Annotated in this window: 60 protein-coding genes and 1 other RNA gene (1 of these 61 cut by a window edge); 17 read left to right on the top strand and 44 right to left on the bottom strand. The window is 61.3% G+C overall.

What is annotated here, in order from left to right; all coding sequences use genetic code 11:
• The 5 genes from PAN31117_RS23420 to pmbA all read right to left on the bottom strand — a co-directional run.
• Positions 1-32: the start of an ABC transporter ATP-binding protein gene (locus PAN31117_RS23420; protein ID WP_150664750.1), read on the bottom strand. The gene continues 769 nt to the left of window position 1, outside the view; only the first 32 of its 801 coding nucleotides appear in the window; its start codon is at positions 30-32; the stop codon falls past the left edge of the window.
• 18 nt (positions 33-50) lie between these two features.
• On the bottom strand, positions 51-926 hold the full coding sequence (locus tag PAN31117_RS23415; RefSeq protein ID WP_150576667.1) for a branched-chain amino acid ABC transporter permease: 876 nt from the start codon (positions 924-926) through the stop codon (positions 51-53).
• Positions 927-939: 13 nt separating this feature from the next.
• Complete coding sequence (locus PAN31117_RS23410; protein ID WP_039399422.1) at positions 940-1821, bottom strand: branched-chain amino acid ABC transporter permease; 882 nt, start codon at positions 1819-1821, stop codon at positions 940-942.
• 127 nt (positions 1822-1948) lie between these two features.
• Positions 1949-3100 (bottom strand): ABC transporter substrate-binding protein, encoded by a 1152-nt coding sequence (locus PAN31117_RS23405; RefSeq protein WP_150576665.1) that lies wholly within the window; start codon positions 3098-3100, stop codon positions 1949-1951.
• 218 nt (positions 3101-3318) lie between these two features.
• Positions 3319-4677: a metalloprotease PmbA gene (pmbA, locus tag PAN31117_RS23400; RefSeq protein ID WP_150740327.1), complete on the bottom strand. Its 1359-nt coding sequence runs from the start codon at positions 4675-4677 to the stop codon at positions 3319-3321.
• 115 nt (positions 4678-4792) lie between these two features.
• Here pmbA and yjgA point away from each other — a divergent pair, with 115 nt between their 5' ends.
• Complete coding sequence (yjgA, locus tag PAN31117_RS23395; RefSeq protein WP_150740396.1) at positions 4793-5398, top strand: ribosome biogenesis factor YjgA; 606 nt, start codon at positions 4793-4795, stop codon at positions 5396-5398.
• The gene (gene mog / locus PAN31117_RS23390) at positions 5398-6018 is read left to right on the top strand and encodes a molybdopterin adenylyltransferase (protein WP_150740326.1); all 621 of its coding nucleotides are present in this window, start codon (positions 5398-5400) and stop codon (positions 6016-6018) included. Before yjgA ends, mog begins: the two co-directional genes overlap by 1 nt.
• Before the next feature lie 98 nt (positions 6019-6116).
• Here mog and orn read toward each other — a convergent pair whose 3' ends face one another.
• Complete coding sequence (gene orn, locus PAN31117_RS23385) at positions 6117-6734, bottom strand: oligoribonuclease (RefSeq protein WP_150664745.1); 618 nt, start codon at positions 6732-6734, stop codon at positions 6117-6119.
• 102 nt (positions 6735-6836) lie between these two features.
• Here orn and PAN31117_RS23380 point away from each other — a divergent pair, with 102 nt between their 5' ends.
• Both PAN31117_RS23380 and rsgA read left to right on the top strand, forming a co-directional pair.
• Positions 6837-8084 (top strand): M48 family metallopeptidase, encoded by a 1248-nt coding sequence (locus PAN31117_RS23380; RefSeq protein WP_150740325.1) that lies wholly within the window; start codon positions 6837-6839, stop codon positions 8082-8084.
• Complete coding sequence (rsgA, locus tag PAN31117_RS23375; RefSeq protein ID WP_150740324.1) at positions 8081-9022, top strand: ribosome small subunit-dependent GTPase A; 942 nt, start codon at positions 8081-8083, stop codon at positions 9020-9022. The genes PAN31117_RS23380 and rsgA overlap by 4 nt, the downstream gene beginning before the upstream one ends.
• Before the next feature lie 111 nt (positions 9023-9133).
• Here rsgA and PAN31117_RS23370 read toward each other — a convergent pair whose 3' ends face one another.
• The 6 genes from PAN31117_RS23370 to rpsP form a co-directional block, all read right to left on the bottom strand.
• Positions 9134-10072, bottom strand: coding sequence for a CobD/CbiB family protein (locus PAN31117_RS23370; protein ID WP_150740395.1), 939 nt, complete (start codon positions 10070-10072; stop codon positions 9134-9136).
• A gap of 159 nt (positions 10073-10231) precedes the next feature.
• Positions 10232-10915 carry a CoA pyrophosphatase gene (locus tag PAN31117_RS23365; RefSeq protein ID WP_246189235.1) on the bottom strand — a complete coding sequence of 228 codons (684 nt, stop codon included), beginning with the start codon at positions 10913-10915 and terminating at the stop codon, positions 10232-10234.
• Positions 10916-11146: 231 nt separating this feature from the next.
• On the bottom strand, positions 11147-11536 hold the full coding sequence (gene rplS / locus PAN31117_RS23360) for a 50S ribosomal protein L19 (protein WP_039399440.1): 390 nt from the start codon (positions 11534-11536) through the stop codon (positions 11147-11149).
• A gap of 103 nt (positions 11537-11639) precedes the next feature.
• Positions 11640-12410, bottom strand: a complete 771-nt coding sequence (gene trmD / locus PAN31117_RS23355; protein WP_039399442.1) for a tRNA (guanosine(37)-N1)-methyltransferase TrmD — start codon at positions 12408-12410, stop codon at positions 11640-11642.
• 60 nt (positions 12411-12470) lie between these two features.
• A complete protein-coding gene (gene rimM / locus PAN31117_RS23350; protein ID WP_246189234.1) occupies positions 12471-13112 on the bottom strand; it encodes a ribosome maturation factor RimM in 642 nt (213 codons plus the stop codon).
• Between the two features lie 127 nt (positions 13113-13239).
• Positions 13240-13491 (bottom strand): 30S ribosomal protein S16, encoded by a 252-nt coding sequence (gene rpsP / locus PAN31117_RS23345; protein WP_017234865.1) that lies wholly within the window; start codon positions 13489-13491, stop codon positions 13240-13242.
• Positions 13492-13692: 201 nt separating this feature from the next.
• Between rpsP and PAN31117_RS23340 the strand changes: the two genes are divergently transcribed.
• The 5 genes from PAN31117_RS23340 (at position 13693) to PAN31117_RS23320 (ending at position 18797) form a co-directional block, all read left to right on the top strand.
• Positions 13693-15000 (top strand): PQQ-dependent sugar dehydrogenase, encoded by a 1308-nt coding sequence (locus tag PAN31117_RS23340; protein WP_246189233.1) that lies wholly within the window; start codon positions 13693-13695, stop codon positions 14998-15000.
• A gap of 183 nt (positions 15001-15183) precedes the next feature.
• A complete protein-coding gene (locus PAN31117_RS23335; RefSeq protein ID WP_174991087.1) occupies positions 15184-15996 on the top strand; it encodes an META and DUF4377 domain-containing protein in 813 nt (270 codons plus the stop codon).
• Positions 15997-16005: 9 nt separating this feature from the next.
• Entirely contained in the window at positions 16006-16455 is a 450-nt protein-coding gene (locus tag PAN31117_RS23330) for a TM2 domain-containing protein (protein ID WP_150740322.1), read from the top strand.
• Between the two features lie 24 nt (positions 16456-16479).
• Positions 16480-17400 carry a Rossmann-like and DUF2520 domain-containing protein gene (locus PAN31117_RS23325; protein ID WP_174991086.1) on the top strand — a complete coding sequence of 307 codons (921 nt, stop codon included), beginning with the start codon at positions 16480-16482 and terminating at the stop codon, positions 17398-17400.
• A 218-nt stretch (positions 17401-17618) separates the two neighbouring features.
• The gene (locus PAN31117_RS23320) at positions 17619-18797 is read left to right on the top strand and encodes a PA0069 family radical SAM protein (RefSeq protein WP_174991085.1); all 1179 of its coding nucleotides are present in this window, start codon (positions 17619-17621) and stop codon (positions 18795-18797) included.
• Between the two features lie 9 nt (positions 18798-18806).
• Here PAN31117_RS23320 and PAN31117_RS23315 read toward each other — a convergent pair whose 3' ends face one another.
• Positions 18807-19295 carry an Lrp/AsnC ligand binding domain-containing protein gene (locus PAN31117_RS23315; protein ID WP_150740320.1) on the bottom strand — a complete coding sequence of 163 codons (489 nt, stop codon included), beginning with the start codon at positions 19293-19295 and terminating at the stop codon, positions 18807-18809.
• A 104-nt stretch (positions 19296-19399) separates the two neighbouring features.
• On the opposite strand from PAN31117_RS23315, the gene PAN31117_RS23310 reads away from it, so the two are divergent.
• The 6 genes from PAN31117_RS23310 to ssrA all read left to right on the top strand — a co-directional run bounded on the left by PAN31117_RS23310 (position 19400) and on the right by ssrA (position 28092).
• On the top strand, positions 19400-20686 hold the full coding sequence (locus PAN31117_RS23310) for a D-amino acid dehydrogenase (protein ID WP_150740319.1): 1287 nt from the start codon (positions 19400-19402) through the stop codon (positions 20684-20686).
• A 96-nt stretch (positions 20687-20782) separates the two neighbouring features.
• Positions 20783-21916 (top strand): alanine dehydrogenase, encoded by a 1134-nt coding sequence (ald, locus tag PAN31117_RS23305; RefSeq protein ID WP_150740318.1) that lies wholly within the window; start codon positions 20783-20785, stop codon positions 21914-21916.
• Positions 21917-22169: 253 nt separating this feature from the next.
• Positions 22170-22865 (top strand): bifunctional 2-polyprenyl-6-hydroxyphenol methylase/3-demethylubiquinol 3-O-methyltransferase UbiG, encoded by a 696-nt coding sequence (ubiG, locus tag PAN31117_RS23300; RefSeq protein WP_150740317.1) that lies wholly within the window; start codon positions 22170-22172, stop codon positions 22863-22865.
• A 1-nt stretch (position 22866) separates the two neighbouring features.
• Entirely contained in the window at positions 22867-23589 is a 723-nt protein-coding gene (locus PAN31117_RS23295) for an HAD-IA family hydrolase (protein WP_150740316.1), read from the top strand.
• 116 nt (positions 23590-23705) lie between these two features.
• Positions 23706-27692 (top strand): DUF748 domain-containing protein, encoded by a 3987-nt coding sequence (locus PAN31117_RS23290; RefSeq protein ID WP_174991084.1) that lies wholly within the window; start codon positions 23706-23708, stop codon positions 27690-27692.
• Positions 27693-27722: 30 nt separating this feature from the next.
• Positions 27723-28092, top strand: a transfer-messenger RNA (tmRNA) gene (gene ssrA / locus PAN31117_RS23285).
• Between the two features lie 184 nt (positions 28093-28276).
• Here ssrA and PAN31117_RS23280 read toward each other — a convergent pair.
• The 5 genes from PAN31117_RS23280 to PAN31117_RS23260 form a co-directional block, all read right to left on the bottom strand.
• Positions 28277-28888, bottom strand: a complete 612-nt coding sequence (locus PAN31117_RS23280; protein WP_150740314.1) for an alpha/beta fold hydrolase — start codon at positions 28886-28888, stop codon at positions 28277-28279.
• A gap of 82 nt (positions 28889-28970) precedes the next feature.
• Positions 28971-29801, bottom strand: coding sequence for a GIN domain-containing protein (locus tag PAN31117_RS23275; protein WP_150740313.1), 831 nt, complete (start codon positions 29799-29801; stop codon positions 28971-28973).
• On the bottom strand, positions 29798-30112 hold the full coding sequence (locus PAN31117_RS23270) for a PadR family transcriptional regulator (protein WP_217429715.1): 315 nt from the start codon (positions 30110-30112) through the stop codon (positions 29798-29800). Before PAN31117_RS23270 ends, PAN31117_RS23275 begins: the two co-directional genes overlap by 4 nt.
• A gap of 142 nt (positions 30113-30254) precedes the next feature.
• Positions 30255-31334: a linear amide C-N hydrolase gene (locus tag PAN31117_RS23265; protein WP_150740311.1), complete on the bottom strand. Its 1080-nt coding sequence runs from the start codon at positions 31332-31334 to the stop codon at positions 30255-30257.
• Positions 31335-31443: 109 nt separating this feature from the next.
• A complete protein-coding gene (locus tag PAN31117_RS23260) occupies positions 31444-32043 on the bottom strand; it encodes a LysE family translocator (RefSeq protein ID WP_150740310.1) in 600 nt (199 codons plus the stop codon).
• A 329-nt stretch (positions 32044-32372) separates the two neighbouring features.
• Between PAN31117_RS23260 and PAN31117_RS23255 the strand changes: the two genes are divergently transcribed.
• On the top strand, positions 32373-33272 hold the full coding sequence (locus PAN31117_RS23255; protein WP_150740309.1) for a LysR substrate-binding domain-containing protein: 900 nt from the start codon (positions 32373-32375) through the stop codon (positions 33270-33272).
• Between the two features lie 79 nt (positions 33273-33351).
• Entirely contained in the window at positions 33352-34644 is a 1293-nt protein-coding gene (locus PAN31117_RS23250; RefSeq protein WP_150740308.1) for an MFS transporter, read from the top strand.
• A 16-nt stretch (positions 34645-34660) separates the two neighbouring features.
• On the opposite strand, the gene PAN31117_RS23245 is transcribed toward PAN31117_RS23250, so the two are convergent.
• The 26 genes from PAN31117_RS23245 to PAN31117_RS23120 all read right to left on the bottom strand — a co-directional run.
• The gene (locus tag PAN31117_RS23245) at positions 34661-35128 is read right to left on the bottom strand and encodes a hypothetical protein (RefSeq protein WP_150740307.1); all 468 of its coding nucleotides are present in this window, start codon (positions 35126-35128) and stop codon (positions 34661-34663) included.
• A gap of 134 nt (positions 35129-35262) precedes the next feature.
• Positions 35263-36669 (bottom strand): c-type cytochrome, encoded by a 1407-nt coding sequence (locus tag PAN31117_RS23240; RefSeq protein WP_246189232.1) that lies wholly within the window; start codon positions 36667-36669, stop codon positions 35263-35265.
• An 11-nt stretch (positions 36670-36680) separates the two neighbouring features.
• Complete coding sequence (locus tag PAN31117_RS23235; protein WP_039399470.1) at positions 36681-38456, bottom strand: GMC family oxidoreductase; 1776 nt, start codon at positions 38454-38456, stop codon at positions 36681-36683.
• A gap of 3 nt (positions 38457-38459) precedes the next feature.
• Positions 38460-39179, bottom strand: a complete 720-nt coding sequence (locus tag PAN31117_RS23230; protein ID WP_150740306.1) for a gluconate 2-dehydrogenase subunit 3 family protein — start codon at positions 39177-39179, stop codon at positions 38460-38462.
• 374 nt (positions 39180-39553) lie between these two features.
• On the bottom strand, positions 39554-40339 hold the full coding sequence (locus PAN31117_RS23220) for a DNA adenine methylase (RefSeq protein WP_150740304.1): 786 nt from the start codon (positions 40337-40339) through the stop codon (positions 39554-39556).
• A gap of 49 nt (positions 40340-40388) precedes the next feature.
• Entirely contained in the window at positions 40389-40925 is a 537-nt protein-coding gene (locus PAN31117_RS23215) for a DUF4376 domain-containing protein (RefSeq protein ID WP_150740303.1), read from the bottom strand.
• 2 nt (positions 40926-40927) lie between these two features.
• On the bottom strand, positions 40928-42094 hold the full coding sequence (locus PAN31117_RS27740; RefSeq protein ID WP_150740302.1) for a glycine-rich domain-containing protein: 1167 nt from the start codon (positions 42092-42094) through the stop codon (positions 40928-40930).
• Entirely contained in the window at positions 42081-42671 is a 591-nt protein-coding gene (locus PAN31117_RS23205) for a YmfQ family protein (protein ID WP_150740301.1), read from the bottom strand. The genes PAN31117_RS27740 and PAN31117_RS23205 overlap by 14 nt, the downstream gene beginning before the upstream one ends.
• Positions 42668-43741, bottom strand: a complete 1074-nt coding sequence (locus PAN31117_RS23200) for a baseplate J/gp47 family protein (protein WP_150740300.1) — start codon at positions 43739-43741, stop codon at positions 42668-42670. The genes PAN31117_RS23205 and PAN31117_RS23200 overlap by 4 nt, the downstream gene beginning before the upstream one ends.
• Positions 43741-44091, bottom strand: coding sequence for a phage GP46 family protein (locus PAN31117_RS23195; protein ID WP_150740299.1), 351 nt, complete (start codon positions 44089-44091; stop codon positions 43741-43743). Before PAN31117_RS23195 ends, PAN31117_RS23200 begins: the two co-directional genes overlap by 1 nt.
• 76 nt (positions 44092-44167) lie before the next feature.
• Complete coding sequence (locus tag PAN31117_RS23190) at positions 44168-44788, bottom strand: phage baseplate assembly protein V (protein WP_150740298.1); 621 nt, start codon at positions 44786-44788, stop codon at positions 44168-44170.
• On the bottom strand, positions 44785-45909 hold the full coding sequence (locus PAN31117_RS23185) for a phage baseplate assembly protein (protein ID WP_150740297.1): 1125 nt from the start codon (positions 45907-45909) through the stop codon (positions 44785-44787). Before PAN31117_RS23185 ends, PAN31117_RS23190 begins: the two co-directional genes overlap by 4 nt.
• A complete protein-coding gene (locus tag PAN31117_RS23180; RefSeq protein WP_150740296.1) occupies positions 45893-47203 on the bottom strand; it encodes a DNA circularization protein in 1311 nt (436 codons plus the stop codon). Before PAN31117_RS23180 ends, PAN31117_RS23185 begins: the two co-directional genes overlap by 17 nt.
• Before the next feature lies 1 nt (position 47204).
• Entirely contained in the window at positions 47205-49454 is a 2250-nt protein-coding gene (locus PAN31117_RS23175; protein ID WP_246189231.1) for a phage tail tape measure protein, read from the bottom strand.
• 35 nt (positions 49455-49489) lie between these two features.
• Entirely contained in the window at positions 49490-49639 is a 150-nt protein-coding gene (locus PAN31117_RS27245) for a hypothetical protein (RefSeq protein ID WP_174991083.1), read from the bottom strand.
• A gap of 20 nt (positions 49640-49659) precedes the next feature.
• Positions 49660-50034, bottom strand: a complete 375-nt coding sequence (locus PAN31117_RS23170) for a hypothetical protein (protein WP_150740294.1) — start codon at positions 50032-50034, stop codon at positions 49660-49662.
• A complete protein-coding gene (locus tag PAN31117_RS23165) occupies positions 50035-50409 on the bottom strand; it encodes a phage tail protein (protein WP_150740293.1) in 375 nt (124 codons plus the stop codon).
• 25 nt (positions 50410-50434) lie between these two features.
• Positions 50435-51853, bottom strand: coding sequence for a phage tail sheath subtilisin-like domain-containing protein (locus PAN31117_RS23160; RefSeq protein WP_150740292.1), 1419 nt, complete (start codon positions 51851-51853; stop codon positions 50435-50437).
• Positions 51854-51856: 3 nt separating this feature from the next.
• The gene (locus tag PAN31117_RS23155) at positions 51857-52096 is read right to left on the bottom strand and encodes a hypothetical protein (protein ID WP_150740291.1); all 240 of its coding nucleotides are present in this window, start codon (positions 52094-52096) and stop codon (positions 51857-51859) included.
• A complete protein-coding gene (locus tag PAN31117_RS23150) occupies positions 52093-52785 on the bottom strand; it encodes a DUF1834 family protein (protein ID WP_150740290.1) in 693 nt (230 codons plus the stop codon). Before PAN31117_RS23150 ends, PAN31117_RS23155 begins: the two co-directional genes overlap by 4 nt.
• Positions 52785-53210 (bottom strand): gp436 family protein, encoded by a 426-nt coding sequence (locus PAN31117_RS23145; RefSeq protein ID WP_150740289.1) that lies wholly within the window; start codon positions 53208-53210, stop codon positions 52785-52787. Before PAN31117_RS23145 ends, PAN31117_RS23150 begins: the two co-directional genes overlap by 1 nt.
• Positions 53211-53213: 3 nt before the next feature.
• Positions 53214-53822, bottom strand: coding sequence for an HI1506-related protein (locus PAN31117_RS23140; RefSeq protein WP_150740288.1), 609 nt, complete (start codon positions 53820-53822; stop codon positions 53214-53216).
• Positions 53823-53923: 101 nt separating this feature from the next.
• Complete coding sequence (locus PAN31117_RS23135; protein ID WP_150740287.1) at positions 53924-54832, bottom strand: Mu-like prophage major head subunit gpT family protein; 909 nt, start codon at positions 54830-54832, stop codon at positions 53924-53926.
• Positions 54833-54844: 12 nt separating this feature from the next.
• A complete protein-coding gene (locus tag PAN31117_RS23130) occupies positions 54845-55249 on the bottom strand; it encodes a hypothetical protein (protein WP_150740286.1) in 405 nt (134 codons plus the stop codon).
• On the bottom strand, positions 55246-56352 hold the full coding sequence (locus PAN31117_RS23125; RefSeq protein ID WP_150740285.1) for a phage protease: 1107 nt from the start codon (positions 56350-56352) through the stop codon (positions 55246-55248). Before PAN31117_RS23125 ends, PAN31117_RS23130 begins: the two co-directional genes overlap by 4 nt.
• Before the next feature lie 304 nt (positions 56353-56656).
• Positions 56657-57109: phage virion morphogenesis family protein (locus tag PAN31117_RS23120; RefSeq protein WP_150740284.1), on the bottom strand; the 453-nt coding region annotated here is incomplete at its 5' end.

Below are 57109 nucleotides of genomic sequence, written 5' to 3'. Positions count from 1 at the left end.
AATCGCTTGGAAATATTGGAAAGCTTAAGCATGTCGTGTTCCCCGTCCGCTTACGTGGAAGAGGCCGAACGCGTCTTGCCGGCACGGAACCAACGGCGAAAACGCATCGGATCCCAGATGCCCTTGGGCAGGAACAACACGATCAGCACCAGAATCAGGCCGTTGACCACCAGACGGAAGTCGTTGAATGCGCGCAGCAATTCGGGCAAGAGCGTCAGAATCGTGCTGCCGAGCACCGGCCCCACAAGGCCGTTGATACCGCCCAGGATAGCCATCGTCAGAATCTCGACGCCGCGATCGAAACCGAATTCATTCGGTCCGATGAAGAACGTCAGGTGCGCATTGAGGGCACCGGCGAGACCGGCCAGCACCGCGCCGAGCACGAACGCCAGCATCTTGTAACCCGTGACGTTGATGCCCATGAGCCCCGCGGCCGTCTCGTCTTCCTTGATCGCCTCAAACGCACGGCCCACCTTGGAGCGACGCAGACGCCACAGCACGGCAAGCGCGATCACGACGGCGCCGGCCACATGCCACCACTGCGTGAGTTGCGGAATGCCGTTCAGACCGAGCGCGCCGCCCGTCAGATCTTCCGTATTGAGGATGAGCACGCGCACGACTTCGCCGAAACCCAGCGTCGCCATCGCCAGATACACCCCCGACAGACGCAGCGTCGGCTTGCCGATGATGAACGCAACCAGCGCCGGCGCGGCCATGCCGCCTGCCAACGACACCGCAAACGGCGTGTCGTAGTTCATCGTCAGCAATGCCGCGGTGTACGCACCGATTCCCATGAACGCGGCGTTGGCCATCGCCAGCATGCCGCACGAGAGCGTGAGATAGATCGACAGGGCCAGCAGCGCATTGGTGCCGAGAGTCAGCACCAGATTGCTATATACCGCCCAGAAATTATTGAACCAGTCCATTGCGCCCCCGTGATTACGCTTTGCGTTCGAGCACTTTGCCGAACAACCCCTGCGGACGCACCAGCAGGATCAGGAACAAGAGGCCGAACGCCACGGCGTCGCGCATGTTCGAGCCGATGTAAGCCACCGACAACACTTCGGCAAAGCCGAGGAACAAGCCGCCGATCATCGCGCCCCGAATATCGCCCATGCCGCCGAGAATGATCACCGCAATGCCCTTGTGCAGCATGGGTTGTCCCATGAGCGGGAACACGGCGTTGGAGTACAGGCCGATCAGCACACCGGCCATACCGCCCAGACCCGCTGCCGCGAACGACGTGGCGAGGAACAGCCCTTCGACGTTGATGCCGAGCAGGTACGCCGCCTTCGGCGACTCCGCGATTGCGCGCAGCGCACGTCCCAATTGCGTCTTCTTGATCGTGGTGATGAGTACGGCCATCAGCGCGAACGAAATGAAGATGATCGCAAGTTCGAGCACCGTCATGTGGACGCCCGCCACGGTCAGGGTGTCCTGCGAGACGAGGTCGTACGGAAAACGCAGATTCTCTGCACCGAAGATGCCCTGCACACCGTTGTTGAGCAAAATGCCCACGCCAATGGTGGCAATCATCGGAATCAGGTGAGGTGCACCGCGCTTGCGCAACGGTTTGAGCACGAGCACGTCGATGACCAGGCCGAGTAAGCCCGACACGATCACGGCCGTCACGATCGCCGCCCACAGCGGCAGATGCAGATGCACGACGGCTTGCAGTGCCGCGTAGGCACCGACCATGAAGACCGCGCCGTGCGAGAGATTGATAACGCCGAGGATGCCGAACACGAGTGTGAACCCGAGCGCGAACAAGGCGTACACGCACCCGAGGGAGAGCGCGTTGACGAGTTGCTGTTCCAGCATGGTGTGTATTCCAGCCTGAGAGACGGAGGCACGCGTCGCAAGGGGGTGCGACGTGTACCAGAAACGCCGATGGGCGTAGCGCCTTTCGGCCCTACGCCCATGCGGACTTCTTCAAGTACTGCCGGGCTTACTTCTCGATGACGTACTTGCCGCCCTTCGTCACGCTGACGATCGGCGCTTGTTGTGCATCGTAGCCAGCCGGCTTGCCGCCCTTACCCATTGCCTGACGGAACGCGAACTTGCCGGTCGCACCATCATGCGTGACCTTCGGCAGCGCATCGCGCAGTGCCTTGCGGTCGGCATCGAGGTTGCCGGAGATCTTCACGTTCTTGATCGCGCCGGCAGCGATGTACATCGCGTCGTACGACTGTGCGGCGAACTGATCCGGCGCCACGTTGTACTTCGCCTTGTAGGCAGCGATGAACTTCGTGTTGGCCGGCGTGTTGTTCTCGATCGACCACGGGCTACCCACCCACAGGCCGTCCGAGCTGCCCTTGGCCAGATCGAAGATCTTGACCGAGTTCATGCCGTTGCCGCCGATGAACGGCACATTGATACCCAGTTGACGCGCTTGCACCATGATCGGTGCGCCTTCGGCGATCAGCGCCGACAGCACGATGGCGTCCGGGTTCGATGCCTTGATCTTCGTGAGCTGCGCCTTGAAGTCCACGTCGCCCTTAGCGAACGTTTCGGTCGTCGTGACCGGGATCTTCAGGTCTTCGAGCGCCTTCTTGAAGTTGTCGTAGCCGCTCTTGGTGAACACATCGTCGTTACCGTACAGCACGGCAACCTTCTTGATGCCGGTGTGCTTGGCCGCGACCTTGATGGTCTCCGGCAGCACGTCGGCTTCGGTCACCGAGTTGCGGAAGATGAAATCGCCGATGGAGGTAATGCCGTCAGCCGTGTTGGACGTACCGAACGCGACCGTCTTGCCGGCTTGCGCGATCGGATCGGCTGCCTGCGCCGAGTTCGACAGCGTCGGGCCGAAGACCATGAGCACCTTGTCCTGGAAGATCAGCTTCTTGAAGACGTTGATCGCCTCTTCCTTCTTGCCCTGCTCGTCTTCGATCTGAAGCACGAGCTTGTTGCCGTTGATGCCACCTGCGGCATTGATCTCGTCAGCGGCAAGCTGGAAACCGTTCTTGATGGCCGCGCCGTATTGCGCAGCGCCACCCGACAGTGCTTCGGCCACACCGATCTTCAGATCGGCTGCGTGGGCCGCAGCCACCATCCCCGTCGCGACAAGTGCGCTCAGCAACTTGGTCATGGTGCTTTTCATGAGTCTTCTTCCTCCAATACCTAGTCTCTAGTTATGAGAAGGCGCGCCTTATGAGCGCGCCCATTACCCTAACTACCGTGTCCGTTCTTAAGCCACGGCTTAAGAAAACTCCTAAGCATATCGCAAACTACTTGTGACGGACACGATAATTGAGCATTTGCCCCGCAATGGCACACAAATGCAACGCGTTTGTGGCGCCATAACGGACTTTGGCAGCATCAATGACCGGCGATGGTCATTTGTTCAATCAGGATTGACCCGACCTCCTTCGTGCCGCGCACCAGCGTGTCTGCGCCGATGGCCACGATCTGTCGGAACATGTCGTTCAGGTTGCCTGCGAGCGTGATTTCCTCGACCGGGTACTGAATCTCGCCGTTCTCGACCCAGAAACCGGACGCGCCGCGCGAATAGTCGCCCGTCACGTAATTCACGCCCTGCCCCATCAGTTCGGTCACCAGCAGGCCGGTGCCGAGCTTGCGCAACATGGCGCGGAAGTCGTCCGTCGGCGCCGTGAGCTTGCTGTACATGCGCAGGTTGTGCGAGCCACCCGCGTTACCGGTGGTCTGCATGCCGAGCTTGCGGGCCGAATAGGTCGACAGGAAGTAGCCTTGCACCACGCCGTCGCTGACCACGTCGCGAGCACGCGTTTTCACGCCCTCTTCGTCGTACGGTGCGCTGCCCATGGCGCGCGGCACGTGCGGGTCTTCATGGATACCGACGTGATCGGCAAACACCGGCTTACCCAAGGTATCGACAAGGAACGTCGCCTTGCGATACAGCGCACCGCCACTAACGCCCTGCACAAATGCGCCCAGCAGTCCGGCCGCCAGCGGCGCTTCGAACAGCACCGCGCACTTGCGCGTCGACAACTTGCGGGCGTGCAGGCGCGCCAGTGCGCGCTCTGCAGCGTATCGACCTACGGCCTCGGGCGACGCCAGGTCGCCTGCCGCGCGCTTCGACGAATACCAGTCGTCGCGCTGCATGTGACTGCCCGAACCCGCGATAGGCGAAACGGACAGGTAATGGCGCGAATACGGATATCCGGCGAGGAAGCCGCGAGTCGTACCGAGCAGGAATTGGGAATGCTGAGCGGAGACACCCGCGCCCTCGGAATTCTTGATCATCGGACTGACGTCCAGCGCGGCTTTCTCGGCGCGACGGGCCAGCTCGACCGCTTCGTCGGCGGTGATATCCCACGGATGGAAGAGGGACAGGTCCTGCGGGTGCATCTCGAGCAGTTCGGACTCCGCAAGCCCTGCGCAGTCGTCTTCCGCCGTGAAACGGGCGATGTTGTAGGCCGCATCGACCGTGTCGTGCAGCGCCTTGCGGGAAAAATCGGACGTGCTTGCGTTGCCGCGGCGCTGACCGATGAAAACCGTCACGCCGACCAGCTTGTCGCGATTGCGTTCGATGGTCTCGACCTTGCCGCGCCGCACCGAGACCGACAGGCCGTCGCCCTCGGATATCTCCGCTGCAGCGTCCGTTGCGCCGAGCGAACGGGCGTACTGCAACACGTCGCTGACGATTTCCTTGAGTTGATCCTGGGTATGCGTGAAGTGCTGGGTCGCTTGGGACATCGGCGCGATTCGGTCAGTGGCTAAATAGGAACCGCCATCTTAGCGCGAGTTGCGCGCCGTCGTGCGGAGGTCCGGCAACTATTTGGACACCGCGCGTCGCGTTACAATAGCGGTTATGACGCACATTCATCGCTTTAACCGTATCGCCCACAGCGAGCTTTCCGACGAAGGCCCGAGCAAATCCCAGCGCAAGCGCGAGTCGCATGCCCTGCAGGATCTGGGTGAAGAACTGGTCAACCTGGCCAAGGACGCGCTCGCCCGCGTGCCGATGCCCGAAAACCTCGAACGCGCCGTCCGGGACTGCCGCACGATCACCGCCCACGAAGGCCGACGCCGTCAAATGCAGTACGTGGGCAAGCAAATGCGCACGCTGGACGAGCAGGAAATCGAGGCCATTCAACGCGCGCTGGACGTGATCAAGGGCGTCTCGAAGGCGGAAACGGCCAAGCTGCACGCCCTGGAACGCTGGCGCGAACGCCTGCTGGCCAAGGACGAGGCACTGACCGAGCTACTCACCCAGCATCCGGATGCCGATGGCCAGCAGCTTCGCACTCTCATTCGCAATGCGCGCCGCGAACAGGCTACGCAAAAGCCGCCCAAGGCCTTCCGCGAACTGTTCCAGGTGCTCAAGGATTTGCTTGGGACGGGATCGGCTGCGTCCGAAACTTCGGACGATGCGGATAACGATCTGCCGGAATTCCCAACCCGTGAGGATTATTGATGGTCGCCCGCGCACATCCGGACGAACTTCGCGTGGGTCTCGTCTCGATCAGCGATCGGGCGAGCCAGGGCACCTATGAGGATCAGGGCATTCCGGCCCTTCAGGCTTGGCTGGGCAGCGCGCTCACCTCGCCTTGGGTGACCGAAACACGCCTGATCCCCGATGATGCCGACGGCATCACCGCGACGTTGATCGAACTTGTCGACACGATGCAGTGCGATCTGGTGCTCACGACTGGCGGCACGGGTCCGGCGCGCCGCGACGTCACGCCGGAAGCGACTTTGCGCGCGGGCACCAAGGAAATGCCGGGATTTGGCGAGCAGATGCGCCAGATCAGCCTGCGCTTCGTGCCGACGGCAATTTTGTCGCGTCAGGTCGCCGTGATTCGTGAGACGGCGGATCATGCCGCGCTCATCGTCAATCTCCCTGGCCAGCCAAAGTCGATCAAGGAAACGCTCGAAGGTCTGCGCGACGCCGACGGCAAGTCGATCGTCCCCGGCATCTTTGCTGCCGTGCCGTACTGCGTCGATCTGATTGGCGGCCCCTATATCGAGACGGACGAAGCCGTCTGCAAAGCTTTTCGTCCCAAGAACGCGATTCGAGCGCCAAAATCCGCTTGATCGGCTTGACCTGCCGTAGCGGCCGCAACCCTTCTTTCCATGAGTCAAAACAAAACGCCAGCGAATTCGCTGGCGTTTGTGTTTGGATACCGCGCAAATCAGGCCGAAGCGCCGGGCACCGCTGTCTTCAGGAAATGCTCACGGTAGTACACGAGTTCGTCGATCGACTCGTGAATATCCGCCAGCGCCGTATGCGCGGCACGCTTGGTGAAGCCCTTGTACACCGTGGGCTCCCAGCGTCGGCACAGTTCCTTGAGCGTGCTGACGTCCAGATTCCGGTAGTGGAAGAACGCTTCGAGCTTGGGCATGTAGCGCGCCATGAAACGACGATCCTGGCAAATCGAATTGCCGCACATCGGCGACTTGTTCGGCGGCACGTACTGGTTCAGAAACTCGATCAGTTGCGTCTCGGCGGACGCCTCGTCCACAGGCGATGCCTTCACGCGGTCGATCAGTCCCGAGCGGCCATGGGTCGATTTGTTCCAGTCGTCCATGCCGTCGAGCACGGCGTCCGACTGGTGAATGGCGAAGACCGGACCCTCGATACGACGCGTCAGTGCCGAATCGGTGACGACGACCGCCACTTCGATGATGCGGTCGCTGTCAGGCTGCAAACCGGTCATTTCCATGTCGAGCCAGACCAAATTGAATTCGGCGCGCGCGAGCGTCTTCTCGGCGTCGGCAGGCGTGGGATTTTGGGATGGAATGGAGGACATGATCGGAAGACTCTGGAAAACGCATCGGATGGCGACCGGCACGGCGCCCCGCCGGTCGAAAGAACTTATAATTCTCGCATACTTCAGATTCCCCTAAAGCGCATGTTTACTTATCTCTTCGTGATCTTCCTGCTGGCGATGGTCATGACCAAGCTCTGGCTGGCGGCCCGACAGGTCCGTTACGTGGTCGCCCATCGCGCCGCTGTCCCCGAGCGCTTCGCCGATACGATCACGCTGACCGATCATCAGCGCGCGGCCGATTACACCGTCGCCCGCACCCGCCTCGGCATGGCAGAGATCTTCGCGCAGGCGGTGCTGCTAGTCGCCTTTACGTTACTCGGCGGCCTGAATCTACTGCACATCGGCATCTCCGAGTGGCTCGGCGAAGGCTACGTCGGGCAAATCGCCCTGATCGCTGCCGTGCTGCTCATCTCGGGCGTCGTCGACCTGCCCTTCACCTACATTCGCCAGTTCGTCATCGAGCAACGTTTCGGCTTCAACCGTATGTCGCTCGGGCTATTCATTGCGGATATGGTCAAGGGCACCGCCGTGGGTGTGGCGCTGGGATTGCCGCTGCTGTTCGTCGTGCTGTGGCTGATGGATCGCGCCGGCCCCTTGTGGTGGGTGTACACGTGGGTCGTGTGGGTCGCGTTCAATTTGTTCGTCCAGTTCATCTTCCCGCACGTGATCGCGCCGATATTCAACAAATTCGAACCGTTGTCCGATGCCTCACTGGCGCAACGCATCGAAGGGCTGATGCAGCGTTGCGGTTTTGCGGCTCGCGGTCTTTTTGTGATGGACGGGTCGAAGCGTTCGGCGCACGGCAACGCCTATTTCAGTGGCTTTGGCCGCGCCAAGCGCATCGTCTTCTTCGACACGCTGATCGAGCGTCTCTCCCCTGCCGAGATCGAAGCCGTACTGGCGCACGAACTGGGGCACTTCAAGCGTCGTCACATCACCAAGCGCCTGGTCGTCGCTTTCGCGCTGTCGCTTGCCTTTCTGGCGCTACTTGGCTGGCTCATTGGACGCACGTGGTTCTACACCGAACTGGGCGTCATGCCGTCGATGACCGGCAGCAACAATGCGCTCGCGCTTGTTCTCTTCTTCCTTGTGCTGCCCGTATTCGGGTTCTTTGCCAGCCCGCTGAACAGCCTGACGTCGCGCAAGCATGAATTCGAGGCCGACGCCTTCGCCGCGAGCCAAACGCAAGCAGGCGATCTGGTGAACGCCCTCGTGAAGCTGTATCAGGACAACGCGTCGACGCTCACGCCAGATCCCGTCTACACAGCGTTTTACTACTCGCATCCTCCCGCGTCGCAACGCATCGACCGTTTGCTGGGGCATGCATGAAGCGCGGCGTGAAAGGTAAGGCTGCGCCCGTCGAGACGACCGCGCAGGAACGACGCCACGGCCGCGTTGCTGCAGCGCACGGCCGCCACTACGTTGTCGAAGCCGACGATGGGGAAACGGTGCTGTGCTTCCCGCGTGGCAAGAAGAGCGAGATCGCCGTCGGTGATGAGGTGGCATGGGCACGCACGGGCGATCAGGGTGTCATCGAGGAGATTCTGCCGCGTCGCAACCTGCTCTACCGTTCGGACCAGTTCAAGAGCAAACTGTTTGCCGCCAACATCGACCAGTTGGTGATCATGCTGGCGACCGAGCCCTATTTCAGCGAGGACCTGCTCGGGCGCGCGCTTGTCGCTGCCGAGGCGAACGAATTGCGTCCGCTTATCGTGTTGAACAAGACAGACGTCACAGCGGCGCTGCCCGCCGCGCGGGAACGTCTTGCGCCGTATCGCGAGCTTGGCTACGAAGTGCTTGAACTCTCCGTTCGCGCTGATCCCGACGCCGCTACCGCACTTCTGTTGCCGCGACTGGCCCATCAGTCGTCGTTGCTGCTTGGTCAGTCGGGCATGGGGAAGTCGAGTCTTGTGAACCTCGTCGTCCCCAATGCCGACGCTGCGACGCGCGAAATCTCTACGGTGTTGAACTCGGGCAAGCACACGACGACGTTCACGCGAATCTTCCATCTGCCCGACGGCGGATTACTGATCGACTCACCGGGCTTTCAGGAGTTTGGGTTGCATCACCTGAAGGAAGGTGCACTTGAACAAGCGTTTCCCGAGTTTCGTCCACTGCTCACTGGGTGCCGGTTCTACAATTGCCATCACTTGAAAGAACCGGGCTGTGCGATTCTTGAGGCCGTGGAGGACGGGCGCATTTCTCGTCAGCGTCACGCGCTCTATGCGCAACTCGTTCACGAGTCGGTGCAACAGATCCCTTATTGAGACGGTGTGCCAACGCGCGTCGTATCTCGCAGGAACGAAAAACCCCGCCTCGGCGGGGTTTTCTTTTGCGCTATCGCGATTCGCGCCAAAACGTCAGCACAATTAGCCTGATCAGCCCAACCATACGGCGAGCGTGAGCAGAAGCAACAACAGCATCCACAGCAGCACGGCTCGCCAGACCAGCCCGACGGCTGCCTGCAAAGTCCGCGGTGTGCATTCGCTGCCGACCGGCAGAACGGCGTCATCTCCCTGGTTGAGCGCGTCGACACTGGAGACCTCGGCGAGCGGGCCCGTCAGTCGTGCGCCGAGCGCGCCGCTACCTGCCGCCAGCAAAATACCTTCGTTCTCGTTCGGCCACTGCTTGGCATAGTGACGCCACGCGTAGATGGCATCTTCGAAGTTACCGACAATCGCGAACCCGATGGCCGTCAGACGCGCTGGCACCCAATCGATCACATAGAACGCCTTGCGCGCAAACGCACCGAAGGCGGGGCTCCGATCCGGTGCCGCTTCCGTCCATCTGCGCGAGAGATACTCCGCGAGACGATACAGCACCGCTCCGGCGGGGCCCACGGGCATCAGGAACCAGAAAAAGACACCGAATACGTGACGATGCGAGGCAATCACAGCATGCAGCAGCGTGTGACGCACGATCTCGTCCACCGGCATATCGACGGTGTCGATGCCAATCCATTGACGCAGAATTTCGCGCGCTTCGTTGACGTTGTCGTTATTCAGCGCAACGTGGATATCGGTGAAATAGTGGCTGAACTGCCGAAACCCCATCGTCAGATAGACGATAAGCACGTTCCAGGCGAAGCCAAGGAAAATATTGACCCGCATGAGCAGGTAATAGACGATGCCGACAACCAGGACGAATGGCACCACTACGACCAGCCACGCGAGGACACCGTGTCGCGGCTGCCCGGCGTCAAATGACTGCGACGTATGGGTCGCATGGGAGCGGATCAGGTTGTAGATCGGGTTTTGCGTGGAGAGGGCACGCACCTGCTCAAAGATCAGCGCGAGGAGTACCGAGAAGAATGTCATGCGTGCGATCAGATCACCGGACGGAATGGTGTAACGATAGCACAGCTTCTCGCAAATGCCCGCCCCGCGTGCCTTCGCGACGCACTTGCCTGTCAATTCAAGCAGGCAATGCGCAGAATCGAATCGACTTTCGCATTGCGTCCGCAGCTAGGTCCGCGGTTAGGCCCGCAGAAGTTGGTAGAAATTTCTGAGCATGCCCGCCGTCGCGCCCCAGATGAAATACTCGCCACCCGCGGCCTTCGGATAGGGCATCGCATAAAAACGACGCTCACCGACCTGATAGTTGAAAACGCGAATCTGGTGGTGTGCGGGATTCATCAGGAAATCGAGCGGCACTTCGAAGATTTCGTCCACCTCGCCCGTATCCGCGACCAGATCGAACGGCGGCTTGACCAGGCCGACGACCGGCGCGACGCGAAACCCCGTACCCGTCACATAATCCGGCAAGCTGCCGATGACCTCGACTGCACCTGCATCTAGTCCGATTTCCTCGCGCGATTCGCGCAACGCGGTCGCAATCGGCGTCGGATCGTCGGGCTCACGGCTCCCGCCTGGAAAACTGACTTGTCCGGCGTGCGTACTCAAATGCTGCGTGCGCTTCGTGAGCAACACGGTGGTGCCGTGCGGGCGCATCACCAACGGCACCAGCACCGCTGCGGCTCGTGGCGTGAACATCGCGGGGGATACCAGATCGCCGACACCCGACTCGGGCGTCCAGATTGGCGGACTGGCAAGTCGGTCACGTAACGCTGAGGGGGTCAACCGCTCCGCCGGCACCGGCTCCCCTTCCCCCGTCGAGACGATGGGTAAGGCTTCGGGATGCAGGATGAGAGGTGGCGCCACGTAGACCTTTGGAGATGAAGAATATCGCTATTTTAGCGAGGATGCGCAAAGCGCGTGCACACGAAGAAAATGCAATTCCCCCGGTAATTCGCCGCATGCCGTCGTTATGACGCAGCGCCGCATCCCAATCGGCGGGCCGCATTGAAACGAAAAAAGCACCCCGAGGGGTGCTCTTTCCATGCGGCTTTGCTGCGCCCGGCCACGAGGTCGCCAGGCGCAGCGGCGTCCGACTTACTCGGCAGCAGCGACGGTCTTGCTCTTGAACGTGAGCTTTTCCTTGATACGTGCCGACTTGCCCGAACGCTCACGCAGGTAGTACAGCTTAGCGCGACGAACGTCACCACGACGCTTGACTTCGATGCTGGCGATCAGCGGCGAGTACGTCTGGAACGTACGCTCAACGCCTTCACCCGACGAAATCTTACGAACGATGAAGCCCGAGTTCAGACCACGGTTACGCTTGGCGATCACGACGCCTTCGTAAGCCTGAACACGCTTGCGGGTACCTTCAACCACGTTCACGTTAACGATCACGGTGTCGCCCGGGGCGAATTCGGGGATCGTCTTGTTCGCGGTCAAACGCGCGATTTCTTCTTGCTCGATCTTAGCGATCAGATTCATTTACCACTCCTTGTGCCATCGTGTCGACGTTATATACCGGCAAGCCGGCCCCGACAGAGGATGGGTTCAAACCAAATGCCGTCCCCATGACGACATCCGCTGCCTACTTGGCCGACGTATCGGCCCGCAGGCTTGTCAGCCACGCCTCGTCGGCACGGCTGAGCAATCCGTTGGCACGCGCACTCTCGATCAGATCGGGACGCTTGTGCCAGGTATTGGCCAACGCCTCACGGCGTCGCCACTTTTCAATCTCTGCGTGATGCCCGCCCAACAGCACATCGGGTACGCGCACGCCTTCATATTCTTCAGGCCGCGTGTAGTGCGGGCAATCCAGCAAGCCATTCACGAAGCTGTCTTGCTCTGCCGACTGTTCGTCGTTCAGCGCACCCGGCAGCAGCCGGATCAGCGAATCCATCAGCGCCATGGCGGGCAACTCCCCACCCGACAGCACAAAATCGCCCACGCTGACTTCTTCATCGACCACACGATCGATCAAGCGCTGATCGATTGCCTCATAACGGCCGCAGAGCAGAATCAAGCCCTGTTCCTGCTCGCGCAGCTCGACCACCCGGCGATGAGTCAACGGCTTACCTTGCGGCGACATCAGCAACACGCGACCGCGCGGGACACCGGCTTGCGCCTGAGCGGCCTTTGCGGCAGCAATCGCATCATCCAGCGGCTTGGCCAGCATCACCATGCCCGGACCGCCGCCGTAGGGGCGATCGTCGATCGTGCGGTAATTGTTATGCGTGAAGTCACGCGGATTCCAAAACCGCAGACCGTAGCGCGACTGCTTAAGCGCCCGGCTGGTGACGCCCCAGTCGGTCAGTGCCCGAAACATCTCGGGAAAGAGCGTGACGACGTCAAACTGCATCAGACCGGTTCCGTCCAGAGGTGCCCGGACGCAATAACGACCAGGCGGTCAATCGGTATCTCAATAATCGAGACCCCAGTCAGCCACAATGCGTCCCGCCTCGGTGTCGACGGTCTGGACGTACTGGCCAACAAACGGGATCAACCGCTCAGCGGTTTTCGCCGGATCGCCATCGGTAGCCGGTACGTCGTACACCACCCGCAAAACGGTGTGTACGCCGTTGTCCAGCAAACCGACAACCTTGCCGAGCGATTCACCCTGCAAATTCGTCACCTGGGCGCCGATCAGGTCGACCCAGTAAAACTCGTCTTCGCCGGCCGACGGGAATGCACTGCGTGGCACCCAGACCTGAAGGCCCTTGAGCGCCTCGGCGGCTGTCCGGCTCTCGCTGCCACGCAATTGCGCGACAACCGTTCCCGAATGCCCCCGACTGTGCAGCACGTTGGCCTTGGTGTAGGCCGACTCGCCGGGGCGACGGAAATACCAGCAATCTGCAGATAACAGGCCTTCGCCGTCACCCGTGTGCGGCTGCACCTTGATCCAGCCGCGAATCCCGTAGGCATCACCGATATAACCGAGCTCGACTAGATCGTCGGGCACCTCGGTTACCGGGGCGAGCACCTGCTCGGCGCGCATACCGGAGGCGCGACGCGCTTCTGCACCGATTTTCAGCGGTACACGCTCACGTGCGGAACGAACCATGCAATCCAACCTTGTGACGAACACACGGCGATGCTTGCCCCAGATTGCTCGGGAGCATGCACCGCCGTTCAATTCTCATGCCATCGGCAAACCGACAGCAATGCGTACCACTCGACTATCTGAAAGCTTAGGCAGCAGCCTTGGCGCCTTGCTTGATCAGACGAGCCACGGTCGGCGACAGTTGTGCGCCAACGCCTTGCCAGTACGTCAGACGGTCTTGAGCAATGCGCAGACCTTCCGTGCCTTCGGCAGCGACCGGGTTGTAGAAGCCAATACGCTCGATGAAGCGGCCATCGCGACGGTTACGCGAGTCGGTTGCAACGATGTTGTAGAACGGGCGCTTCTTCGCGCCGCCGCGAGCCAGGCGGATAACGACCATATTAAATCCTTGTGAATCCAGAAGTGTTCGGACAGAAAACGCGTGATTATAGCGCAAAACCCTCGTCAAAACAAACACTTCGCCAAAGGGAAAGTACAACCCATATGGGCATACCTATATTAGGGGGCTTGTGCCGCGGTGCCGCGCCCCGATAACCGCTGGTCTACAATGCACGCATCCTTGGTGTGAGGCGAGCCCTGCATGCGACGATTTCCCGATGGATGCTCATTCTCCTTCCTCCTGCCGTGGACCACGCGGGTGGTTCGCCGGGTTGTTCGCCTGATCGGTCTGGCCCGTCGAGCCCATGAAGCGCCTCAATTCGTTGCGAACACCCATGCCGACGCAGCCCGGGTCACCGCGATTCCTGCGACGAGGTTCGTCAAGCGCTTTGCTGGGGCACAGGCAACTGTCCTTGTCTGCGCCGCGCTGACGTGCGCCCCGCAATTGGCGACGGCGCGTGACGCCCTCCCCATTGAGCGTCTTTCGCTACCTCAGGGCTTCTACGTCGAAGTTCTTTCCGATCAGGTCCCCGGGGCCCGAGGCATGGCATTAGGTCCGAAGGGCACGCTGTTTGTCGGTAGCCGGGCGCAAGGCAACGTCTACGCCATCACGCTCGATCCATCGCGCGCCTACGCGGCCAAGGTCCGCACAGTGGCGTCTGGCCTGAACATGCCCGTCGGGGTCGCGATGCGCAATGGCGCTTTATATATCTCGGCCGTGTCGCGCATCGTCAGACTCGACGACATCGAAAACCATCTCGACAACCCAGGCAAACCAAGCGTCGTCTACGACAAACTTCCCACCGAAAGCCACCACGGCTGGCGATACATTGCCTTCGGCCCGGACCAGCGGCTATATGTCGGCGTCGGTGCCCCCTGCAATGTCTGCAAGCGCGACGAAAGTCGTTACGCGATGATCGGCAGCATGAAGCCCGACGGTACGGACTGGCGGGTGGTCGCCCGCGGCGTGCGTAACACCGTGGGATTCGACTGGCAGCCCGGCACCAATACGCTATGGTTCACCGATAACGGTCGCGATATGCTCGGCGACGATGTTCCCGACGACGAACTCAACCGATTAACGCGTATGGGAGAGCATTTTGGGTTCCCGTACTGCCACGCCGGCGATATCCCCGACCCCGACTTCGGCCCCGAAAAGGCGTGCCGCACTTTTTCGCCGCCCATGGCCAAACTGGGTGCCCACGTGGCGGCCCTCGGCATGCGCTTCTATACAGGCAAGCAGTTCCCGGACGAGTATCGCGGCAGTATCTTCATTGCTGAGCACGGTTCGTGGAATCGGAGCAGCAAAGTGGGATACAGGGTCGTTCGTGTGGCTCTCGATGCGAAAGGCAATGTCAGCAAGCAGGAAGTTTTTGCGCAGGGGTGGTTAGGTGACGACGACGCCGTGTGGGGTCGCCCCGTCGATCTGCTGACCCTGCCGGACGGATCGCTCCTGATCAGCGACGACCATGCCGGCGCAATATATCGAATCACGTACCGAAAACCATGAGGTCCCGCGATGGCACATTTCACACCAATGGGAAATATCATCAGGCCTACGCAAGGAACTGACCCCTGGCCTGCCCGGTCAACGATGCATGGTACTCACGGCACCGCTAGAACATACCGCCCCACGTTCGGCGCGACGTTTTCGCCGTCCCTGCCCTCTCCGCAACTACGTCCACACAACATCATGACTCAACGCCTACTCTCGTTCCTGCCCTCCTCGTTGACTTCGTATCTGATAACGCTCCTCGTGCCTGCCGCCATGCTGGCCGGTTGCGCAGCGCCGTCCGGCGGAGGTGCCAATCCCACATCGGGTACACCGGATAACACCGCAGCTGCGACCGCCCCTGCCGACATTCTCGGCACCTGGCAGTTGATGAAATGGGAAGGCGCGAGCGACGCGCCGAACCTGCCGGAAGGCCGCACCATCAATCTGACGTTCAATGACAAGGGGGCTTACTCCGGCACCGGTGGCTGCAATCGCATCTTTGGGCAATACACGATCGGCCCCGGCAAAGGACAACTCAGCATCCAAACCCCGGCCGCCACACGCATGGCCTGCCCGGATTCGATGGCTTTCGAAGACCGCTACCTCAAGACGCTCGCCAGCATGACCCGCTTCGAACGCCGTGACACGCAATTGATTCTGAGCGCACCCAACGGCCAGACACTCACCTATGCATCCCAAACGTTGCTCAACCGTACGGTGGCAGGCGCGAGCGGAGCAGCGAAGACGGAGGATCGTATTCTCGACGTCGATTCGCAGATGGCTGACTGTGTCGGCGTGGCACCGCGCAAGTGCTTGCGTGTGCGCGCCGCCGACGACTCCGGCAAATCGCAATGGGAACTCTGGTATGCCCACATCGATGGCTTCGAGTGGAAGCCCGGCGTAGAATACCGCGTAAAAATCCACGGCGAACCTGTCGCCAATCCGCCCGCTGACGCGTCGAGCATGCGCTGGACGCTCGTCGAAGTCATTCGGGAAACGCCTGCTCGATAACCATTCCAAATGAACGCAGTCGCTTACAAGTCCAAAACCCTGACCGCCGGTCTCGCCATGCTTTTCGGCACGCTCGGCCTGCATCGCTTCTATCTGTATGGCATGCGGGACCGCTTCGGCTGGGCCCACATTGTGGGTTCGGCATGTGGAGTGGCCGGCTGGGGACTTCTGGTCACGAGCGAACTGCATTCCCTCTCGGGATGGATACTCACGATTCTGGGTGCCATTTCGCTGTTTTCCGCGTTTCTCGCCGCGATTGTCTACGGCTTGCGTCCCGACGAGCGCTGGAACGCGCAGTTCAACACCCACGTCTCGAACAAGTCGCAGTCGGGCTGGATCGCGGTCATCATCGTCAGCGTGTCGCTGTTTGTGGGCGCCATGCTGATGATGGTTGGTTTGGCCGTCGCATTTCAGACCTACTTTGAAATCCACGACACGCCGAATCGTTTGTCGCAGTAAAAGCCGATCGTGATGCCCACTCCCATGACCCCATCCCATCGACCGACGCTGGGCTTCATCGGCGCCGGGCGCGTGGCTCGTGCGCTCGCGCAAGCCGCGACACGTGCCGGATACGAAGTGACGATCGTTGCTAGCCGGCATATCGAAAGTTCGAGACGCATTGCGACGGCCTTGCCTAATTGCGAGGTCCTCGCCATTGAACATTCGGAGGACGTGAGCGACGTCTTTTCGCGAGCCGATCTGGTCTTCCTGACGGTGCCCGACGATGCCATAGCGGCTGGCGCTGCGCACCTTACGCCGCGAGCGGGCCAGGCACTGGTGCATTGCAGCGGCGCGTCCGAGGTTGGGTTGCTCACGCCCGCGACGCGCCACGGCGGGCAAATTGGCGGCTTCCATCCGCTTTTTCTTTTCGCCGGACTCGACGACGATGCGACCCGCTTGCAGGGGTGCGCCATCACTATCGAGGCCGAAGCGCCGCTGAACGACATCCTTCAGCGTCTTGCGAGCGATATTGGCTGCCGCCCCTTGTCGATCCCAGCGGGCGAGCGCATGCGATACCACGCGGGCGCCAACTATGCAGCCAGCTTTCTGCTCTGCCTGCTCGACGAGGCGACTCACCTCTGGAAGTCGATCGGCATGCCCGAGGGCGACGCGCAAGACGCTATGTGGCCGCTGGTCATGGGCACGCTCAACGCTGCGCGCGAACGCGGGCTCCCGGGTGCGCTTGCCGGACCGGTGTCGCGCGGCGACGCAAATATCGTTGGCCGCCACGTCGAAGCACTCGCAGCCATGGGTGGCAATCATGCAACGCTTTACTCGCTGCTGACCCTGCACGCCATTCATCTGGCGCGTCAGCGTCCGAACCCGGACAACTCCGCCCTCGACGACATCGCACGGGCGATCGCGCCCTTTATCCCTCCGGTCATGCCGGGAAGTCACACATAGTTTCAGCAAGGCCTCGCAAAAGGCCCACCCTATCGCCGCGCCCCGGATCGTTAGCGCCGCCGGGCCAACGAGTGCCAGCGGGAAGCCGCTTCCCCCATTTACTCCATTCTTCATGTCTCTCCTCCGTCCGAATACTGTATAAAAACACAGTATAATGACAAGCATTCCCTGCGTCCGTCCGACGGCCGTGACAGGGACAGCTATTCAGGAGATGAGTCATGGCATCCTCATTCGCGCCGCCCCCGTCGCGCAAGGGCCGAGGCGCCACCGCCAATCTCGAATCGCGCTTTTCAGCGTTCCGTCGCGAGAGCGATGAGACCCGTCATGAATCGGACGCTGCCCAAGAATGCGAAGTCAAATTCGTGACCCAGGTCGCACTGGAAAATGCGCGAACGATCATCTCCCGCAACACCTCGGCGGACATTCCCTTCGATCGCTCGATCAATCCCTACCGTGGATGTGAGCACGGCTGCACCTATTGCTTTGCGCGGCCCACGCACGCCTACCTGGGACTCTCTCCGGGTCTGGACTTCGAGACCCGCTTGTACGCGAAACACAATGCGGCAGAGCGTCTTGACGCTGAGTTGCGCAAGCGCGGTTACCAACCCGCTTTACTTGCGCTGGGCGCAAACACGGATCCTTATCAGCCAATCGAGCGGGAATACGGGATCACGCGCAGCGTCCTGGAAGTGCTGGAGCGTTTTGGGCACCCTGTCGGTATCACCACCAAGTCGGCGCTCGTCACGCGCGATATCGACATTCTTTCGCGCATGGCCGCGCGCGGTCTGGCACGGGTCTTCATTTCGGTGGGAACGCTTGATGCGGATATCGCGCGCAAGATGGAACCGCGAGCGAATACGCCGTCGCGTCGCATCGACGCCATCCGCAAGCTGACGGACGCGGGCATTCCGACAGGCGTCATCGTCGCGCCGATCGTGCCTGCGCTGACCGATTTCGATATCGAGCGAGTGCTGACGACCGCAGCCGAAGCCGGCGCAACTTACGCTGCGTACGTGATGTTGCGACTTCCCAGAGAAGTGCACGACGTCTTCGTTGAATGGCTGGAAGCCAATTACCCGCTGCGGGCACGCCATGTCATGAGTCTGGTCGAGCAAGTACGTGACGGAAAGCACAACAGCTCAGAGTTTGGTACACGGATGAAAGGCACCGGATTACACGCCGAATTGATTCGACAGCGCTTTCACTTAGCCGCGCGCAAGTTGGGGCTCAATCAGGCCAGACCGCCATTGAGAAACGATCAGTTCCGCGTCCCGGAATTGCCGCCCCGGGCCAGTGACGGGAACGGGCCGAATCACGGTCGTCGCGCGCGTCCCGACCGGCAAACCGCAACCAGCGGATCGGCGAATGCGGCAGATCCGCAGATGCCGCTTTTTTAGGCAACCCGTTCACTCGTCAACATGAACGGTGAGCGTTTCCTTAATCTCCTCCATGACGACGTAGCTTTTCGACTGCACGGCACCGGGCAGTTGAAGAAGAATGTCGCCCAGTAACTTCCGGTACTCGGACATTTCGCGGATGCGCGCCTTGATCAGATAGTCGAAGTCCCCGGAAATCAAGTGACATTCCATGACCTCCGGAATACGCAGCACCTCCCTGCGGAACTGGTCGAACATGTTGCCGGACTTGTGGTCGAGCGTGATTTCGACGAACACCAGCAGCGCCGCCCCCAGCGCCGCCGGATTGACGCGGGCGAAGTAGCCCATGATCACGCCGTCCCGCTCCATGCGTTTTACGCGCTCGATACACGGCGTGATGGACAGACCGACCTGCTCCGACAGGTCCTTCATCGACATCCGGCCGTCCTGTTGGAGCAACGTCAGGATGCGTCGGTCGAGCCGATCCAGTGTTCGAATCGATTGCTGCTGAACCCTCATGATTTTTTCCTGAATTCAGGCCATATACATTAACTAAACCTACGATTCCGAGAATAGCATGCGAATTATTACTGCATAACTATGGTTTTACAGGAGTCAACGCAATGAAGGTCATCGTTCTCGGCAGCGGCGTCATCGGCGTAACCAGCGCCTACTACCTGGCAAAGGCCGGGCATGACGTCACGGTGCTCGACCGTCAGGCAGGACCGGCGCTCGAAACCAGCTTCGGCAACGCTGGTCAGATTTCGCCCGGATACGCGTCCCCGTGGGCCGCACCGGGGATTCCGGCAAAGGCCGTCAAGTGGTTGTTTCAGAAACACGCTCCGCTCGCCATTCGTCCAGACGGCACCCTCACGCAACTGAAGTGGCTCTATCAGATGCTGCGCAATTGCACGCCCGAGCGCTATTCAGTCAATAAGGAACGCATGGTGCGGATCGCCGAATACAGCCGGGACTGTTTCCGTGAGCTGCGCGCAGAGACCGGCATCGCCTACGAAGGCCGTCAGGCGGGCACGCTCCAATTGTTCCGGACCGAAGATCAACTCGAGAACGCGGCACGCGATATCGCCGTGCTCGAAGAGGCCGGCGTGCCGTTCGAACTGCTGGACAGCAAGGCGCTCGCGACCGCAGAACCAGCGTTGGCGGCCGTGTCGCACAAACTGACCGGCGGCCTGCGCCTGCCGAACGATGAGACCGGCGACTGCCAGATGTTCACGACGCGTCTGGCTACCATGGCTGAAGCGCTGGGTGTGAAATTCCGCTACGACATGCCGATCGACGGCCTGAACGTGGTCGGCGACAAGATCGAGGGCGTGGTTTGCGCCGGTTCGCTGCAACGTGCTGACGCCTATGTCGTTGCGCTCGGTTCGTACTCCACGCCGTTCCTGCGCGGCATCGTGGATATTCCGGTGTATCCGCTCAAGGGCTACTCGATTACCGTACCGATCGTCGACGCATCGCGCGCGCCGATTTCCACCATCCTGGATGAAACCTACAAGATCGCCGTGACGCGCTTCGACGACCGTATCCGCGTCGGCGGCATGGCAGAAGTCGTGGGGTACAACAAGCACCTTAACCCCGCACGCCGTGCCACGCTGGAGATGGTCGTGAACGATCTGTACCCGGGTGCAGGCAACACGGCGGAAGCGTCTTTCTGGACGGGCCTGCGTCCGATGACACCGGACGGCACGCCGATCGTCGGCGCTACAGCGTTGCGCAACCTGTTCCTGAATACCGGACACGGCACGCTCGGCTGGACGATGTCCTGCGGTTCGGGCCAACTGCTGGCCGACCTGATGTCGGGCCGCCGCCCGGCCATTCTGGCCGACGATCTATCGGTGGCGCGCTACAGTGGGGCGTCCCACGCGCAGGCCGAACCGGCCTTCGCCTGATCTTCCAGACGGCACCTTCGGGTGCCGTTTTTGTTTGGGCATCACGCGTTGTCGAATTCGCTGTTCGTAGTCACATCACAACAAAGGAGACGCATCATGAAGATCGGTGTACCCAAGGAGATCAAGAACCACGAGTATCGCGTAGGCATGACGCCCGCAGCTGTACGCGAAGTGGTGGCACGCGGGCATGAGGTGTGGATCGAGACGCAAGCCGGTGAAGGCATCGGGATGGACGACACGGCCTATGCTGCCGCGGGCGCCCGCATCGCCGCCAACGCTGTAGATGTCTTCGATCGCGCCGAACTCATCGTCAAGGTCAAAGAGCCGCAGACTGTCGAGCGCGCCAGATTGCGGCCTCATCACACGCTCTTCACGTATCTCCACCTCGCCCCCGATCCCGAGCAAACCAACGATTTGATCAAGAGCGGCGCCACGTGTATCGCGTACGAAACCGTGACATCCGCAAATGGCGGCCTCCCGCTGCTCGCGCCCATGTCCGAAGTCGCGGGACGCATGTCTATCCAGGCTGGCGCAACTGCGCTCGAAAAGACGCATGGCGGGCTTGGCCTGCTGCTTTCGGGCGTGCCCGGCGTCGAGGCGGGCAAGGTCGTCATTCTCGGCGGCGGTGTCGTGGGTACGAATGCTGCGACCGTGGCCGTCGGCATCGGGGCGCAGGTCACGGTCATCGACAAATCGGTCGACGCTTTGCGACGCCTGAGCGCCCAGTTCGGGGGACGCGTGCAAACGGTCTATTCGACGCAACACGCGATCGAAACGCATTTGCGCGATGCCGACCTGGTCATCGGTGGTGTCCTGATCCCGGGTGCCGCCGCGCCCAAGCTCATTACACGGGCGATGCTTGGGCTGATGCGCAAGGGTGCCGTGATCGTGGACGTCGCCATCGATCAGGGTGGTTGCTGCGAGACGTCGCATGCGACCACGCACGCCGACCCGGTCTACGTGATCGAAGGCGTGGTGCACTACTGCGTCGCCAACATGCCGGGGGGCGTGCCGCGCACGTCGACCTTTGCACTGAACAACGTGACACTTCCGTTCATTCTGCAACTGGCCGATCACGGCGCCGTGGCCGCTATGCGCGCCGATCCGCATTTGCTGGCCGGACTGAACGTGGCGCGCGGTATGGTAACGAACCGTGGGGTGGCCGACGCGCTCGGACTCGTCTACCACGATCCGCACGCAGTCTTGGCGAACCTGTCGGCCGCAGCCTGAGCTTAAGCCGGATGGCGAGAGCCGTCGGGGTGGCACGCGATGCTCGTCATCCGGCGTCACCCCGACCCGGCGCAAATTCCCCGACGCATCGCTGGCCGTCCGGCCCCGCCACGCCTTGCGCTTTGGACATGGGCGCACTCACTTCGTTATACTTCCTCCATCTCGACGGCGCCCGCCGACCAACCGGCATGGAGGGCACGCTCAGCCACTCGGCATTCCGCCTGCCCGAGCCGTCAACGTCTATGAGCAAGTGATGAACGCCGACCCGCAAGAACTCAATAAATTCAGTGAATTGGCCCACCGCTGGTGGGATCCGCTCAGCGAATTCAAGCCGCTGCACGAGATCAACCCGTTGCGCCTCGACTGGATCGAACAGCACGTCCAGTTGCAAGGCAAGCGCGTGCTCGACATCGGCTGCGGTGGCGGCATTCTGTCGGAATCGATGGCGCGTCAGGGTGCGCGCGTCAAAGGCATCGATCTGTCGAAAAAAGCGCTCGGGGTTGCCGATTTGCATAGCCTTGAAGCTGGCCTTTCCATTGAGTACGAAGAAATCGCTGCCGAAGCGCTCGCTGCGCGTGACGCGGGTACGTACGACGTGGTGACCTGCATGGAAATGCTCGAACACGTGCCGTCACCGGCGTCTATCGTCGCTGCGTGCGCAACGCTCGTGAAACCGGGCGGTCATGTGTTCTTTTCCACGCTCAACCGCAATCCGAAGGCATGGCTGCTCGCCGTGGTCGGTGCAGAGTACGTACTGCGGATGCTGCCGCGGGGCACGCACGATTACGCCAAGTTCATCCGCCCATCGGAGCTGGCATCGTTCACCCGTGCGAGCGGCCTGACAATCCGCGACATGCGTGGCCTGACCTACAATCCGATCAGCAAACGCTACGCGATCAATCGCGATACCGACGTCAACTATATGGTCGCTTGCACCCGCGACGCCTGATATGTTCGAGCCCCCCGTCCGCGCCCCTTCCTCCCTCGACGCCACGTCAACGCTGCTGCACGGCGAGATTCGCGCTGTCTTGTTCGATCTGGACGGCACACTCGCCGACACGGCCCCCGATCTCGTCGCGGCAGTCAACAAGGTGCGTACCGATCGTGGTCTGCCGCCAGGCCCTTACGAGACGCTTCGACTGCAAGCGTCGCACGGTGCGCGCGGACTGATCGGCAGTGCATTCGGCGTGCCCCCGGACGATGCCGCCTTCCCGGCCCTGAGAGACGCATTCCTTGCCAACTACGAAGCCGCGTTGTGCGTGCAAAGCCGCTTGTTCGAAGGCATTCCAGACTTGCTCGCTGCCTTGAGCGAACGTGGCATGCCGTGGGGCATTGTGACGAACAAGGCTGCGCGTCTGACGAATCCGCTAGTCAAGCTGATCGGACTCGCGGACGGCGCAGCCTGCGTTGTCTCGGGCGACACGACGCCGCATAGCAAGCCGCACCCTGCGCCTCTGCTCTACGCAGCCGAGTGTATTGGCATTGCGCCTGCCCATATCGTGTACGTTGGCGACGACCTTCGCGATGTGCAGGCCGGTAAGGCGGCTGGAATGGCGACGATTGCCGCGGCCTACGGTTATTGCGGCGACTCGCTCGTACCTGCTCAGTGGCAGGCGGATGCAGTCGTCGAACGCGCGGGCGCGATCGCCCCGCTGGTGATGCAGTTGGCGTAAGCCACCGAACCATCGCCTGCCAGGACGTCGTCGCAACACTCGCGGCGCGTTCTGGGAATGTCCCGCCGCGCCCCATGGCGCTGCGTATGCTTCATAGGCTACTTACGGGAGACCGCATGGCCGAGCAAGCGAACGATCGCGACCCCTCAAAAGCTTCCCCCGCAGACGGCACCCGCCTGCAGCAAGGCCTCGCCCGCGCACAGGCGCTTGGACGCGACCCGAACGTGCGCCGCCGCGCACGCAAGACCGGACTGTGGGCCGCAGGGATCATTGCCGTGTTTGGCGTGGTCGGCTACTTCACGGTACCGGCCGTGCTCAAGCATTACGCCGTCGACAAGCTCTCCGCTTATCTCGAACGGCCGGTGAGCGTCGGCGACGTCAGTTTCAACCCGTACACACTGCGTCTCGATCTGCATCAGGTGCATATCGGCGACAAGACACCCGGCCAGCCGTTCGTCGATATCGGCGAATTGCGGGTGAACGCCTCGTGGAGCTCGCTGTTCCGCTTTGCCCCGGTGATCGGCGAGCTATACGTCGACACGCCCGTCGTGAACATCGTGCGCACCGCGCCGCAGCGGTTCAACTTCTCGGACATCATCGATCGCGCGACGTCCGGTCCGCCCTCGCCCGAACCATCGAAGCCTGCGCGCTTTGCACTGAACAATGTGCAGATCAAGAACGGCACGATTCGCATTGATGATGCCTATCAGAACGAAAAGCACGTTGTCGACAATCTGCAAGTCGGCGTGCCATTCATTGCCAACCTGCCTGCCGACACCGATATTTTCGTACAGCCGCTGCTGCAGGCGTCCATCGACGGCTCGCCGCTGCATATCTCCGGACAGACCAAACCGTTTGCCGACTCGCTGGAGTCGACGGTCGACATCAAGCTCGACCGACTCGACGTGCCGAAGTACCTCGGTTACGCGCCCATGACCATTCCCGCGCATATCAAGAGCGGTGCGGTCAGTACCGATCTGAAACTGCGCTTTACGCGAGACAAGGACGGCAACCACGTAGTCCTGACGGGAACTGCGGGATTGGCTGACGCGGTGATCAACGAAGCTGACGGCTCACCGCTCGTTGCGGTCAAACAAATCGACGTCAAGCTGGGCAAGGTCGAACCGCTGAGCAACATTTATCACATCGACAGCGTACGGATCGATGGCCTTGACCAGCACGTCACGATGGAAAAGGACGGGTCGATCAACGTCGTAAAAGCCCTGCTGCCGCAACGGCCGGTGCTGAAGGCTGTCGGCAAAGCGGTCGACGAGGCGGCGGCATCTCCCAAGGCGAGCGAAGCAGCCAAGTCCGCGCCGAAGGTCGCTGCCGAACAAACGGCACGCCCCGCCACGCCCGCATCGGCCGCTGAAGCCGCGCAGGCGAAGGCTGCGGCCGCCGCGCAACCCTTGCCGCTCGACTTACTCGTCGGCGAGGTTTCGCTGGTGAACAGCAAGCTGCGTTTCACCGATGAACGCAGCGCAAAGCCCGCAAGCATTGCGCTGGAGAACGTCCAGCTCGCCGTGAAACAGTTTTCTACGCTGGGTAAGGACCCCGCAACTTACGATGCGTCGCTGGGCATCCAAAGCGGTGGCTCGCTGAAGGCCCACGGTCAGTTCAGCCTGCCTGCGTATAACGCCAGCGGGGAACTGGACGCACAGTCGATCGCGCTCGCGCCGCTGCTGCCGTTTGCGCAAGGCGCTCTCGCTGGCGACCTGAAGAGCGGCACGGTCGGTGCGCAGGCGACGTTCAATGCCGCGTTTGCCCCCGACAAGCAGCCCAATGTGCAGATCGCGCCCGCCACGGCGACGCTTGAGAAGATCGAGTGGCTGACCGGTCAGAAGGGCGATGCTCCCGTGAAGCTGGCCAAGGCGCAGGCGAAGCTTTCGCACTTCGACCTTGGTGCCCGTCAGGCGGTCGTGGATGAAGTGACGGTCAGCGGTTTGGACGTCGCCGCACGCCGCGACAAGGACGGCAAGATCAACCTGCTGGCGCTGACCGGCGACGGCCAGCCGAAGGCGTCCGCAAGCAGCGGCAGCGGGATCAACGCCCGTGTCGGCACCGAACGCGGTCGACGTACGTCTGCCAAAGCCCCCGCATCGAACACGCAAGCCGCGGGCGGATGGCAGTGGAAGGTCGGCAAGGTCTCGGTCGAGAACGCGAGCATCGGATTTGAGGATCGCGCGGTCAAAGGCCGTCCGATCAATGCGAAGTTCGCGCCGCTCAACATCAAGGTCCAGGGCGCGTCGCAAGACATGACCAAGCCGTTGCAGCTTGAAGTGAACGGCACGCTTAACAAGAAGGGCTCGCTCAACGCGACGGGTAGCGTCACGCCGCAGCCGTTGTCCGGCGATCTTCAGGTCAAAACCGAGCAGCTCGATCTGGCTGCGTTCGATTCGTACATGAGCGACGAACTGAACGCGAGCATCGCGAGCGCCTTGCTCTCCAGCAACGGACGCGCCACCTTCGCGATGAAGGGCGACACCCCGCAAGCGACGTATCGCGGTGACGCCACGCTCGGCAACGTACGCCTGCTCGACAAGGTGACGACAGACGACTTCGTGCGCTGGAATGCGTTGGCGGTGCAGCAGATCAATTTGGCGGTGGGCAGCGGCAAACCTAACGTCCAGTTGGGCAGCATTGCGCTGTCGCGCTTTTACGCGCGTCTGATCATCAATGCTAACGGCCGCCTGAATCTGGCCGACGTTGTGGGCAATAACCAGGCGCCCCGCTCACTTACCCGAGCAAATGAAGGCATACCGCTGGACGCGGCGTCCGCAGCGAAGCCCCCGCTCGATGCGGCGGCTTCGGCCGTAGAGGCAGGACAGCCGACGGAGGTCGAGAAGAAGGAGCAATCGCCGGGCAAGACGACGGCCGAACGGGGCCCCGGCTACGGAACGGGCAAGGCGCTACCTGCGGACGTCCACATCGGACGTATCACCCTGCAAGGCGGCAACATCAACTTCACGGACAACTTCGTCAAGCCGAACTACACGGCCAATCTGACGGACATCGGCGGACGGATCGGTGCCTTTGGCACTGCTACCACCGAACCGGCCGAAGTCGCATTGCAGGGCAAGGTGAACCGCAACGCGCCGATCAATATCAACGGCAAGATCAACCCGCTGGCGCCGATGGCGTTCGTGGATCTCGGCGCGAAAGCGGATGGCATCGAATTGACCAACCTCACGCCGTACTCCACGAAATACGCGGGTTACCCCATCGAAAAGGGCAAGCTCACGGTCGACGTTCACTATCTGCTCGATCAAGCGAAGCTCACCGCGAACAACCACATCTTTATCGATCAGTTGACGTTCGGCGACCACGTGGACAGCCCGACGGCGACCAACCTGCCGGTGCGGCTGGCGGTGTCGTTGCTGAAGAACTCACGCGGTGAAATCGACGTCGACATACCGATTTCCGGCTCGCTGGACGATCCGCAGTTCAGCCTCGGCGGCGTGATTTTCCGTGCGTTCGTGAACCTGATCGTCAAGGCGGCCACCGCACCGTTCAGCTTATTGGCATCCGCATTCGGCGGTGGCGAGCAGGAACTCGGGTACGTTGAATTCGCCCCCGGGAGCGCGCGTCTGTCGCCCGCCGACGAAAAGCGTCTCGAAACGCTGGTCAAGGCGCTGAACGATCGCGAAGCGCTGAAGCTGGACATCGTAGGTCGCGTAGACCCCGCCAAGGACACCGACGGCCTGCGTAGCGTGGCGGTCGCGCGCGCTATCAAGGCGCAGAAGGTCAAGGCGATGGTCGGCAAGGGCGAGAGCATTGATGTTGACAGCGTGACGGTGACGCCGGAGGAACGTAGCAAGTACCTCACAGCTGCCTACAAGGCGGCCGACTTCGCGAAACCTCGCAACATGATCGGACTCACCAAGTCGCTGCCGGATGACGAAATGGAGAAGCTCATGGAGACGAACGTCAAGGTGGGCGACGACGATCTACGGGCGCTGGCCGAACGCCGCGCCCAGCGAGTGCGGTCGTGGCTGGACGGCAAGATCGCTTCTGACCGGCTGTTCGTGGTGGCGCCGAAGCTGAACGCGGACGGCATCAAGGACAAGGGGGCCACCACGCGTGTCGACTTCGCACTGAAGTGAGGCATTTGTGTCATAATCGATCATTCCACTGGGGCCGACATGGTTTCGACGTGGGTATAAAGCGATGCAGGGCATACCGAGGACCCGTCACCTCGTTAATCAATGGGAAAAACGTAACTGCAAACGACGAAACGTTCGCACTGGCAGCCTAAGGGCCGCCGTCCTCTGCCTAGTTCACTGACGGACTAGTGTCGCAAGACCGGTAGCAATACCGCCAGAGGTCATATACGTCAGTTAAGCCTTGGTGGCGTCACGACGCCAAGGTCGAAAATTTAGTGAATCGCTGTTGCGTAGCGTGTTCGTCCGCGACAAAACAGTTAAATCAAATGACAGAACTAAGTATGTAGAACTGGTCGTAGAGTGCTTGCGGACGCGGGTTCGATCCCCGCCGGCTCCACCAATATTCTGATCGTCAACGACAACGAAAGACGGTCAAACCCAAATGAAAACGGGCCTTCGGGCCCGTTTTTCTTTTTCTGCGAAGTCTTCCGTACCGTACTCGGGGCGCCGTGTCTCCAGATCGAACGGATTGCAGCCGTCCAGATCGATCCATTGAAATCCGCCACTTCTTGAGTCAAGCGATTTCAACCGCTTGATAGATGATCATTAACCAACGGCGCTAGTTCTGCCGCATGGACAGACGCCAGATCATGATGCCCACCTCGAACCACATGCAATCGAGCATCTGGAAGGGACATAAGAAGTTTTTCCCCTACAGCGACCGGACTATACGGATCCGCATCCCCCCAAAGCAACAAGGTCGGTTGGACAATCTTATGCAGCTCGCCGGAAAGGTTTGAACTGTACGAAACGAACCAGTCTGGCAGCGTCCCATTCGTTTTCAAGAAATCAGCACGCCAGTCCTCGGCACCCAAGTTAGCCATGTCCAATCCCCCGGACGTCACCGACAAGACCAAATGGGTCACTTGATCCTGCTTTTCCAACGCCGCTCGAATTGCAATGACTCCTCCCATCGATTGAGCAACGATGGCAGTCGGTTGATCAATGCGACGAACAACATGCCGAACCAGTTCCTCAAAATTCGTTATGTCCGGGGACGGCGCGACACCTCCAAAACCTGGATAACCGACAATCGATTTGGATGCGTTGCATGTGATTCGTCCAGCAAGAGGCTCCCAGAATGTCGTGCTACCAGACGCACCAGGCAAGAAAAGTAGTTGTGATGGGATGGTCATATCATTGCGTTGTTATCAAACCGATTGAAGCGGCAATCGGTGGCAAAACGCCCCCTGTTTGCTTGGGGGGGGCGACACTCTGCTATCGCGGCACTTTAACGGCTCCACCACCTTTAACGTGCGTTGTCAGCTTCGTAGGTCGCGTCAACAACACGACGTCACCACCGCCGTTGCTTGCAATGTCTGCCACGCCGCTTGGCGCAATCGTGAGGTCACCATGCCCAGTCACGTCCACCTTGGCGTTCGCTGCAGCAAGCATGCTGGTGTCGACATCGCCCGTCCCTTCCATTGTCACGAGCAATTCGTCGACACGCCCGGCCGCCTTGATGTCGCCAGATCCGTCCAGCGCAAGACGTAACGAGGGCTGCGCAACGTTCAACAACGTCAGCTCTCCGCTTCCGCGCAATGCCCAGGACTCGATGGAGGGACCTTCGAGATCGACCGATATCTGGTTGTCGCTAAAGAAGCGCGGCTTGAAGCGGCCGTGGAGTTGCTCGTTCTCGAGACGTACGTGCTCGACCAGCCACGAAGGCCCTCGTACGACTGCCCGCGCCGTCTGCGCCGGTTGCCAGCGCACGACCACCGGCAGATCGATTGACATCGCCCTACCCGGCGCCCATGCAAGCAAACGCTCAACAGTGTCGCCGGACGGATGACGTGGACTTGCGATCCGGAACAGAATCCGCTTTGCCGTCGCCTTGATACGCCCGCCTTCCGTTCGAGTATCGGCCAAATGCGCCTTGGCCAACCCGTCAGGATCCCCGAGCGCTTCGGCCGTCAGCGTCTCGTCACGGCCATTTGCCAGGGACTCTTCAAAATGTGCGGCATAGTCCTTCAGAATCTCCGCCCGCTCCGCTGGCGAGATCTCGACGAGTGCAATATCCAGACGTCGAAGGAATTCCCTTTTGTTCATGCGTTGGCTCCAAGAACCTGATTGACGGACTCGACGAAGTGTTTCCACTCGCTGATCTGCGCACGAAGTGAAGCCTGACCAGCGGGTTTAAGACGGTAATACTTACGTGACGGACCACCTGCCGACGCCTGCATGTAGCTTTCGATAAGCCCCTCGGCTTCAAGCCGCCGCATCAGCGGATAAATCGTCCCTTCGCGCATATCGACCGCTTTCGCAAGGTTGCGGGAGATGTCATACGCGTAGCTATCGCCCTTTTCCAGGAGCGCTAGTACGCAGAGGTCTAGCACCCCTTTCTTAAGCTGCGTCGAGATTGAATCACTCATAAGCGTTACGTCAGCTCCGGACCAACTATCATGCATTGCATCATAGCATGTAATACATGCTAGTCAGTAAGCAGAAATGAAAACGGGCCCGAAGGCCCATTTTTCGTTTCCGACAGCACCTAAACGGATTTCACCCCGCTTTCCCCGACTTCAACCCAAGAAACGGGAACGGTGGCGCAGCTTTGAAGCTAGCGGAAACTTCGCCGCTGAAGGTGTTTCGCTGGTCTTTCCCGAGATCAAGGCGCTTAACCTGCGCACCTGCCGAAAAATCGACCTTGTTGAGATCCACCCAGAAGGTATTCGGCGTGAGCGCCGACTCGAAGAAATAGAGCATGCGCTTGTGATCGACGACCGTTCGCCAGCGCGTCGACGAGATATTCGGCTGCCCCGGCGTCGTAATGCCAAACGGCACCGACGCATTGCGAATCACGCCAAACATGCTCGCCAGCGCCTCCACCGGATCTTCGCTCTTCGGAATCGCGTTGACGTAAAACGACGCCCGCGCAAAACGGTCCGACGCGCGGTTGGTTCCCGGCAGGAACGTCGTGCCACCGATCTGTGTCCAGTAAGCATTCAACGCGAGCTGCTCGTCGAACGTCGGCGAGTTCGTCATCACCTGATACTGCTTGCCGTGATGAATCACCTGCCGACCATTGATGTATTCGACGATGGCGCTGTCGCCCGTCTTGTCCGACATCGACAAGTGCAGCGTCGTGAGCCGATCCTCGCCCGGCACGTTATCCGTCACGACCGTGAACGGCTCCTTCTCCAACGCCGAGACGGCCTCGGCGACCGTCGCGAAATTGTCCAGGACGTACTGCGCCCACGCGGCAATCGTCAGACCCGGTTTGGAATCCTTGTCGAACTTCGGATATTGCGACTCCACGAGCCACAACAGCTGCGCAGACAAACCCTTCTCATTGACGCCATCGGTCGTCGACACGTCGTAACCGGTCGCCACGACACTGCCGTACTTCGCCGTCCAGCGGATGGAGTTCGGCCCGGCCTCACCCGTGCGTGCAATGCCCCGAGGCAGCACATACAGATTGGTCGCGACATCCCGCTTCCAGTCCATCGAGCGGGCAGTAATGACGTCGTCGTTCGCACCGAGATACACCACACGTGTGCAGGCCAGCGACGACAGAGGGGACAACGCGAGCGTTGCCGCAGCGACGAGACACGGCAACGTCCTGACGAATTTACGGGGCATGGCGATACCTCACATTTGGGGGAAGGGTACGCAAGAACCGTCAGTATAACGATGGAATTCCCCCACCCTCCCCATTCTGTCGGGGTTTCTCAGTCCGCCGCGCGAGGCGTCACTCCACCAGAATCGGATACAGCGAAGCGACGAGCAGCACCGCCGCCACCCCGTTGAAGATTCGCACCGAACGCGCGTCGGTCAGCACACGACGCATCGCCACGCCAAATCCCGCCCACAGCCCGATGCACGGCGCGCCGAGCATGCCGTAGATCACGGCGAGCAAGGCGACGTCGGGCAAATGCGACGCGTTGGGCAGATACGTGCTGATCGCGCCCACGGCCATCACCCATGCCTTCGGGTTCACCCATTGGAACGCTGCCGCGCCGATGAAACCCATCGGGCGCTCGCGACCACGCCGCTCATCATCCATCGGCCCCGAGCGCGCCAGATGCCACGCCAGCCACAGCAGATACGCCGCGCCGACGTACTTCAGGACCGTATGGATGATGGGGAAACGCACGAAAACCGTATGCAGGCCAGCACCGGTCAGGAACACCATCAGCGCGAATCCGAAGGCGATACCCGCGAGATGCGGCAGCGTGCGCACGAAGCCGTAATTCAGCCCCGAGGCGAGCACCATCATGTTGTTGGGTCCGGGTGTCACCAGCGTAATGACAGCGAAGGCGCAGAAAGCCAGAAGTTGTTCGGTCGTCATAGTCGTCAATTTGAAACGCCGCGCCGGTGCCGCATTCTGCGAACACGCGAAAAGGACGCGGTGTGACAGCATAGACACGCGTACCGCCGCACACCCGATACACTTCACCGAATCCGCACGGGCCTGTACCGGTCGTCCACCATGACAATTGAGCCGCGCTGCCCGTTGCGGCACATCGCTCGACGTCACGCGACATCGTGAAACGCCGCCAGACGCACCACACGCGCCAACGTCGTGCGAGAATCGACGTCATCCGAACGACCTCTCGAAGCCGTCGCCCTACGCCCCAATCGCGCCAGGGCACCCATCGAACGCTCGACACTCACCCCATGTCGCCACGTCTGCCACCGTTGTCCGCCCTGCGCCTGTTCGAAGCGGCGGGACGCCATCAGAGTTTCAAACGTGCCGCCGCCGAATTGCATCTCACGCCGAGTGCGGTCAGCCACGGCATTGTCGGACTGGAGCAGACGCTGGGTGTGGCGCTCTTCACGCGCTCGCCACAAGGACTGACGCTCACGCCGGAGGGCGTGGACTATCTCGCGTACGTGACCGAGGCGTTCTCGCTGCTGCTCACCGGCACGCGACGTCTGCCAACCCCGGACGCCTCCCGCGCCATTGCCATCACTTGCGCACCGACCCTCGCCTCACGCTGGCTGCTGCCGCGTCTGGACACGTTCATGCGTCGCATGCCGGGCGTCGACATCACCGTCGACACCTCGCGCCGTCAGGTCGGCTTTCCCACCGACGGCTTCGACTTCGCCATCCGCCTCTCACGCGCGCCCGTCGCCAGCGACGCGTGGCACCGTCTGTTCGGCGAACGTTTCGTCCCAGTGTGCAGCCCGGCCTATCTCGCGATGCGCGCGCGTGAGGACGGCACTATCGATCTGCGCGAGGCGACTCGCATTCATGTGAGCAGCGCCAGCGAAGACTGGCAGGTCTGGGCTGAAAGCGCGGGCATCGACGACTTCGACACCCGTGGCGGACTGAGTTTCGACAGCATTCAACTGGCGTTCGAAGCCGCCATGGCGGGCCTTGGCATCGTGATCGGACGTCGCCCGCTGGTCGACGAATATCTCGCGAATGGCATCCTCGTCCCCGCGCACGACGTCACCACGCAATCGCAAGGCGCGTACTGGCTGATCAGCGCCCCCGACATCGAGCCGCACCCCGAGTGCGTGGCGTTTCGCGACTGGGTCATCGAACAGGCAGGCAACCATCAAGGTGAATAAAATTCACCTGAAAGCTCACACAACTCCTTTGCCAGACGGAGACTTCATTGCGACACTTCGGTGAGGAGGATTCACCATCATGTCGCAAACCACCCCACCCGCATCGGCGTCGCTACAGGGACGCGTCACCCTCATCATTCTTGCCGGCGCGCTCGTACTCAGTGCCGCGATGGGTACGCGCCAGACGTTCGGTCTCTTCATTAATCCGTTCTCCTACGACCGCGGCGTGCCCGTTACGCTGGTCGCGTTCGCCATCGCCCTGCACAACCTCGTGTGGGGCTTCGCGCAGCCGTTTGCGGGTGCGATGGCAGACCGTCACGGCCCTGCCCCTGTCGTCGCGTTCGGCGCGTTCGCCTTTGCGGCCGGACTGGCGATGGCCGCACTCGCACCGTCCGGCGTCTGGCTCGTGATCGGGCTGGGCGTGCTCGTCGGTCTTGGCATCAGTTGCACCACGTTCGGCGTGGTGCTACCTGCCGTGAGCCGTGCCGTCACGCCCGAGCGGCGCACGATGGCCATGGGACTCGTCAGCGCGGGCGGCTCGCTCGGACAGGTCGCACTCGTGCCTGTCGCGCAAGGGCTGCGCGAAACGTACGGCGTCTCCACCTCGCTCTTCGTACTCGCCCTGGTGTTGTGCTGCGCGGCGCCGCTCGGCCTGTTCATGACGATGTCCCGTCGCAGCAAGCCCACGCCCGGCAACGCCGCCCCCACGCCATCGGCCCAACCGGCCAAATCGGATGACGGCGAGCATGTGTCCCTTCGCGAGGTCCTTCGGCAGGCGCGTTCGCATCGCGGCTACCAACTGCTGACGCTTGGCTTCTTCACCTGCGGCTTTCAGCTCGCGTTCATCGCGACGCACTTGCCCGGCTATCTGCTGATGTGTCACATGCCGGTCGGGCTTGGCGCGACGGCACTCGCGCTGATCGGCCTGTTCAATATGCTCGGAAGCTGGGCGTGCGGCTGGCTCGGCGGACGGTATCGTCAGCACCATGTGCTCGGCTGGCTCTATCTCGTACGTGGCGCGGCCATCGCCCTCTTTTTCGTGCTGCCGAAAACCGACACAAGCGTCGTGATCTTTGCGGCCGTGATGGGCTTGACGTGGCTGGGCACCGTGCCGCTCACCAGCGGTCTGGTGGCGAAGGTGTTCGGCACGCGGCATCTGGGCACGCTCTTCGGCGTGTGCTTCATGAGCCATCAGGTCGGCTCGTTCCTCGGCGCGTGGCTGGGCGGATTCGTGCTCGACGTCACTGGGTCCTACAACCTGATCTGGGCCGCAACGGCGATTCTGGGCGCGGTAGCCGCGGCACTTCACTTCCCGATCAACGACGAAAGTATCGTGCCGCCGCTGCGCCCGCCGATGCCCGCGAACGTATAAGCGTCCGAGCGAAGCCTTACAACCGGTGCGCGTTCGCGAGACGGAAAATCTTCGTCCAGCGTTGCGCGAGCGCGCGGCCCGGCATCGGCACTCGCCAGCTCGGCTGCGCGTTGTGCGCGAGTTCGAGCGTCAGCGACCAACGTCCACCCTCGTTCACCGGATGGGCAGACGTGACATCCGAAAACACGAAGCGCGTCTCATGACCGTTCACGCGCAGCGTTCCCATCTTGCGGTCTGCGTCGAGCGTGAGTTCTCCCCATTCGCCGGACACGCTCACCAGACGCTTGCCGTCACGCCGCACACCATGCACCGCGCGATAGCGGTGCGCCGCGTCGACCACCAGCCACGCCACGATCAGTACGCAGACGACGATCGTCGCCAACGCTGCGAGCGTCCCGAAGCGCAGCGCGACGGCCGCATACAGACGCACTGCGCCATACACAATGCCCGCCAGTACGACGAGCGCCAAAATAATAAACGGCACGCGTGCCTCCCCGCGTCGAAAACCACATCCAAAACAAAAAGCCCCGCCGGCAGACTTGCCCGGCGGGGCTTCATTTCATCACAGGCGCGGTATCTGTGCCGACGTGAATCGGCACATCACCGCAACCCTCGCCATCAACGCTGCGGCTGCGGCGCGGCGGCGACATCCTTACGCACCTTGGCCACTTGCGCGGCGGTCACGGCCGGGGCCTTGTTGCCCCAACTCGAACGCACGAACGTCAGCACGTCGGCCACATCCTGATCCGTCAGACGGTCGTCGAAGCCCGGCATCGCGTAGTGCGTCGGTGCCGACTTCGTCGAGGGCATCTCCGCCCCGCGCAGCACGATGTGGATGAGCGAGGTCGGATCGACCGAGTTCACCGTCGAGCTGAGCGCCAGCGTCGGGAAGGTCTGCGTATAGCCCTTGCCCGTGCTGCGGTGGCATGCCGCGCAGTTGTCGAGGAAGGTGAGCGCACCGTTGCTCTTGTCCGACCCCACGCGCAACGCCTTGGCGGCGGTGTCGTCATACGCGAGCGCCTTGGCGTTCGGATCGACCGGCTTGAGCGTTTTCAGATACTTCGCAACCGCTGCGAGATCGTCGTCGCTCATGTGCTGAGTGCTGTGCTGCACCACGTCCGTCATGCCACCGAAAACAGCGGAATGGTCGTTACGTCCCGACTTGAGGAACGCCGTGATGTCGCCTTCGCTCCAGTTGCCCAGACCGTCCGTGACGTCGCCGCGCAGGTTCTTCGCGAGGAAGTTGTCGACCACGCCGCCCGACAGGAACGCCGTGCTGTCGTCGGTCAGCGCCTTCTCCTGCAACGCGAAGCCGCGCGGCGTGTGGCACGCGCTGCAATGGGCGAGGCCTTCGACGAGATAGCGTCCGCGCGAGATCGGATCGTTATCGGTCGATGCCGCGTCGGCTACCACAGCGGGGGCGAACATCTTGCGCCAGATCGACAACGGCCAGCGCATCGACATCGGCCACGGGATATCCGTCGCCTTGTTCGCCTGCGCGACCGGCTGCACGCCATTCATGAAGTACGCGTACAGCGCCTTCACATCTGCCGGACGCACCTTCGCATACGATGTGTATGGCATGGCGGGATATAACGTCGAGCCATTCTTCGCGATCCCGTGACGCACCGCTTTGTCGAAGTCTTCGAGGCTGTAGTTGCCGATACCGGTGTCTTTGTCCGGCGTGATGTTCGTCGAATAGATCGTGCCGATCGGCGACGCGATCGGCAGACCACCTGCGAACGGCTTGCCCTTGGGCGCCGTGTGACATGCCGCGCAATCTGCAGCGCGCGCGAGATATTCGCCCTGCTTGAGCAATTGCGCCTGCGGGTCGTTAGCGGCCGGTGTCTGCGGCGCGCTGCCGCCTTGCACCGTCACAGCGGGTACGGCAGGCGTGGGCACCGGCGAGACGGCAGCGCCCGAAGGCGCGGCCGCGTTCTGCGCCCAGACGGCAACGGCCGCGAGCGCCAGCGCACTGGCAGCGACCACACCAGCGGAGCGTTTCATCATCGTTTTGCGGATCATGGTTGCGCTCCTCACGCCTGGACCAGCGGGCCGGCGTTCTTGAGGTACTGCTCGCGAATCGCCTTCGCGGACCAGTACGCCAGCGCCGCCACCACGCCCGTGGGGTTGTAACCCATGTTCTGCGGGAACGCCGACGCCCCCATCACGAACACGTTGGAGACGTCCCAGCTCTGCAGATACTTGTTGACCACGCTGTTCGACGGGTTCGTGCCCATGATGGCCCCGCCCGTCGTATGCGTGCTCTGATAGATCCGCGTGTCGTAATGCGTGCCCTTCTTGCGAATGGCGCGGAACACCTTCTCGGGATTCATCGCACGGCCGACTTCTTCCATCCGGTCGCCCATGTAGCCGAGCATGTTGTATTCGTTGTCGTGCCAGTCGAATGTCATGCGCAGCAGCGGCACGCCATAGGCGTCCTTGTAGGTCGGGTCGAGATCGAGACACGCATCGCGATACGACATGACCGAACCGGAAATTCCGATCGTCATGTAACGCTGATACGCGTCGGCAATCCCCGCCTTCCACTTGCTGCCCCACGCTGGTGTACCCGGCACGGTCGGCGTCATCTTGATCGGACGTCCACCGTAGCGAATGTGACGAATGCTCGCCCCGCCGACGAAGCCGAGCGGTCCGTGATCGAACTGATCGCCATTCAGGTCGTCCATCGACACGCCGCCTGCGCCCGTACCGACGAACGGGTTGAGCTGCGTGCCCTTGGGCAGCAACACGTTCACCGCGCCGTTCATCTGATACGCGTAGTTCTTGCCGACCACGCCCTCGCCCGTCTTCGGGTCGTACGGCTTGCCGATGCCCGAGAGCAGCAGCAAACGCACGTTGTGCATCTGATACGCCGCCATGATCACGAGATCGGCAGGCTGTTCGACTTCACGGCCCTGCGCGTCGATGTAGGTCACGCCGGTTGCCTTCTTGCCGTCGCTGTCGAGATTGACCTTGATGACGTAAGAGTGCGTACGCAATTCGAAATTCGGCTTCTTGAGCAGCACCGGCAGAATGGTCGTCTGCGGAGATGCCTTCGAATACATGTAGCAACCGTAGTTCTCGCAGAACCCGCAGAAATTGCACGGCCCGAGGCGTACGCCGTACGGATTCGTGTACGGCTCGGACGTGTTCGCTGCCGGCGCGGGGTACGGATTGAAACCGACTTCGCGCGCGGCCTTCTCGAAAAGCTGCGCGCCGTAGGTGTTCTGCAGCGGCGGCGTAGGGAACTCGCTCGAACGTGCACCTTCGCGCGGGTTGCCGCCCGGCACGATTTTGCCGTTCAGATTGCCAGCCTTGCCCGACGTGCCGAACACTTTTTCGGCGAAGTCGAAGTGCGGCTCCAGTTCTTCGTAGCTCACGCCGAAGTCCTGAATCGTCATGCCTTCGGGGATGAACTTCTTGCCGTAGCGCTCTTCGTAATGACTGCGCAGCTTCAGCTCTTCCGGCAGGATCCGGTAATGCATGCCGTTCCAGTGAAAGCCTGCGCCGCCCACACCATTGCCCAGCAGGAACGAGCCGTTTTGACGATACGGCACGGCGAGGTCATCGGGCGTATGGCGAATTGTGACTGTCTCGCGCGCAAGCTCCTGAAAGAGCTTGCCGCGCACGGAGTATTCGAGTTCGTCGATGACTTTGGGGTACTGCGCGTCGGTGGGCGTGTCGCGCATCGCGCCACGCTCAAGTGCTACGACGTTGAGCCCGGCGTCGGTCAGTTCCTGGCCGAGAATAGCCCCGGTCCAGCCGAAGCCCACGATGACGGCGTCGACCTTATCTTTCTTGATTGCCATGAGTTAGCCCCGCTTTCCGGAAATCGACACGGGCCCGTATGGGTATTTGACGTTGGGCTGATCCGCCCAGTCCATGAAGTCGGCGCGTGCGCCCGGGAAACCCACAAGCTTCCAGCCGACCATGTCCTTGTTGCCGCCGTGGATCGGGTCCGAGAGGAACCCTTCCTTCGTGTTGGCCAGCAAATAAGAGAAGAACGTGCGCGCGGGCACCGCGTCGAATTCGATCTTCGCGTGCTCCAGATCGCCGAGTACGGCTTCCTGCGTGGTGTAGTCGAGATCGGCAAACGCTTTGTTGTACTGCTTCTTGCAGTGAGCGTCGCAGGCAGCAATGCCGTGGCGATAGATGTCGCGCGGCACGAGGCTCAGTTGGTAGCCCATCTCGGGCGGCTGATCGGTGTGGAACGGCCCCTGCATGTACCAGAGCTTGCCGTGACCGAACGGTGTATCCATCTGGCCGTCGATGAACTTCGGCACGTCGGCCTGCAACGCGCCGGGACCGAGATCGTCAGCGGGAATGAGGCGGTCGACGGCTGCGTTGACGAAACGCCATTCGTCGGCAGTGAAGTATTTGGGCTCGTAAGCTTGGCCTGAGGCGGCAGGCGCAGCGGACTGGCTGCTGCAGGCGGACTGCGTAAGCGTCGCACCGGTGGCGAGGGTCGTGGCAGGCACGATCGCCAGCACCTGGCGCAAAAAGCGCCGGCGCGGTTCCTTGTCCTGTGACATGGAGTTCTCCGTTTTGTGGGGGACGAATCACGCATGACAGTCAAGCGGGGGGCGAGCCATGCGTGAAGAAAACCTGACAGGCTATTCACCTCGCGTAGCGCTATTAACAACGCGGCCATTTTACTGACAAGTTCCCTACATGGCAAAGAAAGAGATTGTTGCGTCAATCGCGCAACTTATTGATTGAAAAGGCTTGCAGATAATTAAAATATTTACTATTACGCGTGCGCGCAGGGTTTCGACCAGCAAAATATGCGGCGGAATTGTAACGTTGCGCGCGTTTTGGCACTGTTTTGCGCTTCTTTTGGCACAGACGAAAAACGGCCACATCGCCTAATTTCGCGCCGCTTTTGACACTTCTAGGTTGACGCGCCCTAGAACAGCCCGACCGGCTCGGCGGCACGATCCCAGCTATAGATGATCAACTCCCGGCGGGCAGTGCCACCGCCTCCACCCACCGTGTAACTGATATCGGTCGACTCCATCTGGAACCGGCCGAAGCACTCCCGAATGGCCGGGTGGTCGTTCAGACTCACGATGGCCTTACCTTCCAGCCTGGCCAGCACATCGGCCATTTGGACGTACTGGTCAAACTCGAACGGCACCCCGTAGCCCTCCGTCTCCCAATATGGCGGATCCATGTAGAAGAACGTGTGCGGCCGGTCGTAGCGGGCCACACAGTCCTGCCAGGCCACGTTTTCCACCTGGACACCGGCCAGGCGCAGGTGCGCGGCCGACAGGCTCTCCTCGATCCGCAGCAGGTTCACCACCGGCGCAGTGGTTGCCGTCCCAAACGACTGCCCCTGCACCTTGGCCCCGAAGGCGTGCTGCGACAGGTAGTAGAAGCGGGCCGCCCGCTGGATGTCCGTCAACGGTTCGGTCGGCGTCATTTGCAGCCACTTGAACACCTGACGGCTCGATATCGCCCACTTGAACTGGCGGACGAACTCCTCAAGGTGGTGCTGCACCACCCGGTATAGGTTCACCAGCTCGCCGTTGATGTCGTTGATGACTTCGCATTGAGCGGGCGAACGCAGGAAGAACAGCGCAGCGCCACCCGCAAAGACTTCGACGTAGCACGTATGGTCGGGAAAGCGCGGGATCAGCAGCTCGGCCAAGCGCCGTTTGCCGCCGATCCAGGGAACGATAGGGTTTGCCATTGGGACTCCTCTGATATTTCTATTGCCCAGGACACGGAGAAGCGGTGCGCTACCAGGCAATCGCCCGGACATCCTCCGCTCGCTCTGCGGCGTCAATCTCGCGCAGCCTGTCGGCGTAGTGCTGCTGGATAGCCTGACGCTTCGAGGCCCAATCAGCGGCCACGACGGCAAGTTGCTGCGCGTCGTGCTCAACGAAGTCCCACCGATCACCGACCTTACACCACAGCTTTGCCGGTGCAGCGAGCATCACGGCATGCAGGAGATTCAACTGATCGGCCTCGTCCGAGCCGTAGGTGCGCTCCTCGCTCGTCGGCGATGACGCAAAGCCACCCAGCAACTCACGTCGGCACGCTGCGCGCATGTTCAATCGCGCAAGGGCGCGGGCATCGTCTAGCGGAACCTCTGGGGGCTGTTCGGGCGCGAACGTCCATGAGTCACCGCCCTGTGTGGCCACCCAGCCTTCCTGCGGCATCGGATCGAACCCTGATATTTCCGTCACGACGAAGTCTGGCGCGAAGTCCGGCCGCTCATTCGCTTCAAATTTCCAGTGCAGACGCCCGAAAAGAATCTGTGCAAACGTCTTCATGTTCACCACTCCACGATGCAAACGCCATCAAAACCATCACCACCGTTGGAATCGCCCTCTCTGATGTAATAAAGAGCACCGCCGCTGCCACCGCCCCCATATCCAGAGGCGTTCGTAATCTGATATCCGTTGACGGCAGGCCCACCTCCGCCGAATAGGCCATTTCCACCAGCACCGCCAAATGTGGTTTGGGCATTCGCAGAACCTGTGTATTGCCCCGAACCACCACCCGGCCAGCCAAATCCGCCTGCGCCACCAACGCTCCCCGACCCAGTGAATCCACCCTCACCGCCGCCCCCACCGGAGCAAGTCACATGCGAACCAAAGCTAGACGCGCCGCCAGTACCGCCTTTGGGCAAAGGCGAGGGAGTTTGCGCCAGCACCGTTGCGGCCCCTTTGCCGCCCTTACCAATGGTGACCCTAACCGAAACTCCGACATCCAATTTCAGGTGGTATCGGTAGACGCTTTGCCCCGCTCCACCTCCACCACCGGGAATCATGAAGTCACTCATGTCGCGTCCACCGGCTCCGCCTCCACCACCGGCACCTATCATCGTTATCCAGTTGTCTTCTCGCACTGGAGTGAAATCGCCCGTTTGAGTGATGACGGCAATGCCCGGTGCATATCTCTGGTCAGCCTGCTCCAGCGTGATCGCATGATGTGGCTCCTTGCCGGGCGGCAATTGCAGCGTTCCGCCCGCACACATGACAAGAATCCACGCACCATTGCCTGCGTTTACTGAAGGCGATGTCGTGTAAAGCAGCGTCGCTATGCCATGCTCAACCAGCTCTTCGCCTTGAAGACCCAGGAGGCCTAAACCCACAATTGGCTTATCGGGCAAGCCATCCGGCGCGTACGTCGATGAACCAGAATTCGTATGCGAAATACGTACGCGCTGACCAATCCCTTCCACCAACGAATCCGCTGTCAATGGCGGAACGTTGACCGCTGCATATGTATTTTCAGCACCACCCACATCGCTTAGAACGGTCGGACTGTTCACTAACCGCGTGATCGCCTTGAGCAACTGGTGATCGTCGCTCGGATCGAGCGTCATGCCTGCACCTTCAACGACGTGAGCAGGCTCGTTCTGCTGGCTGTTGGCCCAATCCTTGGTAAGGATGGTGCCCTCTACGAACTGACCGTCGTCCGTGTTAATTCTCTGCATCGTTATCCTCGTCGTATTGAAAAATCACCTTCGTGTGCGCGGGCTTTAGGTCTTCGAACAGGGTTTCCAGAATCGGATCGGATCTCACGGCCAGCCGCTCACCAACTGCGCTCTTACCCACCCGGAAGTAGTACTTCAGCTCGGGCGCGCCCTCGACGTTCACACGCCACAGCCACATCGCGTCTTCGCTATAGAGCGGATCACCGACTCGGTTCCGATCCACGCGAAACGGCTCGAATTCGTCAATCGTGATCGTGTAGCCCAGCACCTTGGCCAGCCCGATGAAATACGGTATTGACAGCCCGCCCGTGGCGTTCGCCATGAACATCACCATCGACATGCGCTGTTGCAGCGTGTCGTCAGCTTTTGGCACAAGGCCAAATACGCGCTCCCAATCGGGCAGGAACTCGATAGCGTCGAACGACGGCACGATGCCCAGCTCAACGACTCGCGCGTCGGCCAGCGCCTGGTCGAGCGCCTTGCCCTCTGCGGCCAGCTCGACCTTCAAGCTCGGATCGTTAGGCGAATAGGCAACCGGCGGCAGCAACTTGGCCAGCAGCGTCGCGTGCTGGCTCATGGCTTCTTGTCCAGATAGATGTCACCGAGGCGGCACCACTCGATCACCGTCGCGTCGGCCTGCGGCACCACGTTTGCAAGCGGCGTCAACAGGTCGTAATCGAGCACGCCCGCGCAATCGCTGATGGCAGCGCCGATGCGCGTACAAATCACCGTCATGCCCGGAATAATCGTTTGCGCGTAGGCGTCGATTGCGGGTTTGATAGTCTGGCGGGCTTCATCGATGGAAATGCCGTCGAGTACGAGTAACGCGCGCACGTCATACGACTTGATCGTCGGGCTGATCGCCCGAAAGTCTTTCGCCGTCACCGGCCGCTTGTTGTCGATGTTGTTCTGCACCGCCTGGAGCACTTCGTCGGACGGCAGGCCATCCTCGCCCAGCACCACCACGTCGACCGTGCCCAGGCCACGGCGCAGCGGGTAAACATATGCGGCCGTCACGCCCGGGACTTCCATCGCCCACTGCCAGTAGTCATACTTGTTGCCGCCTGCTGGCGGGTGCTGCATGCGGAACTCGACACGGGCAGCCAGGCTCTCCAACGACTCGATGTCTGCACCGCCGAGCAGCTTTTGAACAGTTGCGGCCGCATTGACGCCCATTGGCGGCACGGTCAGCGTGAGCGCATCGCCAGCAACACGATTTGACGCGGTGCCCGACACATCGGCCGTAGCGCCAACAACCAGCGTCTGGTCAGCACCGATCTGCCCACCGGAGGTGGTCGTGTACGTCGTGCCATCGCGGTATTTGAGCGAAAGTCCAGACGCCACAGGCGTTTCAGCAACGCCGGTCAGTACAACGGCTCGATCCCCGCTGGCAGCCACGGCAGGCTTGCGCTCGATGCTGTACATGCGGGCGTGCTTGATGAGGTTCTGCTCGTCGGCCGTGTCAAAGAAGAACTGACGGCCGGTGTACGACTGGTACTGATACAGCCCTTCGATGGCGCTCGCGGTACCGCTTGCGCGCACGTAGTAGTCCGAGTCAGAACTCACGTCCGCTTCGGGGCGTTGGTTCTGGATCTCGCGAAGGATGTTCGCGCGGATCTGGTCGAGCGTGAGGACGGTGGCTGGCATCAGGAAACCCTCACCGGATGTTCGAAATGGTCGACCTGGCCGTTGCTCTGGTAGACCGAGATAACGAGGACAATCACGCCGGTCTTGCCGGTCTTCGGCTCAACCGTGACTTTTGATGCACGGCCGTCATCAACCAACGGTTGGAGTGCCTGTTCGGCGTATTGCACGGCAAGGTTTCGGGTGCGAGGTAGGTCTTTGGAGCGGGCCAGCGTGTAGAGCAGTGAGCCGACTTTGCGGTCAGCCCACCATGTGCCAAGCGGCACAGACAGGCGCAGGTACACAGCGTTTTGCAGCGTATTCGTCTGCTCGCCTGTGTAGCCGCCAGTGTGGGGATCGATGAGTGCGTCCATGTCGATATTGTCGGAGCATGGGCGCTAGTTTTGGATGCTGGCGGATGTCAGTGGGTTTGCGTGTGTGGCAAACCGATCACGACGGTGGATCTGATTCGCCGTCAGGCGTGTGGTGCGTGTGCTCCAGATACGACTTACCGCCGATGGTGGCGTCACCGGAGACGTCGAGTTTGTCTATCGATGCGCCGCTGCCGCCCGAGACGGCCAAGCCGCCGCTGCCGGTGATCGCCTCGGCAACAGCCAGCTCGTGCGTGGCCTCTACCTTGGGGGTATCGAGCTTGATGCCCTGGCTTGCCTTGATCGTCGTCGTTTCGGAATCCACTACAAAATTCTTGGTCTTGAGCGTGGTCGTGTGATCCTTGCCAAACAACAGGTAGTCGCCATAGGCGTTATAGACGGCCGTCTCGCCCGTTTGCAGCCCCTTGATGCGAAGTTGCACATGCTCCGTAGCAACGATAACGCCGTGGCTGCTCGCACCGCCCACCGGCACGACCACAAGCATCGAACCGGGAGGCGGTGCGCTGGTAAAGCCGAAGTGCTGCATCAGCTCCACATCACTCAGTGGCTCGTCAGCCAGGCCGGTGCCGCTGGCCATGACTACTGGGCCTGCTGTATTGACGCTCCCGAGCACGGCCCGAAAGACGCGACGTACCCCTGCGAGCGCACGCGAAATGCGCTTGTCAATTTCGGCGATCATTTCATGATATTCGCGTTAATGGTGGCATCCGTGACGATGAAACCGGGCTTCTCGTGCTTGCCGCCATGACGATGTTTGCGCCCAGAGTGCGGATGCGCATCCGGAATCCACACGCCGTCTTCCTTCAGCTTGAGCGATGTCCTATTGCCGGACTCTCCTCCCGTCAGACGTCGCCCCATCAGAAAATAGATGGCATCGACACCGTACTCTTCCCACACAATGTGCACACGCTGGCCAGGCTTCCAAAGTGCACCATCAGCGGTTCGATGCCCCTTCACGCTCGCCTGCAGCGTATGCGCGGCCAGCGCCGAATCGGAAATGATCTTCTTGGCTCGTGACTGCACAGCCGCAAGATTGGGTGCGTCGTGATCGACGAAGATCTTCGGGCGATAGGTCAGTACGCTCGTATCCTTGACCGTCGTCTTGATGGCCGCAGCCGCAGAGCCGTGCGAAGTGCCGTGCGCCTGCCCCAACACGGTCACCTCGGAATACCGCTCGGAATTCGACAGATCCTCATCGAACCATTCGACGTTATTGCCGCGCCCATCGTCGCGCAACACCAGGCTCGCCACTGGCGGCGCGTTGTAGTCCGGCCCACCAATCACCAGCGTGCCGTCCGGTTCGAACCAGGGCCACAGTCCTTCGCCTTCCGCTGCGTGCACAAGCGCGTCCCAGGCGGACTCCCCCGGTTCGACGCTGATCTTGTCCCACTGTGTCGGCGAGGTTGCGCTCTGAATACGAATTTTGGTGATGCCAAGCGGCTTGACAATCGTCGCAGCAACCTCCGCCAGCGTCACTTGTTTGGCGGTGAATATCGGCGCAGAACAGTCACGCAGAACGCTCGCCATATCGCGCCCACTGATCGCGAGCGATTTGCCGTCTTTGCCGGTTCGCCGCTTAACGCGATCGACAAAGCCGCTAAGCACCGTCTCGCCACCGACTTTGACTTGAACGGACGCACCACGCTGGATGTTGTCCGGCATCTTGCCCGCAGGCTTTGTTAGTCGAACGTCCCACGCATCGGCAGGAATCAGCAAATCGGAATCGATGGAATACGCAGTCCACTGGCTATGCGACTTGCCACCGACCATCACCGTTACCGTCTCATCGCGCGAAGCCACGGAGCACCTCCCCTCGGGTGATGAAATTGGGATTCTTGAGCGCTGGGTTCAGGCGCAGCAGCTCGGCCGAGCGCTGCGCGTCGCCATACCAATCGAACGCCAGGAGCGTCAGATTGGTATCCACGGGAACCGTGCGAGTGACGATCGGCGGCATCGCATCCATCACCGAGACCGTCAATTGCTGGAGCGACAGGGCCGCATCCTTGAGAGGCTCAACGATGGGTCGATACTGCTCAACCGTCATGCTGCTGGTCGCCAGGTCAATCGCGTCCTGAATCTGACCACGGGTGTCGTCCGCAATCTGTTCGATCTGGTCAGGTGTGAGCGTCGGCGTGTCCGCCTGATTCGCCAACACGTCGGAGGCCACTTGGGTCGTTTGCGACGCCACGATCACCGAGGTCAGCATCGTCACCAGTTGCACGTCGCTCGGATCGGCCACAACAGCGCTCGGTTGCGGTGGTGAGTAAGGCGCAGTCGGATCAAACGGCGTATCGGTCACCACGTTGGCATTGGGCGTGCCCGGAATGACCACGGTCTCGCCCTTGGCCGCAGCAGCGGGAATCGACACAACCGATTTCGACTGCTTTCCCAGGGCATTCCAGTCCGACATTTCCAGCCCATCAGAGAAAGCGTGCATCAGGTTCATGCCGCTGGTCAGGCCGATCATGTCCGATGCGAACGCGCTGGGAAACGCCAGATAGTCCAGACCGACCGTCTTGAACCCGATGACCAACGAGCGCAGCGGTGAGACGGTGTCAAGCATGTTGTCGCGAAACGCGTTCAAACGTTGCATGCCAGCCTTTGCTGCCTTCAGGGCATCCACGGCCATTCCAAAAACGCTACTGGCGGCGGACTGTGCGTCGTTGGCCAGTTGCGCAGTGGCATCAGCCTTCTGCGGCGGATCCTCGCCCGTGTAGAGCAAGTTGCCGGGCTTGGACGCCGCGAACTTCATGTCGATCCGGCAGGAGTCCCGGTTCTCTGCGTCGTGAGAAATGTGGCCGCCCAGGAACTGCATGTCCGGCATCGAGCCGAAGATCGGGTGAATCAACTCGGCGGGCCCCTTAGTGGCAAGGGCGTTGAGCAACTGCCGCATCTGCGTTTCGTAGTCGTCGCCGAAGAGCTCCGCCGTCATCGACACTTCGCGGGCCTTTTGGCCCAAGTCTTCAATGTCCTCGCCGTCGACGTTCGGATACTTGTAGCGAGAGACCGAGCGATCCAGCGTATCGTCGGCGCGCAAACACTCGAAGGGAACGCCACGAAACGAGGCGTCGAATAGGTTCTCAGACCATGCCATATCAGTGACGCTCCGCCATTTGCTGGTTCACTTTGTTCACCGCCTGGGCGATCTGGTGACCATCAAGATTGATAACGATTGGTTGAGGTGCGGCGGCCTTCTCGGTTTTCTTCTCTGCGAAAAGAGCATCGCCGATCATCTTGCCCAGCTTCTCGCCCCAGCCGCTGCCGAAGTAGCCACCCACGGCTCCAGCAGCCATTCCAACTGCGCCGCCGATGGCCGTACCAACAACGGGCACCACCGAGCCGATGGCCGCGCCAGCAGCACCACCGGCTGCGCCGCCTGCCATAGCACCAGCAACACCACCGATGGCCTTGCCCGCAACGCCAACATAGGCTGCGTGTTTTTGTGCAGCGGTTTTCGTGTCGTCATGAGCGACGTTCCACGCCTCGTAGGCAGTCGTGGCAATCTGCAGCGGCGCGGCCAGTTTGCCGAAGAGCTTGGCACCCTTCATGGCCTTCGCGCCCATCGAAACAGCCTCGGTCGCGACGCCCGCTTTGCTAACGCCACCGACCACGCTTGCCGCCTCTCCAGCGACGCCCGCTGCTGCCGCAGAGCCGCCACCCGTGATCATGCGAAATGCGCCCATCGCGCCCACGGCCATCGTCAACGTCTCAAAGGCCATCGTGGTGGCAGAAATTGCCTTGGTGAGACCGGGATACTGCTGAGCGTATTCCGCCAGTTTTTCGGACGCATTGCCCAGCCCGTGATTGAGACCGCGCACGGTCTCCATCTCGCCAATCTCTTTCTCGTTCTTGAGCTTGCCGACCTTGTAGCCGTCCATGCTCTGCGCGACCTGGGCATCACTGGCAATCGTGCCACCGCCCTTTTGGTACTCCTTCATTGCCGCTTCATAGACTTCCTTGCGCTTGTCCGTCTGCGTCATGTAGCCAGTAAGCGCCATCACGGATTGCTGATTGCCGAACAGTTTGCCGATGGCCGAACCCTGCAGCAGGTTCGCCATGTTGGTAAGCAGTTCCTTTTGCTCGCCTGGCTTGGCCGTCTTCAGCTTCGCCTGGATGTCCTGGTACTGTTTGTCGTTCTTGAACGTCGTCTGCACCATCGAGACAACGGCATCGAGCATGTCGCCGCCCCCGGCCAGCGTCTTGGTGCGGACTTCATCGAAATTCTTGATCCCGGCACGCTTGGCCCGCGTAGCAAACTCCGTGCTCGATAGCTGGCTGAGAAGATCCTTGACGTTATCGCCCGCCTGACCGGCCGAACCCGCCGTCGACATCGCCGTTTCGTTCAGCGCGAGAATCTTGGCCATGCCCTTGGCACCGGAAAAACCGGCGTTGGCCGCTGCCGCCATCTGTGCAGGCAGGTACTGAGCCAACTGTGGAATCTTGAATTCCCCCATGTGGCCAGCGACCGCCGTCATGTCGAGCACCTTGCCGGTGTCGTTCTCGCCAAAGTGCATGTTCTGCACAGCCTTGACTGCGATGTTGCCCAGCTCGACGGCGCTCGCGCCTTCCGCCGTGGCACCGAGTTGCAGCTTGGGCAGCAGGTCAAACGCGGCCTTACGGCCGAGCGTGTCGTGCGAGAGCAGTTTCTCCAGGGTTTCAGTGGCATCCTCTAGCGAGCCGCCACCCTGGCGCACCGCTGCGTAGATCGCCTGGCGCAGCTCATTCGTCTTGCCGACCCGCTGCTGCGGCGTCAGATCCCGGTAGCTGGTGTTGGCCATCAGCGCGAGGTGCTGATCGAAATTCATCGTGCGACTGACCGGATCAGCCACCGCGTGCGTTGCACCCCAGACGCCCGCCACACCCTCGCCTATATGCATTGCGCCCTTGGCCGCATGACCAAGGCTCAGCTCGTGCTTTTCGACCTTTCCGAATTCCTGGTTCAGCTCCGCGACTTTCTTCTGCAGTGAGGAGAATGCGCGGATCTGCTCTTCGGTCGACCGAAAGCCCGCACGCTCCAGGCGGCTGTACGCCGCGATCGTCTGGTCGATTTCACGGCGAATCGCCTGATCGGATCGCGCACCCAGCGTCTCACGAGCATCGGCAAGTCGCCGGGTCGCTGAGATCGCGGTTTGTGTCGCCGCCACATAGACTTCGCCGGTCTGCTTCGCCTTGGTCTGAATCGTCCCTTCAGCCTTTCCACTCTCCGCCAAGCGGGCTGAATTCAGTGAGTGCGTCGCACTGACCGCTACCCTCGAAGCGTCGACGTAGGCTTGCCCCGTCTGCCGCGCGGCCGTCTGGACATTGCGCTCGGCTTGCCGAGCGGCGCCCGACGACTCGTCGCGCAAGCGCAGGGTCATGCCGACTTCGAGGTCACGGGACATTACTTACCTTTTGGCTTCTTGGATTTCTTCAAACGTGGCCTGCGCATGCTGACCACTTCCCGGGACGAACCGCCGCGCGACGAACCGTGCGGCTTGCCGTTGAGCGTCTCCAACGCATAGACGAACCCGGCAATCTCGGTATCCGTCATGCGCTGGAGTCGCTCTTCGTTTATTCCGTACTTTCCGAAGACGAGGACTGCGAGTCGATACTCTCGGATTCGGGGATCTGATTCGAAACGATCAGCGATTTTTTTAGTCGCTCCTGGGCCGCCTCCATGATCTGGTAATCGATCTCAACGGCCGACACGATCAGCTCCTCGGTGATCTTCTCGGGCGGAATGGTGCCGAGGCTCGTGATGCAGCGAGTCAGCATGGCAGCGTCGAATCGGGCGTTCGACACCATGCTCCCCATGACGTCCGGGCTTTCGGCCACCTCGATACGATCCCCCACACGAGGCAGACGCACCTCGAAGTCACGATGCATCTGGCCGCTTCCGGCGGGATATTCGATGCCGCAGAGCAGCTTGTCTTTGATAGTCAGCATTTATTCATCCACCTTTTGAGTTGCAAAAATAGTCAGGTCACGACGTGCTTCGTTATCGACCGAGTACTGCGTGCCGACGTCGATCGTGACGCAGTCCCGGTAGCTGGTGCGCTTTCCGCCAGCGACAGGGGACGTCGTCAATTTGCCGCCGTGCATGTTCCACCAGTCGATTTCTTCCTCGTCCTGCGGAATCACAACGGTGACCTTCAAATCGTGCGATTCCACACCGCGAGAAACGCCCGCAGCACGTCCCGAACGGTTCATCGTCTTCACCGGCTTCTTTCCGGTGTGCGACGTAACCGAGAACGACACCACCTCGGCCTCTTGTCCGTCGACCTCCAGCACGATGGCGCCGACGTAATCTTTCAATGCCATGATTGGCTCCTTTGGCTATGTCGGGTCAGAGGTACAGGTCGATACGTGCGGCCAGCACGTGGAAGCCCGGAACCACCGGCGCAGGAATCGCCGCACACAACTGGCCGACCTCCTGCAGGTCCTCCTCGACAATCAACCCATCCTTGTACTTGTCAATGAAGCGCAGGATCTCCATCTGTTCCAGGGTGTAGAGGACATCGAGCAGATCGCTGCGCACGTTGGCAGGCGTCTTCGCCGCGATCTTCGAGCGCGGATAGCGCAGGTCGATACGGGTCTTGCATGACTTCGCGGTGTAGTCGAGCGAGCGCACCGTCGTGATATCGAGCAGCGAAGGATCTTCCGTGCCCTCCGGCGTTTCCGTGTACGTGGTGATGGCACGCACGATCTGCACCGCGTTGCCGGGCCCCATTTGCAGCGGCGTGACGCCGTTGTGCAGTGCCTTCTCTTGCTCCGTGCGCCCCGGCCACGCCGCCACTGGCGTCACGTCCAGACCAGGGATAGCCAGGTTGTCGAACGGGCGCGCCGGATCCGATTCGGTCGCCACCGTTGCCGCGTAGGCCGGGCCAATCTGGGCGGGAAGACACAACGACTGTGGGTGCCAGGCAATCGTGACGCGCTCGCCATTCAGATCCCCGGCGAGCGTTGTTGCCGACGCAAGCGTGGTCGACGTGCCCGCGAAGCCCATCGTGCGGCGCTGCTCAAGCGGGTGCGAGACCGCATTGACGTGATCGCGCAGTTTCGTGAGCGCCGTCTCCGTCGCCCAGCAGATCGCGTAGATGGTGTACGCCGCGCCGAACACCTTGGCCAGCGCCGGAGCGATGTCCGGATCGTTCAGGCCGCCAGCGAATGGCGTGAGTGTCGCGGTGATGCCTAGTGCCTGATTCAACTGCGAAGTGACAATTCCATTGCCAAATTCGCCTTTGTTCTTGGCGGTGATGGTGACAGCGCCCGCTGTGGCCGTTGCTGTGACCGGAAGCTTGACCGCCTGGGTGATTGCATCAACGAGGCTGGCGGCAACCGTATCAGCGTCATCGCCAGACGAGACCTTCACGTCGACGCGGGCATTGCCGATGAACAGCGCAAACGCACCATCAGCCGTTGCAGTGCCGTCGAATGTGACAGTGCCATGCGCAGGCTGGCCAGCGGCCGCGTCATCGACAGCGATGACGGTCAACGCGAGATACCGGTTGGCCGTCAGGGCCGCAGTGACTGCGATGTGAGCGAGCGAGCCGTTGCCAAATGCATCGGCAGCCTGATCTTCACTATAGATATCCAACGGGACAAGGGCGTCGAGCTGACCTTCGGTCGTGCGCTGGCCGACGATGATCATGCTCTGATCATTAGCCGGAAGCGTGTTTAGCGCGGCCTTTGTGTTGAACTCGAAGTAATGCCCAGGCTTCCGGCCAGGTGGAATCTGGTAGATAGTGACGTTTGGACTCGACATGTCTTACGCTCCCTTGCCGCCACGCTTGGCGGTGGTCACCGGGGCTTCTGCATCCGGTTTGGCTTCGACGGCTTCGACGGCTTCGACCTGCGGCACGTCTTCAACGACCATCAGATCGCCGTCGAAGACGCGGCGCATGTAATAAGCGCTCTCTTTCACCACCCCCGCCTTCGCATCAGTGATGTACTTGCGCGAGTGATTCTCGCAAGGGACACGCACTCCCTTTCTCGCAATAACTTTCATGGGTTCTCCTTCAGAATCACCACATCCTCCAGCGAGGGCTCGCCATCGTTGGGCTCCAGGTAGTACTTCATGACCAGCGACCGGAATTCAGGCGATGGCGGATCGATCTGGCCGCCGTATTGTTCGAACACCGCACCGAGCGGGTCGTCGGGCCCACCCTGCGGGAAGCCACCGATGGACAGGCTGTCTTCCACCCAAGCGGTGTGGAACTCCATCGCGAACACCGATTTCGCGTCCGACTTGACACTGGTGTTAAACAGCGTCTTGATCACACCAGGTTGAAGCTCGCGAATGGGAAGACCCATGTCCTGCTGATTGAGAAGACGCCGCACACAGGTGATGAGCATGTTCGTGCCGACCTCGTCCTTGGCGACGCCGCCATGCCGAGTCGACTCCTCGCCGCGAATGTTTCGAGCCCCTACCATCACAGCGAACGTGGCCTCGGCCTTGAACTTGGCTCGGCTCGTGCTCACGGGATCGGTGCGCTTGACACCTGCGAACGTGACCCACACGGCCGGGAATCGACGCACGACGTTCTCGAAGTCGTCCATGTCGAACTCGCCGCCGTAGGTCTTGACCTCCTTGACCATGCTCCCCAGCCCACGCGCCAGGCGATCAACGATGGCGAGCTCGACGGCCGCAATGATCGGGACATATGCCGGTTTCACCGGCCGGATGGTCTCGCTCATCAATAGCCTCCGCGATCCCGGTTACTGAAGATCTTCGTGCCGCGATTGAACTTGACGACGTTCTTCGCCTCGACCGTGGCACCCGTTGCGTCAGCGCCGAGCGTTATCTGCCCGGTCGCGATCAGCTTCAGAAACTTGATCGCGAGGTCATACCGCTTCTGAATTTCCTCGGTGCACGTCGTGCCAGCCCCGGTCAGGTGATAGCGGCAGATATCGCAGCACTTGCTCGCAAGGAAGCGCGGCACGATCTGCAACGGCAGGCTGTAGCGACTGCCGAGGAAGGTGTCGATCTCGGCGCTGGCATCTTCGAGTCCGGCCGCGAGCACCGCGTCGTCAATCTCGCCGGTGTCGTTTCGATCTGTCAGGGCTCTGACTTCGTACTCGCCGAAGCTATTCACCATGTCCTGTCGCGTGGCGTAGGCCATGATTTATCGCTTCCCCTGATGGTCAGCGGACTTGGCCGTGGCGGCGGGTTTGGCCTGACTGGAATCGGTCTGGCCAGCGCTCGACTCGCTCGCGGCCTGCAATGCCTGCTCGCGGGCGTCGAGGGCTTCGGCGCGCTTGTCCAGTTCGGCCGCTTTCTCGGTGAGCGCCGTGTCGCGCGCATCCAGCTCCGACGCGCGCACGAGCAATGCGCCTTCGATTGTTTTCAGCTCGGACTCGAACCGGAACTGCTCCTCGTGACGCCTGTCCAGTTCCTGCGCGCGATTCGAAAGCTCCGCTTCGCGCCGACATTCACCAGCAGCGCACTCGCCCGGCTGACTCTCGACGGTGGTCGAACTGGTGGCCATGCGTGCCACGGCAGCCTTCACATGCGCCGAGTCGAGATGCTTGAATTTCTCGGCCTCGGCCATCGTTCGCTCCACCACCGTCTCGACGGCGACCAGCGACTTGTCCGTCGTGAGCGCCGTGTATTCGGTGGGACTCAACTGTGCGAGCACCAGCGTGATCGGCTCACGGCCGAACACGCGACCAGCGCGGCGGAACGTCTCCGGGCGCGATGCGACCCTGATCGCCGGGTGTTTCTGCTTTTCCATAATGTCCTCATCGATTTCATGACCGGAGCCGCTTGAGCCGATGCTCCGGTCACGCTTTCACCACGCGTATCGGCGTCGCGTGGCCGTTCTCTGGTGGCTGATTAGTGACCGGTACCGGTGGAGCCGGCCGCCAGCTGCCAGAAGCCGTAACCACCAGCCGCACGCGCCTCTGCGCCGAACTTGAACTGCTTGCGCATGAACACGTCATCAGCGGTCATATCGAACTGCGCCACGAACACCGGTGCCTTGCGCTCCTGATAAACGAAGGGGCGAACCGGCTTGGTGGCGTCGAGCAGGAACCACGCCGTGTCGGATTCGATACGGGCATCGCACACAACGGTGGCGGTGCCCTTGTACAGGTTGTTCTTGCCGTCCTCGAGGCGGTCGCTCGTCATGAGGGAGTTGGCTACGTCTTCCTGACCGGGGCCGACAAGCAGAATGTTCGGGCGCACATTCAGCGGGCGGCCCTCGTCGTCCTTGATCTTGCGCATAGCCGTGCGCATAGCTCCATACGAAGCCATCGCCGCCGCTTGAGTGGAAATGGAGAGCGGCATGTCGAACTTGTTCGACGCCACACCATCACCGACCGGGTGGTCGGTATCGAAGAAGTACTGGCCGTCGTAACAGGCGTTCTCGAAGCCGCCGTTGACCAGGGCGTAGACAATGTCGTCAGGCAACTGCGCTGCCGAAAAGCCCGCGCTTTGCGCCTGCGGGGCGTAGATGCCGAGGCGATCATCTTCGATGTCGTTACGGTCGACTTCGACGGTAGCTTCGAAGTCGTCGTTACGGACGGTGTAACCGTGCGCCTTGAGTGCCTTGATGTGCTTGTCACCGACCCACTTGCGCATGGCCGGGAAGCGATCCAGCCAGGCGTAGTGCTCTTCGCGGCCGACGGACGGCACTTTCATGGCGATCTGCTGCCAAGTGCTCGGAGCCGCGCCGAACGCATTATTGAAGATGGCGTTGATGCCCTGAAAGATGATGGCAATGGATTGCGCATTGACGATCATGTTGTTCTCTCCTTACTGAACCCACACGCCGTCAGCATCGATTTCCACCACGATGCCAGCCTGCGAGCGAGTTGCGCCGCCGTCAGTTGCGGCGACGGTCTGGTTGTCTACGATGAAACAGGGCTTGCCGAGTCCGGCCTGCAACACCGGGTCGGCACTGTCATTCGCCCACTGGAACGCCTTGAGGCGGCGCACCAGGACGAACATGTCGCCGTCCGCGCCCTTGCTGTTGTCGATGAATTGCTCGGCGCAGCCGAGGTAGGTCAGGTCGTCGGCGGTCTTGCCTTCGATGGCGTAGCCCGTGGCGTCAGCACAGACAATCAGGCCCGCGTGAATCACCGTCGCAGCCTTGACCGGCACCGGCACGATCTGGCCGTCCATGTACGGCGTGTTGCGATCCTCTGCAATGGCGGTCATTGGCCACCTACCTTGGACTTCGCGAAGTCCTCCTGCGACAAGCCAAGTTGCGTGCACGCCGCGATTGCTTCAGCCGACAGGGCGTTCGGGTCGGCAGCACCACCACCGGCCGGGGGCTTGCTGTTGGTCTGCATCTTCCCGAGAGCCGCCATCGGCGTGCTATTGGCCAGGTGTTGCTTGAGCAATTCGATGTTGGCCTTACCCAGCTCGCGCGCCCACGCTTCTTGGGACGGCAGCAGGTTGTTGCTGGCCAGGGCGGCAGTGACGAGACCGTCGACCTCGCTTTGCTGCTGGCCGCTGGTGAGCGCGGCGATCTTGGCCTGCATGTCGTGCATGACCTGGATCGGCACGAATTTGGCCGGGTCGGGCGTGGCATTGGTCAGCGCAGCAATCTGCGTTTGCTGGCCAGCGAGGTGCTCCGTCAGGTCGACCGGATTTTCCTTGGTCGCGCCGACCGTCTCGGCCAGCTTGGTCAGACTGACGACAGCCTCGGCCTCGGTCGCCGCCTCCGGCAGTCGCGTCACTAGCCGCAAGGCGGCCATAAGTGCACTCATGGGTAACTCCTGAGATTTGTCCGCCGGGATTGGCGGGGATTGCGGTGGGGTTTTGTCACCGGCGAGACGACTGGCGGCGGCGAGTTGAACCTCGTCCAGGTCGTCTAGCGCCGGGTTGTTGGTAAGGGCTGCATTGAGCAGCTTCGTGACGTTGCCGCTCTTGTCGTAGGCGAATATCGGAGAGATGTATCGATACTCTTCGGCGTCAATGGAAGCGGCCGCACGGGCCGTCCATTTCACGTCGGTGGCATACAAGCCCTGGCCGGGACGCCATTCCAGCGTCTTGAACCAGCCAGCAGCTGGGGCCGGTGCAGGCTGGGCGCTTTGGGCGGCATACAGGGATTGGTGCTCCCAGTCGATCACCATCGGCTTTGCGCAGGCGGCAAGGGCCGACACGATCTTTTGAGCGTTCTCGTCGGTCAAGCACCAGGCGGCGCACTCGAACGGGCGACCGTCGTTAGCGCGAAAATCTCCGGCAGGCACCAACTGCACCACGCCCGTGCCGGGCGTGATCTGAATCGAGAGGGAGGCGATGAGTGGCTTGTCCATGTCGCCATGTTGGCGATTTATGAAAGCCTGGGGATGCTGGCGGATGTCACCAGCTTTGGGGCGGATGGGGCGTCGCTAATATATATAGGCGACACCCCAGAACGGGTTACAGAAGGCAGGAATTGGCACCCCGGAGGCGCGAGGCTGGGATTTGCACCGCCACCCCGATAGCGGAATCGACACTAACGGGGGGTCTAAACACGATGGCGGGCTTCGCGTCCTGCTGCCTATGGTTTGCTATACCCCCATAGTCGCAGCGGCTTAAACGGCCGATTTTTGAAACGATGGGAATCCTGGGCCGCCATCAGTCAAACAGGCGACGCAGATACGCCGATACCTCAGACTCGGCATTCTGGCAGTCGGACTCGGTCATTGAGAAGAACGGGCGGGCCGGGATGTGGATCGACCAGCCCTCGGAGCGCGTCCAGCGCTTGACGGACACTTGCTTGTGGCCAGCCTTCGCGAACACGGCCAGGTGCGGGTGATCGGCCTGACGCAGCAACTTGCCGTCACGCCCGGTGCGCAGACGCACGTGGCCCGACATTGGGTGGCGCTGGATCGTGCCGCCGAACTGGTGGATCGCGGCGTAGACCACGTTCGTACTCACGCGCGCCGTGTTGGCATCGTGGCTCGGGTGAACGCTGCTGGCCAGGCGGCCGCTGCGCTGCAATATCTTGTGATCGCCCGCCGACGCCCCCATTCGCTTTTTTGTCTTGTCGCTCAACCCCAACCAGCGCGGGCGGCCTTGCTCGGCAAA

Source organism: Pandoraea anapnoica (assembly GCF_902459765.1).
Taxonomy (GTDB): Bacteria; Pseudomonadota; Gammaproteobacteria; order Burkholderiales; family Burkholderiaceae; genus Pandoraea; species Pandoraea anapnoica.
This window is presented reverse-complemented; position numbering and strand designations above follow the sequence as displayed.

Coding starts and splice junctions, on each gene's coding strand:
- PAN31117_RS23310 (WP_150740319.1), top strand. CDS start 19,400: ATGAAGGTCATCGTTCTCGGCAGCGGCGTCATCGGCGTAACCAGCGCC.
- PAN31117_RS27245 (WP_174991083.1), bottom strand. CDS start 49,639: ATGACGGATACCGAGATTGCCGGGTTCGTCTATGCGTTGGAGACGCTC.
- PAN31117_RS23260 (WP_150740310.1), bottom strand. CDS start 32,043: ATGACGACCGAACAACTTCTGGCTTTCTGCGCCTTCGCTGTCATTACG.
- PAN31117_RS23330 (WP_150740322.1), top strand. CDS start 16,006: ATGAACGCAGTCGCTTACAAGTCCAAAACCCTGACCGCCGGTCTCGCC.
- PAN31117_RS23290 (WP_174991084.1), top strand. CDS start 23,706: ATGGCCGAGCAAGCGAACGATCGCGACCCCTCAAAAGCTTCCCCCGCA.
- PAN31117_RS23250 (WP_150740308.1), top strand. CDS start 33,352: ATGTCGCAAACCACCCCACCCGCATCGGCGTCGCTACAGGGACGCGTC.
- PAN31117_RS23135 (WP_150740287.1), bottom strand. CDS start 54,832: ATGATCGTCAATGCGCAATCCATTGCCATCATCTTTCAGGGCATCAAC.
- PAN31117_RS23280 (WP_150740314.1), bottom strand. CDS start 28,888: ATGACCATCCCATCACAACTACTTTTCTTGCCTGGTGCGTCTGGTAGC.
- PAN31117_RS23155 (WP_150740291.1), bottom strand. CDS start 52,096: ATGAAAGTTATTGCGAGAAAGGGAGTGCGTGTCCCTTGCGAGAATCAC.
- PAN31117_RS23275 (WP_150740313.1), bottom strand. CDS start 29,801: ATGAACAAAAGGGAATTCCTTCGACGTCTGGATATTGCACTCGTCGAG.
- PAN31117_RS23145 (WP_150740289.1), bottom strand. CDS start 53,210: ATGGCCTACGCCACGCGACAGGACATGGTGAATAGCTTCGGCGAGTAC.
- PAN31117_RS23325 (WP_174991086.1), top strand. CDS start 16,480: ATGACCCCATCCCATCGACCGACGCTGGGCTTCATCGGCGCCGGGCGC.
- PAN31117_RS23160 (WP_150740292.1), bottom strand. CDS start 51,853: ATGTCGAGTCCAAACGTCACTATCTACCAGATTCCACCTGGCCGGAAG.
- PAN31117_RS23340 (WP_246189233.1), top strand. CDS start 13,693: ATGCGACGATTTCCCGATGGATGCTCATTCTCCTTCCTCCTGCCGTGG.
- PAN31117_RS23255 (WP_150740309.1), top strand. CDS start 32,373: ATGTCGCCACGTCTGCCACCGTTGTCCGCCCTGCGCCTGTTCGAAGCG.
- PAN31117_RS23415 (WP_150576667.1), bottom strand. CDS start 926: ATGGACTGGTTCAATAATTTCTGGGCGGTATATAGCAATCTGGTGCTG.
- PAN31117_RS23410 (WP_039399422.1), bottom strand. CDS start 1,821: ATGCTGGAACAGCAACTCGTCAACGCGCTCTCCCTCGGGTGCGTGTAC.
- PAN31117_RS23140 (WP_150740288.1), bottom strand. CDS start 53,822: ATGGAAAAGCAGAAACACCCGGCGATCAGGGTCGCATCGCGCCCGGAG.
- PAN31117_RS27740 (WP_150740302.1), bottom strand. CDS start 42,094: ATGCAGAGAATTAACACGGACGACGGTCAGTTCGTAGAGGGCACCATC.
- ald (WP_150740318.1), top strand. CDS start 20,783: ATGAAGATCGGTGTACCCAAGGAGATCAAGAACCACGAGTATCGCGTA.
- PAN31117_RS23265 (WP_150740311.1), bottom strand. CDS start 31,334: ATGCCCCGTAAATTCGTCAGGACGTTGCCGTGTCTCGTCGCTGCGGCA.
- PAN31117_RS23370 (WP_150740395.1), bottom strand. CDS start 10,072: ATGACATTCTTCTCGGTACTCCTCGCGCTGATCTTTGAGCAGGTGCGT.
- PAN31117_RS23180 (WP_150740296.1), bottom strand. CDS start 47,203: ATGGCATGGTCTGAGAACCTATTCGACGCCTCGTTTCGTGGCGTTCCC.
- PAN31117_RS23380 (WP_150740325.1), top strand. CDS start 6,837: ATGTTTACTTATCTCTTCGTGATCTTCCTGCTGGCGATGGTCATGACC.
- PAN31117_RS23190 (WP_150740298.1), bottom strand. CDS start 44,788: ATGATCGCCGAAATTGACAAGCGCATTTCGCGTGCGCTCGCAGGGGTA.
- PAN31117_RS23220 (WP_150740304.1), bottom strand. CDS start 40,339: ATGGCAAACCCTATCGTTCCCTGGATCGGCGGCAAACGGCGCTTGGCC.
- PAN31117_RS23125 (WP_150740285.1), bottom strand. CDS start 56,352: ATGGACAAGCCACTCATCGCCTCCCTCTCGATTCAGATCACGCCCGGC.
- PAN31117_RS23200 (WP_150740300.1), bottom strand. CDS start 43,741: ATGCCAGCCACCGTCCTCACGCTCGACCAGATCCGCGCGAACATCCTT.
- PAN31117_RS23405 (WP_150576665.1), bottom strand. CDS start 3,100: ATGAAAAGCACCATGACCAAGTTGCTGAGCGCACTTGTCGCGACGGGG.
- PAN31117_RS23170 (WP_150740294.1), bottom strand. CDS start 50,034: ATGCTGACTATCAAAGACAAGCTGCTCTGCGGCATCGAATATCCCGCC.
- PAN31117_RS23195 (WP_150740299.1), bottom strand. CDS start 44,091: ATGGACGCACTCATCGATCCCCACACTGGCGGCTACACAGGCGAGCAG.
- PAN31117_RS23335 (WP_174991087.1), top strand. CDS start 15,184: ATGACTCAACGCCTACTCTCGTTCCTGCCCTCCTCGTTGACTTCGTAT.
- PAN31117_RS23150 (WP_150740290.1), bottom strand. CDS start 52,785: ATGAGCGAGACCATCCGGCCGGTGAAACCGGCATATGTCCCGATCATT.
- PAN31117_RS23240 (WP_246189232.1), bottom strand. CDS start 36,669: ATGATCCGCAAAACGATGATGAAACGCTCCGCTGGTGTGGTCGCTGCC.
- ubiG (WP_150740317.1), top strand. CDS start 22,170: ATGAACGCCGACCCGCAAGAACTCAATAAATTCAGTGAATTGGCCCAC.
- PAN31117_RS23315 (WP_150740320.1), bottom strand. CDS start 19,295: ATGAGGGTTCAGCAGCAATCGATTCGAACACTGGATCGGCTCGACCGA.
- orn (WP_150664745.1), bottom strand. CDS start 6,734: ATGTCCTCCATTCCATCCCAAAATCCCACGCCTGCCGACGCCGAGAAG.
- PAN31117_RS23130 (WP_150740286.1), bottom strand. CDS start 55,249: ATGACCGCCATTGCAGAGGATCGCAACACGCCGTACATGGACGGCCAG.
- rimM (WP_246189234.1), bottom strand. CDS start 13,112: ATGGTTCGTTCCGCACGTGAGCGTGTACCGCTGAAAATCGGTGCAGAA.
- trmD (WP_039399442.1), bottom strand. CDS start 12,410: ATGCAGTTTGACGTCGTCACGCTCTTTCCCGAGATGTTTCGGGCACTG.
- PAN31117_RS23215 (WP_150740303.1), bottom strand. CDS start 40,925: ATGAAGACGTTTGCACAGATTCTTTTCGGGCGTCTGCACTGGAAATTT.
- PAN31117_RS23295 (WP_150740316.1), top strand. CDS start 22,867: ATGTTCGAGCCCCCCGTCCGCGCCCCTTCCTCCCTCGACGCCACGTCA.
- pmbA (WP_150740327.1), bottom strand. CDS start 4,677: ATGTCCCAAGCGACCCAGCACTTCACGCATACCCAGGATCAACTCAAG.
- PAN31117_RS23235 (WP_039399470.1), bottom strand. CDS start 38,456: ATGGCAATCAAGAAAGATAAGGTCGACGCCGTCATCGTGGGCTTCGGC.
- rplS (WP_039399440.1), bottom strand. CDS start 11,536: ATGAATCTGATCGCTAAGATCGAGCAAGAAGAAATCGCGCGTTTGACC.
- PAN31117_RS23165 (WP_150740293.1), bottom strand. CDS start 50,409: ATGGCATTGAAAGATTACGTCGGCGCCATCGTGCTGGAGGTCGACGGA.
- PAN31117_RS23230 (WP_150740306.1), bottom strand. CDS start 39,179: ATGTCACAGGACAAGGAACCGCGCCGGCGCTTTTTGCGCCAGGTGCTG.
- PAN31117_RS23205 (WP_150740301.1), bottom strand. CDS start 42,671: ATGAGCCAGCACGCGACGCTGCTGGCCAAGTTGCTGCCGCCGGTTGCC.
- yjgA (WP_150740396.1), top strand. CDS start 4,793: ATGACGCACATTCATCGCTTTAACCGTATCGCCCACAGCGAGCTTTCC.
- mog (WP_150740326.1), top strand. CDS start 5,398: ATGGTCGCCCGCGCACATCCGGACGAACTTCGCGTGGGTCTCGTCTCG.
- PAN31117_RS23320 (WP_174991085.1), top strand. CDS start 17,619: ATGGCATCCTCATTCGCGCCGCCCCCGTCGCGCAAGGGCCGAGGCGCC.
- rsgA (WP_150740324.1), top strand. CDS start 8,081: ATGAAGCGCGGCGTGAAAGGTAAGGCTGCGCCCGTCGAGACGACCGCG.
- rpsP (WP_017234865.1), bottom strand. CDS start 13,491: ATGGTCGTTATCCGCCTGGCTCGCGGCGGCGCGAAGAAGCGCCCGTTC.